The following is a 57671-nucleotide window of genomic DNA, read 5'->3' as shown; positions in this document are numbered from 1 at the left end:
ATGATTTTAAGAGATTACATCTGTACTTTTTAAAAGAGTGTTATTTTTATAAAGTTATATAAAGTTTTCAAAGAACATTTATAAAGTTTATTATATTTACCATAGAACGCTACTCCTATGATGCCATTTCGCTTACGCGAGTGCCTCGACCTTTCGGATACGAGCGTAGACTATATCATTACCTTATTTAACTAAGAGCGAAAAGTGAAGAGTGAACAGTTATACTTTCAATTCTTAACTCTTACTTCTTACCTCTTACCTAATCGGTATCCTCCACTTCCACTACCAATAGCTTGTAGTGTACTTCCTTTACGGAATAGTCGTTGAACTTTACTCTATTCGAGTCTTAGCTGCTGATTATCCATTACTTTAGCACTTAGGATTTAACCATATGCCATCTTAACTATTTTTTCTACTTTCGCAACATTCACGTCTAGGCTTATTTCATCCTTACGTTGTAGTTAGTTAAGCTTTAGGAACTTCCAGCAGTTCAAAGGATTTTGGATGCATAATATGCATCGCTCCATACTCTTTACGAATATGGGAGGCTAAGTTATAAAAAACTTTTAAAGTTTTATAAACTTCATCAAGGTTTCTGTAACTGTTTAGTTACCTCCAAAGTCAACTACAAGAACTAATTCTTTTTCCATAATTACCTCCAAATTATTGATTAACGCTATAGTTTGGTGCTTCTTTAGTTATTGATATATCATGTGGATGACTTTCTCTAAGTCCTGCTGATGATTGTTCCACAAATCTAGATGTTTTATATAAATCTTCTAAAGTTTTGGCTCCTAAATACCCCATACCTGAACGTATTCCGCCAATTAACTGAAATATAGTATCAGAAACAGGTCCTTTATATGGTAATCTTCCTTCTACCCCTTCTGGAACTAGTTTTTTATTATCTTCCTGGAAATATCTATCCTTACTACCACAAGCCATAGCTGCTAATGAACCCATTCCTCTATATACTTTATAGCTTCTTCCCTGATATATTTCTGTTTCTCCTGGAGATTCTTCACAACCAGCAAACATAGAACCCATCATACAAACCTTGGCGCCAGCTGCTAAAGCCTTCACTATATCTCCCGAATATTTAAGTCCACCATCAGCTATAACAGGAACTCCATATTTATTAGCTTCTTCTACACAATCCATAATTGCAGTTAATTGAGGTACTCCTACTCCTGCTACAATTCTAGTAGTACAAATAGAACCTGGTCCTATACCTACCTTTATGCAATCAGCTCCTGCAAGTATTAAATCCCTAGTAGCTTCAGCTGTTGCAACATTTCCTGCAATAATTTGAAGATCAGGATATTTTTCTTTTATTGTTTTTACTCCATTTAATACTCCTTGGGAATGACCATGAGCTGTATCAATAGTTATTACATCTACATTAGCATCTACTAAAGCCTTTACCCTTTCTAACATATCTTTTGTTACGCCTACAGCCGCACCACATAAAAGTCTTCCTTTTTCGTCCTTAGCCCTATTAGGGAATTTTCTTACTTTTTCTATATCCTTTATAGTAATAAGTCCTCTTAGGTTATAATCTTTATCTACTAATGGAAGCTTTTCAATCTTATGCTTCATTAATATTTGTTTAGCTCCATCTATAGTAGTATTCTCCGGAGCAGTTATTAAATTTTCCTTTGTCATAACTTCTGAAATCTTTTTAGAATAATTTGTTTCAAATATTATATCTCTATTAGTTATTATGCCAACCAGTTTTCCATCAATGGTTATTGGGATTCCTGAAATTCTATATCTGCCCATTAGATCTAAAGCATCCTGTATAGTATTTTCTGGTGATAAAAAGAAAGGGTCTGTAATTACTCCATTTTCTTGCCTTTTTACTCTATCAACCTCAGCTGCCTGCTGTTCTATAGTCATATTTTTATGTATTATGCCAATGCCGCCTTCTCTTGCTATAGCAATAGCCATTTTTGATTCAGTAACAGTATCCATACCTGCACTCATTAAAGGTATACTTAATTTTATCTTTTTAGTTAAATTTGTAGCCAAAATAGCATCTTTAGGTAGTATTTCAGATTTATTAGGGATAAGTAAAACGTCATCAAAGGTATAGCCCTTTTTTAATATAATTGCCATTGTATACACTCCTTTATTATAATTTACACTGCATTTATATTTACCTATACACAAAAAAACATGCTGATTTTTCTTATAACCATAAGTGAAATTAGCATGCCCATACGACAAACCTAAATCACTCATAGTCGGGAATTTACGGATCCCGGTAGATACTCCCTGCCATATTCAGGGGATATATGAGTAGAATATGCACTTTAAAACAACTTGTTTACATTATTCTATTTGTAATTTTGAAATTTGTCAATTATTATTTATAATTTTTTAACTTTTTATATCAAATTTAAATACCATAATAATAATTTATCTCCAAATGCTAAGGCAAATAAAGTTCCCAATGCTATGAATGGTCCAAAGGGTATGTAATCCTTTCTGGTTTTCTTTTTACCCCAAATAAGCACTAAAGAAATTAAAGCTCCTATTATAAATGATGCTATAAGCATAACAATGGAAAGTTTTAATCCAAGAAATAAACCAGATATAAAGCATATCTCTACATCGCCCCATCCCATGCCTCCAGTTAACAATATTATTAATGCTATAATTCCAGCAGGGATTATAGCACCAGAAATATAATACATATACTCCTTTAAAATGTAATTTTCTAAAACTCCTTGAGCAATTAAAAATATCAATCCAAAAACAATACCTGTTAATGTAGTACTAAGATATATATTCATCGTTTCCATATCGATAAGACTAATAACAATTAGCAAAGAAAATAATGTTGCATATTTTAAATAGTCTAATGAAATGCCATATTTAATTGCAAGTAATAGGAATACTACTCCTGTAAAAAACTCAATTAATACATACTTAATAGATATTTTTTCTTTACAATATCTGCATCTTCCCTTTAAAAATATATAACTTATTATGGGGATTAAATCTATCCATTTTAATCTGTTGTTACACTTTGGGCAATGAGAAGGAGGGTATACTATGCTCTCACCTTTAGGTATTCTATATATACATACATTTAAAAAGCTGCCTATTATGCTTCCTATAATAAAAGAAAAAATATAATAAATTAATAAATAATCCATCATATTATCTACTCCTTTTTTACTTTCAAACATGTCTGCTATGGAATAAAATACATATCACCTTAACATTCTACAAATGAATAGTATCCATTTCCACCTTGGCTTTTAGCTTTATACATTGCCCTATCTGCTTGTAGTACTAGTTCATCCATATCATTACTATCATTAGATAATATGCTAATACCAATACTTAATGATATTTTTATTTCATCACTACCACATAATAAAACTTTATTACTATTTGTAATCCTTGAGGCTACAATTTCACAATCATGATAATTTTTTACAAATGGTAATAATATTAAAAATTCATCTCCACCAAATCTAGCAACTATATCACCTTTTCTAGTAGATTTTTTTAATATTTTAGCTACATGAACAAGAACGTCATCGCCTTTTATATGTCCATATGTATCATTTATACATTTAAATTTATCAACATCTATAAACATTAGTCCTAAAAGACTACCGCTTCTTTTAGAATTTATACAAAATTTATCCGCAATTTTATAGAATAAAACTCTATTTGCTACACCTGTTAGCCCATCATAGTAAGCTAATTTATTAATAGTTCTTTCTTTTTCCTTTAATTCTTTATTTAAAATATATAATTCATTAACATATTTTTTTAACTGATCAATACGCAAGAATAGATTTGTCACATCTATAAATTCCATAAGTACAAATTTTAAATTATCTTTCTCTATTCTACTTACCTTTAAATTCAAATTTTTATTATTATTTAGTAAATCTTTATGCATAGCTGCTGAAAAAAACATCTTTCTTCCATCATTTAATGCGCAATTTATTGTCTCTTTAAAATAACCTTTATTTAAACCTGGAATAACCTCATATATACAACTATTTATCGCTTGTTTCCCATTAATATGAGTCAAACATTCCATATGACTATTCCAAAGTAAAATTTCCGAATCTTCATCTAATATTACTATTCCTTCATCTATGTTATCCAATATACTATATAAAATTCTATTCACAGAAGTCATCTTCTATCATTCCTGCTTTGTTTAATAATCCACTTAATGAATTTAAAGTGAGATTAATTATTATAGCTCCCTCTATTTCCGAATCATCTATTTTAAAGGTTATATATAGCATTATAATATAAGCGTACTCTTCGCTTTTTATGTTTTTTTCAAAATCTATTTTGTTGAACATTTTTACTTCTGGTAAAGTATAACTTAATTTTATTTTTAGGTAATTTCCTATTTCTCCAATAATTGAGTTTAATATTATATTCCCAATTTCCTTTATAATATCGAAATCTATATCCGTAAAGTTCATGTCACATAATTGATTCTCATCATTTTCATTTAAACATAGGTTTATAAATGTTCTCATTTTATCGGCTGGGAATATTAAACTTGCCTTTCCTTTCATTTCATCTTCAAAGGCTATGGAGGATACCATTATGGTTCCTTGCACCACTGATGAAAGATAACTATCTAAAGCCATTGTTTTTTCATTTAAATCCAAAATTTTTAAGTTTGGTACATTTAATAATATTTTTCTATTAATTATTTCGGATAGCATACTTGCTGATTTACCTACACTTATGTTAAATAATTCTTTTAATATATCTTCTCTTTCTATTCTATCCTTCATCTTTATCATTCCTTATCATTTCACATATGTATTTTGCTTTCTCTTCAGTAATAGGCTTATTTATAAATGCCATTACACCATATGAATTTACTTCTTCCTTTATACTCTTTTGAACATCCGCAGAAACCACAATTAATTTTGCATTAGGATCATATTCATTTATTAGTTTTATTAATTGTTCACCATTTAACTTTGGCATCAATAAATCTACAAATGTATAATCAGGTTTAATTTCTTTGTATTTTTCTAATCCTTCTTCTCCATCCTTTGCAAAATAGGTGTTTACATCATCTAGGTTTTTTGCAATTAAATTTCCTAGTATCCTTTGAGAAAAAGTGGAATCATCGATAATTAAAATATCCATTTTAACACATGCCTCCTACACTCAATATGGATTAATTTATTCCTATAAAATTAAAGCCCTATATTCATAAAAACTATGAATATAGGGTAGGTTGCATCACTAACTCCGTACATATAAGATGCCCAGGTTAAATATGTACTTCACAGTTCCCCATATACTTTTAAATTATTCAAATTTACAATAGTTAAATATTATCATTTTATAAAAATTGTTTCAATAGTTATTTATCCTAATTTTTATGTTTATCATAATATTTTTTCCATAATCATTCTTTATCTTTAATTTAGTAGACAATTTAGATATTATATTATATATTAAAAATATTATCACAAGGAGGAATATTTTATGATAACCTTTGAAAGAAAATACAATAGAATGTTTTTAAGAGATGTGCGAGATACCATTGAAACCTATAAAATGATAAAATCAGAAGATAGAGTTGCAGTAGGCTTATCCGGTGGAAAGGATAGTGTATTTTTATTATTCGTATTAAAATTAATTCAATTAACAGCTATAAAAGACTTTACTATAACAGGGATTACTATAGATATGGATTTAGGTATGGATTTTTCCCCTTTAAAAAACTTCTGTGATGAAAATGAAATACCATTAATAATAGAAAAAACCAACATAGCCCATGTGGTATTTAACGAAAGAAAGGAAAAAAATCCTTGCTCACTATGCTCAAAATTAAGAAAGGGTGCTTTAATAAGGGTAGCTAAGGCTAATGATCTTAATAAATTGGCCTTAGGCCATAATAGTGATGATGTAATAGAAACCTTATTTATGAATGTTTTAAAAGTAGGAAAACTAGGTACCTTTCATCCTAATATTTACTATAGGGATAAGGATATAAATATTATAAGACCTTTAGTTAAGATAAGAGAGGATTTCATCCAAAAATTTGTACAAGATAATAATTTTCCAATAATTAAAAATCTATGTCCTGAGGATAAGAAAACCACAAGAGAAGAAATGAAAAATTTACTTATCAAATTAGAAAAATTATATCCAGATGCTCAAAAAAAGATATTAACATCATTAACAAATGTAGATTTAAAAAATATGTGGTAAAAATATTATATTTTTTTACCAACTCCAGAAACAAAAAAGGCTGTATTTTAAGAGATTGTTCATATTCCATAACAGCCTTAACCCATTAATGGAAAGCTTTTATAATTACTTGATGCTTTAATCCAAAATCTTTCCTTTTATTATTAACCTATGAGTAGGGTTATCTACCATAGGATGACATGTTACCAGCGTTATTCCCTTTATATTTTTATTATTATTTAATACCCATGTTTCTTCTGGTTTAACAAACAGTTTTTCTACTACAGTATATTTATATATCTTTTCCCCTTTATCCACCTCTATTATATCTCCAATTTCAACTTCCTCAAGCCTATTGAAGTTTCTTCCATAAGTACGGCTTCTATGCCCTGCTATAGCATAATTCCCAAACTCTCCAGCATTTCCTGTATGTTCTATGCTTGCAACAGATATTTTAAGGTTTTCTTCTATAGCTCCACTCAATATTGGCAGATTCAAATTAATTTTTTCGATTTTCAGCATACCCTTTATATTTTTTTTCGTGTACCCTTCTGTTAGCTTTTTTTCATTTTTCCTATTCTTCTCTTCCTCATCTCCAGAGTCCTTATCACTCTCCAAACTACCTGGTAAAATGCTGCCAACTCCATTGTCCATAATTTCTTCACTACTCCCCAAGCTTTGCTGCCACTCCTTTACAATTTTTTTCTGTTGATAATTATTATAAACTTCTGACACTTTAGGGTATACCAGTAAAACTAACCCTATAATTATAGTTAAGGTTGAAATAACTCTTCTTTTCACTTTATCTTTCCTGCCCTTATTCCATTATTAAACATTATAATCCAGTTGGAAAAGGCAGAGACTTCCTCTGCCTTTAATCAATTATGATATGCCTTTTCTTCTTTTCCTTAAGCCTACACCTAAGGCTACCAATACCAATCCCGCCAAATATAAACCTGCATTACTGCTTTCACCTGTCTTTGGCAATTTTCCTGAACCATCCTTAGGATACACATTCTCATTTCCAGAAGGAGTTTTTGTACCTGGATTCTTTGTTTTTCCTCCATCTTTACCCTGATTATTAGGTTTTTCTGGAATAGTTATGTCTGTTGACTCATCCTCTTCATTCAAAACTTTTAGCTCAATATTAGGCTTATCCTTGTTTATAGTTACCTTTATTTCCTTTGAATCAAGTTTGTATTCTACAGGTGCCTTTATCTCCACTACCTTATATTCCCCAAATGGCAGATTATCTATCTTTGCTAAACCATCAAGACCTGTAGTTAATTTTGCTGCCACTTCTCCTTTTGAGTTCTTAACTTCAAATACTGCTCCGGATAATAATTTTGTTTCGTCTTTGCTATCTGATTTTTTAATGCTTATTGAACCATATTCTTTAACTGGCTCTATTGGTTCTAATGAACCTAACTTATAATTCTTCACAACTATCTCTTTCGCCTGTTCAGAATCTATAACTACTTCTATATTCTTATCCTCATCAAGTATTTGATATCCCGATAATGGTCCTATTTCTTTTATGGTATATTTACCAAATTTCAATCTGGGAACATCTAAAATACCATTCCCATCTGTTCTTGCTTTTCCCACCAGCTTTCCACTGGAATCATACAGACTAAATTCTACTCCTTTTAACTTGGTTTTTAGGTTATCACCATCAACCTTCATTATTCTCAGGCTGCCTAGCTTACCACTTCCTGTTCCTGAACCATCTGTGATTCTCACAACTATTTCTTTTTCAAAAGGTGTATTCTTTGTGGTTATACCATCACCTTCGAAATATGCTTTATTAGACAGCTTGGAATAGTCTACATCTGTTGTAATTTTTGTTCGGTATGAAATTTTATACATTGTATTGATTTTTTCTAAAAACTCAAGTTTAAAAGTCTGAGTGCCTGTTGCTAAATCCATAGGACTAACTGTTATTTTAAAATTCTTATAAGGTGCATTATCTGATGCCCTATTCACAATAAAGCTATCTTCTATAACTTCATGACCAGCACTTAGAGTATCCACCAAAATGGCGTTTTCAACTTCTGACAAGCTCTTATTTACAGTAATCAGCCAACTAATTTCCTTTCCATGCTGGCTACCACTTTTTTCAATAAAATTTTCTGAATCCGAATAGCTAACCTTTGCCTTATAATCAATGTCCCCAACAGTTGCTGTATTCACATATTCATGTTGGGACATACCTACAAGTTTAGTTTTAAATACAACCCTATATGGACTATGAACTGGCCCATTAATTATAATCTTAAGAACCCTATCAGAAGCCCCTTCTACACTATATTTACCTCTATCAACCAAGCTTCCAAGCTTCATGTTTCCATTTGCTTCAACTGTATAGTCATAGATAGCTATTGAATCCTTATCCAGTATTTGATTACCTTCTATGTTGTCCTCTACTATAATCTTATCCATACTCTTAGATAGATAGTTTAAGTTAATATTCCAAGTAATCTCTTTTTTGTCTCTATCCAATGTACCTGATTTACTTCCATTGCTACTTGAAATACTTGTTATAGTTTGCGTTGCATTCTTGTCAATGGGCTCTTTTATATTATCCCAGGTAAATCCTGCGCTATTGCTGTATGTTGCTTGACTATGAGCCTTTGATACCTGCCAAGGATCAAATTTGGTTTTATAGGTGATTGTATAAATTGAATCCTTAACATCATCTAAAAAGCTTATCTTAAATCCTTTAGTCCAATCTCCATCCACATTAGCCTGGAATTTATAATCAACATCCTTGATTAATGCAGCATTACCATTTTTAACTACAAAAGTATCTGGCAGCATAGTAAGCCCACCTCTTGGGAATGTATCCTCTATAACAAGACCTTTGATTGGTTCCCTCTTAGGATCTACTGTTATCTTCCAGCCCATGGTCTTTTCAGCATAATCTATACTGCCATCTGCTGACTTATTGAAACTATTTGTTATTTCTGCATCTACTGATACATTTCCTGTACCTATGCCATCTATAACTCCTTGATTTATGAACCCTTTTCCCCCATTTTTATCATTATCTGTAATATCAGTACGATAAACTATTCTATAGGCACTATTTATAGTCCCTAATCCTACTGAAAATTTATTAGAATCATTTTGATCGGGAGTTACTGTGTATTTACTACTTTCCACTTCACCGTTTGGAATAGCATCTCCGTTATCATTAAAATTCAATTTATACACCTTAATTGAATCTTTCACTAAGCTCAATCCAGGTCCAATGGTGTCTTCAACTATAGCATTATTTATTTCTTCCTCAGCTGTGTTTACATCAATTGTCCATGTAATGTATTTTTCATTATAATCTATTACAGGAACTCCACTTTTCTTTATTTTGCTTCCTCTTTTTATATCAACTGCAGCAGAAGTTTCAGTTCCTAAGAAATTTGCCTTATTTGTAAATTTGGTCTTAGTCATATTCGTGATTTCAGTATCATATTCTATTTGATATGCATCACTTATATTTCCCAATTTAACTTGAAAACTTAAAGGTTTGTCATTAGAATCATATTCTACCGTATAATCTGAAGCATTAACAGGACTTTTCTCAATTACATTTCCATTGTCATCCAAGGTTAATTTGTATACCTTTATTGAGCTTTTGTCCAGACTCAATCCTGCTTCTATACTATCCTTTACTATTGCTCCCTTAACATCAGATAAGGATTTGTTTATATCTATAGTCCATGTGATTTTTTTTCCGTTAAAGGATTTATCAACTGTTCCTTTTTTCTCTATTGTCTTACCTTTGGTTACGGTTACTTTAGCTTCCGATTCTCCTCCTTGAAACTTGGCTTTGTTATCAAATATAGTTTTAGTGTTATCAGCAATATCAGTATTATACACTATCCTATAGGCATTATTGATATTACCCAATTCCACTTTAAATCCGTCCGAAACCACATTCACCTTATATGCATCTTTGGAAACTGTTTCCCCTTCAGCGGCATTTCCATCCAGATCTACATTTAATTTGTGAACTTGTACTGAATCTTTATCAAGATGCAATCCCTCTCCTAAAATATCTTCTACCACTGCATTATCCAATTTATTTAAGGATTTGTTTACATCTATAGTCCATGCGATTTTGTCCCCATTGACTTTCTTATTTGCCATACCACTCTTTGCTACAGAACCCGATACATTATTAGGTTTAAACCTTATTACTAGTTCCTTTTCATAGCCTTCATAAATAGGGAAAACTATTTTTACCGGATTCTCACCTTTAATGACTTGTTTATTGAATTCACTGTTGAATTGTACTGTTCCTGATACTTCAGAATGATTTTCAGCATATTCATTATATACTAGCCTCAACTTACCACCTAGGCTCAAATAGAACCTGCCTACTGACTGCCCATCTTCTAAAATAAGATCTCCTTCAACATAATTGAATATACTGAATGCTTTTGGAACCTGGACTTCAGTATAATCTCCTGCCTTAACCCCCTGGCTGTCTTCAATTTCCCAAGTGTAAAACAGTGATACTTTTGAACCTTGTTCTATTGGATATTCAGTATTTTCATCAATTATATTTCCCGATGAATCCTTTACAACCACAGACTTAATAGTATCAATCATTTTATTTTCTGCACCATCTGTACCAAAGGCCTGTACCGGTAGTGATGGCTGAGATAACAGAGTTAAAATTATCATAAAAATTATACTAAGCTTACCTTTTTTGCCTTTTCTACTGAACATTTTTAATCCACCCCCCTTTCATTATTCAATTATATTGGTATCTATTCTTTATCTTTATTCCTTCCTGCTTACACTTATAACCTTCTTTGCTATATTCTGAATTAAATATAAAAAAAACGGCTTCATTTTTGTAAACGAAACCGTTATAATTCCTGTTATTGTTTTATCAGTATTTGTCAATAAATTAACAGCCTTATCTATTTGTGCAAAAAATGTATGAAGAAAAGGGAACAAAATTACTGTTCCCTTTTCTTCATATTTTTCTTTCCACTCACTAAAAAGTGGTTTGCACTTTTTTAGTACATTCCTTCTGCTCCCATTCCTGGTGCTCCTCCTGGTGCTGGAGTACTATTCTTTTCTGGAATATCAGCAACAGCAGCTTCTGTTGTTAAGAATGTTGCGGAAACAGATGCAGCGTTCTGTAATGCTGATCTTGTAACCTTAGTTGGATCAACTATACCAACTTTAATCATGTTTACATAACAATCATGTAGTGCATCATATCCAATACCTGGTTCACCGTTTCTAACTTTTTCAATTACAATGGAACCTTCTGCTCCTGCATTGTAAGCTATCTGTCTTACTGGTTCTTCAAGAGCTTTTCTTATTATATCTATACCAAGTTTGATGTCAGCTACATCTGAAGTTAACTTTTCGATTTCTGGAATTATCATAGTATAAGCTGTTCCACCACCTGGAACTATACCTTCTTCAACAGCTGCTTTTGTAGCTGCTAAAGCATCTTCTATTCTTAACTTTCTTTCCTTTAATTCAGTTTCAGTAGCAGCTCCAACTTTAACTACAGCTACTCCACCTGCAATTTTTGCAAGTCTTTCTTGTAATTTTTCTCTATCAAAATCAGAAGTAGTTTCTGCTATCTGAGCTTTTATCTGATTTACTCTATCCTGGATTTCTTTTTTGGATCCTCTGCCATTAACTATAGTAGTATTTTCCTTTGTAATCTTTACTGATTCTGCTGTTCCAAGCATATTTAATGTAACATCTTTTAAATCTCTTCCTAATTCTTCTGATATAACTACTCCACCTGTAAGAATTGCTATATCTTGAAGCATTTCTTTTCTTCTATCACCAAATCCTGGGGCTTTAACTGCTACACAATTAAATGTTCCTCTTAATTTGTTAACAACTAGTGTAGCTAATGCTTCTCCTTCTACGTCGTCAGCTATTATTAATAGTTTTCTACCCTGCTGAACAATTTTCTCAAGTAATGGTAATAAGTCTTGTATGTTTGATATTTTTTTATCAGTAATTAATATATATGGGTCATCCAATGCAGCTTCCATCTTTTCTGAATCAGTAACCATGTATGCGCTTAAATATCCTCTATCAAACTGCATACCCTCAACAACATCTAATTCTGTTCCCATACTTTTTGATTCTTCTACAGTGATAACGCCCTCATTACCTACCTTTTCCATAGCATCAGATATAAGCTTACCTATTTCTTCATCAGCAGCTGAAATAGCAGCAACCCTTGCTATATCTTCTTTACCTTCAACGGGTTTTGATATTTTTTTAATTTCTTCTACTGCTTTATCTACAGCCATCTTTATTCCACGTCTAACCAACATTGGATTTGCTCCAGCTGTAACATTCTTTAGTCCCTCTCTCATTATAGCCTGAGCTAACAATGTAGCTGTAGTTGTTCCATCTCCTGCTACATCATTAGTCTTTGTAGCAACTTCCTTTACAAGCTGAGCGCCCATATTTTCATATGAATCCTCTAATTCTATTTCTTTTGCTATAGTAACACCATCATTAGTAATTAGTGGTGCACCAAATTTTTTATCTAAAACAACATTTCTTCCCTTTGGTCCAAGTGTAACTTTAACTGTGTTAGCAAGTTTATCAACACCCTTTTGCATAGATCTTCTTGCATCTTCACCAAATAATAAGCTCTTAGCCATTTAAATTACCTCCTCTATATATGTTCATGTTAAATTTAATGTTTTAAAAACTAAATTATTCTAATACAGCTAATATATCTTCTTGTTTTAGTATTGTATAATCAATACCATCAAGTTTAACTTCATTACCTGCATATTTTGAGAATAACACCCTGTCTCCTTCTTTTACTTCCATCTTAATCTCAGCTGTACCTGGTCCTACTGCTACTACCTTAGCTTCCTGTGGTTTTTCCTTTGCTGCTCCTGGAAGAACTATTCCGCTTTTTGTAGTTTCCTCAACTTCAATTCTTTTAATGACAATCCTGTCTCCAAGTGGTCTAACTTTCATTTAAACCCCTCCTTAATGTATTTTAAAATATATTTTATATTATATAGTAATTTTGTTGTTAGCACTCATTGACCATGAGTGCTGATACAATTATAATAAATAATAGTATGTATAATATCAACCTTAAAAGAATGGATTATTTACTACTTTATAGCCATTACATTCATTTATATCCACTTAACTAATTAAATTATTATATTGCTACACTTTTCTTTATTTTACTTTATAGCATAATAAAACAAATATTTATATTTACAAAAAAAAATAAACCGCTATAATTTAACTATATAATACTTGCCATAAAACATATATTAATATTCCCAAGGAGTATATATATTATGAATAAGTTAAAATTATTATCAAAGACTTTATTAGTAGTTAATTTTACACTTTTTTTTATAATACTTTCAGTTAAATTAACAGTGAATAATAAACAGCTGTACTATTTTGATATAAACTATTTAAACATACCTAATGAATCTGGATTTAATGTCACTGACATTAAGGCAAATTATAACTATCTAATAAACTTTATAACTTCTAGACAAAATATTGAATTTAATATGCCTACTTTGCCATCATCTTCAGAAGGTAAGATTCATTTTTATGAAGTAAAAAACATATTTATAAAAATGGATTATTTATTTTACATAAGCATTTTTATATCCTCAATAGGAGTTTATTATTCCCTAAAATTCAAAGATTTTTCTCTTTTTAAATATTTAAGTGGATTGCTATTATTTATGCCTATACTGCTTTTAACGTTTTTTTCTATAAACTTTAACACTACGTTTACCATATTTCATAGACTATTTTTTAGAAATGATTATTGGATTTTTGATATTGATAAGGATCCTGTTATTAGAATGTTACCTCAGTATTTTTTTCTACACTGTGCTATGTCAATTACTATATTTATGATATTTTTTAGCTTAGTATCTATTGTTATATATAAAAATGGCTCTGAATTTTAAATTAGCTCCCCCTATATTTAACTGTCATTTCCTTTTCCTAATAAATTTCTTATAATTTTTTCTCCCTTTAATACTCCAATTACAAACAATATTGTCATAACTACAGCAATAGTAATTAATACTGATACATCTCCTGAAGTAATCTTAGCTCCAAAATAAGCCGATATAAATATACATGGTACTCTTCCTGCTGTTGAATAAATTACAAAATTTTTAAATTTAATATCTGATATGCCACATATATATGCCAAAGCATCTTTAGGTATACCTGGTATTAAATATAAAAGAAACACCACATAATTTATGCTTCCAAACCTTAAAATCTTGTTAAAAAACTTAAGTTGTTTTTGGGATATAACTTTTCTAACAAAGGGTTTTCCATATAGACTTGATATAAGATATACTATTATTCCTCCCAAAGTTATTCCAATTAATGATATTATACTACCATAAATAGTTCCAAATATATACCCTCCAGCCACTTGTATTATTTCTCCTGGTATAAAAAATACTATAACTTGTATTATTTGTAATACAAGAAAAGCAAAAACGCTATATTTACCATAAGCCATTATAGCACTTTTTATTTTATTAGGATCTCTAAGTATAGAAAAATATTTAAGAAAATATTCGTATCCAATATAAATAAATACTAAAGAAAAAATAGCTAAAATTATATATCCTTTATATTTTGACAAATAATTATTTAGTTTTCCAAAAAAGTACTTAGACTTATGCCATAATCTTCTTATCATATCTTCTCCCTTAACACTGTTAATATACAGTTAGTATTTGCGTTTAGCTTTTTTAAATACCATACTAAAAATTACATTATTATATTATATATTGCATTTTATACTGGATAAAGTCAATAATAAAACACAACTTATGGGCTTTGTTAATGAAAATTTAAAAATAATGGGAACTTTTTTTATATGTTAAAAAAATAGCAAAAGCCTTGCATTTTGCAAGGCTTTGTTATAATCTTTATTGTTAATTTCCCAAACATATATTATCTTTCCAGATTTAATCCATCATATTTCTTTAAATTTTCATTGTCTACTACATCTTTTTTGGTAGATTCTTTGCTAAATCTTAATAGCTGTGATCTTGATTTCATAATAGGCACCATAGCAGCTGGTCCCCCTATACATCCTCCTTCACACATCATGCCCTCTATAAAGTTTCCTGAAAGTCTTCCTACCTTAGCCATTATCATTGTTCTCTTTATTTCAGCTGATCCACTTGCTCTAACTGGTTTAAATTCTATTTCTGTATCCTTGCTCTTCATATAATTTTGAATGGCAGCTATAACTCCACCGCCTTGAGCAAAACCTCTTCCAAATATTGAAGCATCGTCTGTTGCTATTGCTTCACACTCTTCAGCATCTATACCAAAGGCCCCCATAAGAGCAGTAATCTCTTCAAAAGTCATAACATAATCTACTGCATCCTTTATACTATCCCTTTTGATTTCATTTTTCTTTGCAGTACATGGGCCTACAAATACCACCACTGAATCTTTGTCCATACTCTTAACCATTCTACCTGCTGCAATCATTGGTGATACCGTACCTGAAACCCTTTCAATCTGATCAGGAAATTTCTTTTCTATATAATTCAAAAATCCTGAACAGCAGGAGTTTGTCATGTATTTATCTCCCTTTTCCATTCTTTCTATAAATTCATTTCCTTCATGAACTGCTACAGCATCAGCTCCACAAGCAGCTTCAATCATATCCTTAAATCCCATTTTCTTAAATGCCGCTTTTACTTGTCCTACAGTTACATTAGATCCAAACTGACCTGTTATAGATGGTGCTACCACTGCATATACATTTTTCTTATCCTTTAAAGCACGGATTACATCAACTATAAAACTTTTATCGGATATTGCTCCAAAAGGGCAAGCACCCATACAAGCTCCACAGTTCACACATTCTTCTTTATTTATTCTAGCTTTGCTATCCTTAGGATTCATTTCCAAAGCACCAGTTGGGCATACCCTTTTGCAAGGTCTCATAACCTCTGCTACAGCATTATAAGGACATACTTCTTTACATAATCCACATTCCTTACAGGTTTCATGGTTTATATATGCTCTGCCTGCTGCTCTTGTTATGGCTCCTGCTGGACATACCTCCATACATTTATGCTGTATACATCCTCTACAAGCTTCCGTAACCACAAATCTGTTTATTGGGCACTTATCACAAGCTGCATCAATTACATAAATAATTTGATCATCATCTTCAACATTTACAAATTCATCAGCCACTTGACCATTCGGTAAGCAACCCATTGCAAGCTTGGATCTTTCATATACTATAGCCCTTTCCTTATAAACACAGCATCTATATTCTGCCTTATCGCCTTTAATTATTTCAAAAGGAATCTTATCTAATTCCTCTTTATTAAGTCTATTTTCTAATGCCATTTTAGCTACTTCTTTTAGCACAAGATACTTTAATTTTTTTAATTGAGTTTCAAATGTTATCATTATTTAAATTCCTCCTAATTTTCTAAAAAGTAATTCAATTTTGAAATACATTACTTTTTATATTAGTACAGTTTGCTAACCTCGTTAAATTCTTAACATATACTATTATAACAGAAACTCAAAAAAAATTAATACATATTTTTAATCTTTTTTTAGATAAATTTATACATTTATCTACATTATATAAATATAGCTTCAATTTTCACTCCCTTAATACAAATCTTTATATTATAATATGATTTTCTCTTGCATAATAAAATAAATATTGCTGGGCAAAACCCGATAACTCTCCAAATTTATTTCTTGCAAAATCTCTTATCTTTTTTAATGATACATCAGGTGCTAAATAAAAATGCTGCATAGCCCTTTTTACCCAAACATCCACCGGAAAAGCTGAATATTTTCCCATAGAAAATAACATAATGCAATCTGCTACCTTAGGTCCTATGCCCATAAAACCTTGAAGAGCATTATGACATATATCATCTTGTTGATCTTTAATCCAGTTTATATCAAATAATTTATTATATTCATTAGAATCAGGATTTATGTTATTATGTATTTTCTCCACAGTATCCTTTATATATTTAGCTCTAAATCCAGTACTGCATGCCTCTAATTCCTCTTGTGTTGCCTTATTAAGCCTTTCTATTGTTGGGAAGCTATAATAGGTATTACCTTTATATAATATTGGTTCTCCCCATTTTTTGCTTATATTTTCTATAGCTCTTTTTATCATAGGTATTCTATTATTAGCTGATATTATAAAAGATACTATTAACTCAAAAGGTTCCTGTTGTAACAGTCTAATACCATATCCAAAATCTACGGATTTTTTTAATAATTCATCCCTACTTAGTATACTTTTAATTTCTGAATAATCCCTATATAAATGAAAATAATTTACCCATATTTGGCTAAATTCTTTTTCATCAGTATTATATATTATTACATCATTATCTCTTTTTTCTACCTCTATAACCTTTCCAAAGGCCACTCCAATATAATTACCATTTTCTTGCTCATTCCATCTAAAGCACTGACCACATTCAAATATATGAGCCAATTCAAAGTTTTTTACATTTTTTATTTTTACTGATTTAACTCCATTCTGTATTGATTCTTCAACATAATCAAAATCCATTTAGTAACACCCCTTTTCAAAAATGTGAAACATTTTTTAAGAGCACAGATAACAGAGTACAGAGTACAGATATTGAGGCTTTTCTGACCTTAACACTACAGAAAAGCTTTAATTTAAAAATTTTTCATAATGTAAATGGAGAAAAATTCCCCTTATCTGTACTCTTTGCTCTGTACTCTAAAAAAGTTGCTTAGCAATCTTTTTTTATTATTTCTTTTTTTTCATTAATAATTCATCTATAGCCTTAGCAGCCTTTTTACCAGCTTCCATAGCAAGAATAACTGTAGCCGCTCCTGTTACCGCATCTCCACCGGCAAATACACCTTCTCTAGAAGTTATTCCAGTTTCCTCATCAGCACAAATGCATCCCCATTTATTTGCCTCTAATCCTTTAGTTGTTGAAGCTATAAGAGGGTTTGGAGAAGTGCCTAAAGACATTATAACTGTATCTACTTCCATTATAAATTCTGAATCCTTTATTTCAATAGGTCTTCTTCTTCCTGATGCATCTGGTTCCCCTAATTCCATTCTTATACATTTCATAGCTTTTACCCAGCCTTTTTCATCAGCTAATATCTCTACTGGGTTTGTAAGAAGATCAAAGATTATTCCCTCTTCTTTGGCATGGTGAATTTCTTCTTTTCTTGCTGGAAGCTCCTCTTCAGATCTTCTATACACTATATGAACTTCTGCTCCTAGTCTTCTTGCAGTTCTAGCAGCATCCATAGCAACATTTCCTCCGCCAACAACAGCTACTTTCATTCCTACTTTTATTGGCGTATCATAATCTTTTCTAAAGGCTTTCATTAAATTGTTCCTAGTTAAAAATTCATTAGCTGAAAATACCCCATTATAGTTTTCACCTGGTATGCCCATAAATTTAGGGAGTCCTGCTCCTGAACCAATGAATATTGCACTAAATCCTTCTTCCTCCATTAGTTCATCTATGGTTACAGTTTTACCTATAATTACATCTGTCTCGATTTTTACTCCTAATTTTTTTACATTTTCTATTTCATGTTTAACTACTGTGTCCTTTGGTAATCTAAATTCAGGTATTCCATAAACCAAAACTCCGCCTGGCTCATGAAGAGCTTCAAATATAGTAACATCATAACCTATTTTAGCTAAATCTCCAGCACAAGTAAGTCCAGCTGGTCCACCGCCTATTACAGCAATCTTCTTATTTTTCTTTTCACACTTTATTGATAAATCTATATTATTTTCCCTTGACCAATCTCCAATAAATCTTTCAAGTTTTCCAATAGATACTGGCTCTCCCTTAATACCTAATATACATTTTCCTTCACATTGAGTTTCCTGAGGACATACCCTACCACATATGGCTGGAAGGGAGCTTGCCTCATTTATTATTTCCGCCGCTTTTTTAAAATTTCTCTCTTTTATACATTGAATAAATTTTGGAATACTTATAGATACAGGGCAATCAGATACACAAAGGGGATTTTTGCAATTTAGGCATCTTGAAGCTTCATTAACTGCCTCTTCTTCCGAATATCCTAAAGATACTTCATTAAAGTTTTTTATTCTTTCATGTGCATCTTGTTCCTTAACAGGTGTCTTTTTTAATCTATCCATTACTTTTCACCTCCAAGTCCTACATGGCATATATGACCTTCTTCTCTTTCTTGCTGTTCTAGAAATTGTTTCCCTTCTTCTGTTTTATACATTGTCTGTCTTCTCATAGCTTCTTCAAAATCTACTAAATGTCCATCAAATTCAGGCCCATCTACACATGTAAATTTAGTATGGCCTCCTACAGTTACTCTGCAAGCTCCACACATACCAGTACCATCTACCATTAGAGTATTTAAACTAACTACTGTTTTTATACCATATTCTTTTGTAAGCTTTGCTACGAATTTCATCATAATCATAGGTCCTATAGCCACTACTACATCATATTTTTTATTTTCATTTTCTATTAAATTCTTTAATACTTCTGTTACTAATCCTTTATTTCCATAAGAACCATCATCAGTGGTAATGTATAAATTTCCAGCTTCTTTTCTCATCTCTTCTTCTAGAATTAAAAATTCCTTTGATTTACTTCCAACTATTACATCTGCTTTTATACCCAATGAATTAAGCCATTTTACTTGAGGGTATACTGGTGCTGTACCTACCCCTCCTGCTACGAAAACAATACTTTTTTTCTTTAATTCTTCTATGTTTTCATGTATAAATTCTGAAGGCTGTCCTAATGGTCCTACAAAATCCTGAAAGTAATCTTCTGCTTCCAATTTGGACATCTTCATAGTGGAACTGCCTACTACCTGAAATACTATAGTTATAGTTCCTTTTTCTCTATTATAATCGCAAATTGTAAGAGGTATTCTTTCACTCTTTTCATCAGCTCTTACTATAATAAATTGTCCTGGTTGTGCTGACTTAGCTATTCTTGGAGCTTCCACATCCATTAAATAAATATTCGGAGCTAATATTTTTTTTTCTACAATTTTATACATTTCTTTTCCTCCGTATCTTCAAAGAAATATTTCTTCTTATATATAATATTTATTATATATAAACTGTATATGAATTATCAACCTTATTATAATATTAAATATTAAAAAATAATCTGAAACCTGCAGAAAACTCCCTTGATAAAAAATTAAGAGAGTTTTTTGTAAATTAAATATTTAATTTTAAAAATCTACCTAAGGGAACATATATAATCATTATTAATTTTTTCACAATTAATTTTTGTTACTTCTTTAACTTCGTCTAAATCCAATCATAATTTAAAATTATTTTCTACATAAGCCATGAAAATTCACCACCTATAATACAACAGATACATGAAAAAAGTCATTGGGAAACCCCAATGACTTTTTAAAACTATTTTGCGTAGTTGTGGAATCCTTTTCCGGACTTTCTTCCTAACCAACCAGCTCTAACATATTTTCTTAATAATGGATGAGCCCTGTATTTTGAGTCTCCAGTTTCATTATATAATACATCCATGATTGCAAGACATACGTCTAATCCTATAAGATCTCCTAAAGCTAAAGGTCCCATTGGATGATTAGCACCAAGCATCATAGCCTTGTCAATATCATCAGCTGAAGCTATACCTTCTGCATAAATACCAACTGCTTCATTGATCATTGGTATTAATATTCTGTTTACAACGAATCCTGGAGCTTCTGCAACTTCTACTGGATCCTTTCCAATTGCTATTGATGTTTCTTTAACAGCATCAAAAGTTTCCTGTGAAGTATTCGCTCCTTTGATTATTTCAACAAGCTTCATAACTGGAGCTGGATTGAAGAAATGCATTCCTATAACTTTATCTGGTCTCTTTGTGGAAGCAGCTATTTCAGTTATTGAAAGTGATGAAGTATTTGAAGCTAATATAGTTTCTGGCTTACAGATTCTATCTAATTCTGAAAATATCTCCTTCTTAATATCCATTCTTTCAACAGCAGCTTCAACTACTAAATCGCAATCAGCAGCCATGTTTATATCTACTGTTCCTGTTAATCTTGAAAGAATATTGTCCATATCTTCCTGAGTCTTTTTGCCCTTAGTAACTAATTTTGATAAACTTTTGTTGATTCCATTTAGTCCTCTTTCAACAAATTCATCTTTAATATCTCTTAAAACAACTTCATATCCTTTTGCAGCAAAAGCCTGAGCTATTCCTGCTCCCATTGTTCCTGCACCAAGTACACATACCTTTTTCATTTTATGTAACCCTCCTATAATAACTTTTTACATTAATATAATGTACATAAATTATATTAAAATATACATGTTCGTATCTTAAAAGATGCAAACATGTATTTTAAATCTTAATTATTCTGCCTGAGCAACTTTTATTTGGGCTATTAATTCAGGAATTATTTTTTTGAAATCTCCTACTATTCCAAGGTCAGCAATCTGCATAATTGGAGCACTTTCATCCTTGTTTATAGCTATTATAAAGTCGGAATCCTGCATCCCAGCTAAATGCTGAATAGCTCCTGATATACCAACAGCTATATAGATTTTAGGTCTAACAGTTTTTCCTGTCTGTCCTACCTGATAAGCTTTATCTAACCAACCACTATCTATAGCAGCTCTTGAACCAGCTATGCTTCCTCCCATTAAATCTGCTAACTCTTTTAACATTCCGAAGTTTTCTTTATCTCCTAGTCCTCTGCCGCCGGATACTAACACTTCTGCTTCTCCGATATCTGCTATGTTCTTAGCAATTTTTGCAACATCCTCTACCTTAGTTCTTATGTCTGAAGCTTCTACTTTAGCAGCTATCTTTTCTACTTTGCCTTTTCTTGAAGTATCTTTAGCTAATTTTTCAAAAACTCCTGGTCTTACTGTAGACATCTGTGGTCTATGTTCTGTACACATAATTGTAGCCATTAAGTTTCCACCAAATGCTGGTCTTGTCATTAAAAGATGGTTAGTTCCTTCTTCTGTGTCGAGTGCTGTACAGTCTGCTGTAAGCCCTGTGCCTAATCTTGCTGATACTCTTGGTCCCAAATCTCTTCCAATGAAGCTAGCACCAACAAGAATTATTTCAGGTTTTCTTTCCTTTGCCAAATCGCAAATAACCTTTGTATATGCATCAGTTGTATAATGCTTTAATAATGGATTATGAGCATATAATACTCTATCAGCACCATAAGCAACTAATTCATTTGCAATTTCATCTATATTATCTCCAAGTAGTATAGCTGTTAACTCTACTCCTATTTTATCTGCTATTTCTCTACCTTTTCCTAAAAGTTCCAAAGCAACTTTTTGTAAATGTCCGTCTCTCTGTTCAGCAAATACCCATACACCTTTGTAATCTGCTATATTCATTCCAAATCCCTCCTATATTAGATATAGTGTTTTTCCTTTAATTTTGAAACTGCATACGCTGCTTCTTCTTTTGCAGGTTGATTAATTATTTCTCCCTTGCCCTTAGCTTCTTTAGTAACTGACTTCTTAACTTTTGTTGGTGATCCAGCAAGTCCAAGAAGGGATTTATCTACTCCTAAAAAATCTGCATTCCAAACTTTTACTTCTTTATCAAATGCTCCAAAGATATACCCTACATTCATATATCTTGGCTCATTTAATTCTTTTATAGCTGTTAAAAGAACTGGCATTTGAACTTTGATATTTTCATATCCATCTTCCCATGCTCTCTTAGCTACTAATTCTTTTCCACATACTTTAACTTCTTCAACGTAAGTTACCTGTGGAATATTTAAGTGTTCAGCTATTTCTGGTCCAACCTGAGCTGTATCTCCATCAATAGCCTGTCTTCCAGCAAATACGATATCGTAATCTAATTTTTCAATTGCTGCGGCTAATGCTCTTGATGTAGCTAATGTATCAGCTCCAGCAAATGCTCTGTCTGATATTAATATAGCTTCATCTGCTCCCATAGCTAAAGATTCTCTTAAAGCAACTTCAGCCTGTGGAGGTCCCATGCTTATGACAGTAACCTTTGCACCATTTTCATCTTTTAATCTCAATGCTTCTTCTAATGCATTTTTATCATCTGGGTTTATTATAGATGGAACACCTTCTCTAATAAGAGTTCCTGTAACTGGATCTATTTTAACTTCGTTAGTATCTGGAACTTGTTTTAAACAAACAACTATATTCATTTACGCGAACCCTCCTTATTATTTAAATATGTTTCCTGAAATAACCATCTGCTGAACCTGTGAGGTTCCTTCATATATTTCAGTAATCTTAGCGTCTCTCATCATTCTTTCTACTGGATAATCCTTAGTATATCCATATCCACCGAATAACTGTACAGCTTTTGTTGTTACATCCATAGCAACATTTGCTGCATGTAATTTTGCCCTAGCTGCATCTACAGTATATGGCATCTTATTCTGTTTCTTCCAAGCAGCTTTATAAACTAAAAGTCTTGCTGTTTCAATAGATACTTCCATATCGGCCATCATCCAAGCTAATCCCTGGAATTTGTGAAGCTTTCTTCCAAATTGTTTTCTTTCTTTCATATAGTTTTTAGCTTCATCAAAAGCACCTTCAGCTATTCCTAAAGCCTGAGCTGCTATACCAATTCTTCCTCCATCAAGAGTCTTCATTGCTATACCGAAACCCTTTCCTTCTTTTCCAATTAAGTTTTCCTTTGGAACTTTAACATCTTCAAATATAAGCTCTGTTGTTGATGATGCTCTAATTCCTAATTTATCTTCAACTTTACCAATGGAGAATCCTGGCATTCCTTTTTCAAGTATGAATCCAGATATTCCTTTAACACCTTTGCTTCTATCAGTCATAGCGAATACTACGAAAGTATCTGCTACTCCACCATTAGTGATAAATATTTTTGAACCATTTAATAGATAGTAATCTCCCATATCTACAGCTAGACTTTGCTGTCCTGCAGCATCTGTACCAGCATTTGGCTCAGTTAATCCAAATGCGCCTAATTTTTCACCTTTTGCAAGTGGAATTAAATACTTTTGTTTCTGTTCTTCTGTTCCGTGTTCATATATTAATGAAGCACATAATGAAGTGTGTGCTGAAAGAATAACACCTGTTGTTCCACAAACTTTTGATAATTCTTCAACTGCTAGTATGTATGACAACACATCTCCGCCAGCTCCACCATACTCTTTTGGAAATGGTATTCCCATCATTCCAAGCTTAGCCATCTTTTGAACATTTTCCATAGGGAATTCTTCAGTTTTATCAATCTCTGCTGCTATTGGTTTAACTTCATTTTCAGCAAATTCTCTAACCATTTGTTTTACAAATTCTTGTTCTCTAGTTAATGCAAAATTCATTTACTCTTACCTCCTATCTATTTTTAAAGCATTTATCTCTTTTTTCAACAAATGCTGTCATACCTTCTTTTTGATCTTCAGTAGCAAAGCATTCACCAAATGCTTCTGATTCATATGCTATAGCTGTATCTATATCACACTGCATTCCTTTGTTTATAGCTGATTTACAAAGCTTTACAGCGATTGGTGCATTATTAGCTATTTTCTTAGCCATTTCTTTAGCTTCATCCATTAATTTTTCTGGTTCTACAACTTTATTTACAAGTCCTATTCTTAAAGCTTCGTCGGCATTAATCATTTCCGCAGTATAAATTAACTGTTTAGCCATTCCCATTCCAACAAGTCTTGAAAGTCTTTGAGTCCCTCCAAAACCTGGGGTAATTCCTAAACCAGATTCTGGCTGTCCAAACTTAGCCTTCTTTGATGCTATTCTTATGTCACAAGCCATAGAAATTTCACATCCACCACCTAATGCAAATCCATTAACAGCTGCGATAACTGGTTTCTCTAAAGTTTCCAACTTTCTGAATACTTTATTTCCAAGAATGCCAAATTTTCTTCCCTGGACTGCATTTAAATCTTTCATTTCAGTTATATCTGCCCCAGCAACAAAAGCTTTTCCTGCTCCAGTAAGTATAACTGCTAGAATTTCATCGTCATTTGCTAATGTGTCAACTACTATATCTAATTCTTTTAAAGTTTCTGAATTTAAAGCATTTAAAGCATTAGGTCTGTTAATAGTTACGATGGCAATATTGCCATTCTTTTCAAGGATAACGTTTTTAAATTCCATAATAACATGTTCCTCCCTAATAATATTTTATAGCATTTTGTTAATATTATAACAAAGCGCAATAAAAAATAAAATACTCCTGCCAACATTTTTATTATATACTCTAACGATTTAATTTTCAACAACAAACTTTGTATACTTTTATAATTTTTAATTTATTTCATCATTAAAATAAACTTTATTGTAAAATACACTCTTGGATAAAAATATAACTTTAAGGATAAATAAATAATTAACCTTAAAGTCATATGATCTTATATTGCAAGTTTCTTCGAATTAGCTTTGATGCATTAAATAACTTAATGTGAGTAAGCTATCACTTAAATGAACATCTTCTGTAAATACACCTTCTGGTACACTTAAATCTACAGGCGCAAAATTCCATATACTTTTTACCTTATTTTTAGTTAGAATATTGCATACATCTTGGGCACTTCTGCTAGGTACACATATTACTCCTATATCTATACTATTGTCTTTTAAGAAATTTTCTAGGGTATCTATATCTTCTATTTCAATATCTCTTATTTTTATTCCTACAAGCTTAGGATTTATATCAAATATAGCCTTAAGTTTAAATCCAAGTTTTTCAAAATTTGAATAATTAGCTACAGCTTGACCTATATTACCTGCACCTACAATTACAATACTATATTCCCTGGTAAGCCCTAAAATATTGCTTATCTGTTCATGTAATTCTTTTACATTATACCCATAGCCTTGTTGTCCAAAATCTCCAAAACAATTAAAATCTTGTCTTATTTGAGAAGCTGTAAAGCCTATTTTTTTGCTTAATTCTTTAGATGAAATTCTATCTACATCATTTTTTAAAAGTTCTTCTAAATATCTATGGTATTTTGGCAATCTTTTTATAACTGCCATTGAAATATTCTTATTCTTGTCCATCACTACACCTCTTATGCTAATTTTAATATTAATATAACATCAATTTTATATTTTATCATATTATTACTTTTCATACCACTGAATACATGATAATAATTTATAATGTAAAATAATTTATTATTATACATATTGTTATTATATAGCAAATTAAAACTTTTACTACAAAATTATAACTTTCCATAGTAAAATAGTAAGAGTAAAGAGGTGAATTCTTAATATGACAATTTTAAGTTGTAAAAATTTAAATAAAAACTATGGAATAAATGTGATTTTAGAAAATATAACCTTTAGTATAAATGAAGGGGATAAAGTAGGACTAATCGGTCCAAATGGTGCAGGTAAATCTACATTGTTTAAAATATTAACAAATCAATTAGATTATGATAGCGGTGAATTATTTATAGATAAAAATAAAAAACTAGGCTATCTTTCACAGCATTTATCACTGGATTCTAATAATACTATTTATGAAGAAATGCTTTCTGTATTTAATGAGATTATAGATTTGGAAAACAAAATTGTAGATTTGGAAATGAAATTGAATGAACCTTATGATGCTTCTAAAGCTGATTATCACGATAAAATAATTAAAGACTATACCTTATATACGGAATTATATAATAACAGAGGTGGATATACCTATAAAGGTGAGATAAGTAAAGTATTGAAAGGCTTAGGTTTTACAGAGGGTGACTACAATAAATCAATAAATATATTAAGCGGCGGTCAAAAAACCAGAGTGGCCCTTTGCAAACTTTTACTTAATAATCCAGATATTTTACTTTTAGATGAGCCTACTAACCATCTTGACCTAGAAGCTATTGAATGGTTGGAAGAATACCTAAAGGGTTATAAAGGTACCATAGTCATAATATCTCATGACAGATACTTCCTTGATGCTATAACAAATAAAACCATGGAATTACTAAACTCTCATATATCTTTTTATGACGGAAATTACACAAAGTTTATTGAATTTAAAAAGAAAGACTATGAGAATAAATTAAAAGCCTATAATTTACAACAAGAGGAGTTAAAAAGGCAAGAAGAAATAATAGAAAGATACAGATCTTTTAACAGAGAAAAAAGTATAAAAGCTGCAGAAAGCAGACAAAAGACTCTAGATAAAATTGAAAGACTACAATCCCCTGATAAAGATCCTAATGGAGCAAAAATAAAATTTAAAACATCAATTACTAGCGGTAATGATGTGCTTCATATTGAAAATTTAAGTAAAAGCTTTGAAGATAAACATCTCTTTAGCAATATTAGTTTTGATATAAAAAGAGGAGAAAAAGTAGCTTTAATTGGCGAAAACGGTCGAGGCAAAACAACTTTATTTAAGATCATTATGGATAAAATAGAATCGGATGGTGGAATAAAAGTTCTAGGTAAAAATGTATTTATTGGATATTATGATCAGGAACAGTCAGATTTGAATGGTGATAAAACTATAATAGATGAAGTTTGGGATGACTTTCCTAATATGACTACTACAGAAATCAGGACTTCATTGGCGGCATTTTTATTCAAAGGAGATGATGTTTTTAAGCCTATCTGCAAATTGAGCGGTGGGGAAAAATGTAGAATTAATCTTCTTAAACTTATGCTATCCGAATCGAATTTATTGCTGCTAGATGAACCTACTAATCATCTAGATATAATGTCTCGTGAAGCCTTGGAAGATGCTATTTTAGAGTACGATGGTACAGTTTTAGTTATATCCCATGATAGATATTTCTTAAATAAGGTAATAGATAAAATATATGAGTTAAAAGAGGATGAAGCAAAGGAATATCTAGGGAACTACAGTTATTATATTGAAAAAAAGAAAAATCCTCATAGATTTATTCATGAGGAAGAACAAGAAGGAAAAACTAAAACTCAAATTCACCAGGAAAAAAAGAAAAAAAGAGAGGCTGAAAAGCTGGAAAAAGAAAAAAAATTAAAAATTAAATCTATAGAAGATGAAATAGCTGATAAGGAAAGTTACCTAGTGGAATTGCAAAAAAAATTATGTCTTGAGGAAATATATTCTGACCCACAAAAAAGTGAAGAAGTAAATAAAGAAATTTTAAATGTAGAAAAAGAGTTAGAGGAACTTTATACTCAATGGGAAGGCCTACTATAAACAATAAATAAAAAAAGTGAAGAGTACATGTAAAAAATTCGCACCCTTCACTTTTATCTCAAAAATAGCTTACGAGAACGTAGATAATTTGTATTTACACAAATCTATCTACGTTCCCTAGCTTACAGCTATTTTCCAGACATTTTTATTGTTTTTTCTGTACATTTTCTCATAGCTTGAATTACTGCACCTCTAAAATTACTCATCTCTAAGGAGTATACAGCTTCAATTGTAGTTCCTCCTGGAGAACATACCTTATCCTTTAACGCACCTGGATGTTCCCCTGTTTCTAAAACCATCTTAGCTGCTCCTAAAACTGACTGGGCCGCCATTTTATATGCCTTATCTCTTGGCATACCGTCTAATACAGCACCATCTGCTAAAGCTTCTATAAACATATAAACATAAGCTGGTGATGATCCACTTACTGCAGGCACTACATCCATAAGCTTTTCACTGATTATCTCCACTTTACCAAAGCTTTCAAAAATACTTACTACCTCTTCAATTTCTTCTTTGCTAACTATATTATTGTAGCATAAAGCTGCCATTCCTTCTCCAACTAGAGCAGGAGTATTTGGCATTGTTCTTATGACTTTTATATCTCTATTAAAAGCTTTTTCTATGTAATTTATAGTTATACCTGCACCAATAGTAACAATAACCACATCATCTTTTACACAATCCTTAATTTCTCCTATAACCTGATCATGTACATTAGGTTTTATAGCTAATATAATAATATCAGAATTTGCAGCTATTTCTTTATTATCCTTTGTAACTTTTACATTTAATTTATCTTTAATGTAGTTTAATTTTTTCTCATCTGTATCACTTACTAAAACTTTTTCACCTGGTAATATATTAGAAGCTACTATACCGCCTATTATGGCTTGGGCCATATTTCCACACCCAATAACACCTATATTTTTTTTCATCTGTATCCCTCCAACAATAAAACAGAATTTTGTTTAAATTAATTTGTTACTTTATTATATCACTATTTTTATGGCATAAATAATAAAGAATAAATATTGAGGATTTTTTGTAATGCCAATGAAAAAAAATCAACCTTATCTATTCTTTATTATTTAATATTTACTATTTAATTACCTTCGTTATATTAAACATATTATCTAATACCTGCCAATTCTGCGGGAAAGGTTGTGCTAATACCCAATAGCTCACTCCTCTTAAATTATACTCACTGGCTAATTTATATTTGGCCTCTACACTTCTAGCATCCTCAAACCATACTATATGTTGTCTTCCCTTTTCATCTACATAACTATAATAAGGAGATTGAGCTTTTACATCATATTTTATAATTGCACCATATCTACCAGCTCTATGAATAGCCTCTTGATTTCCAATACTTTCAGCAAATGCTCCTCCTGGCATGTATGGCAGAGTCCAATCATAACCATATAGCGGCACCCCCATCATGATTTTCTTAGGAGGTATAACTGATACTGCATAATTAATTACATTCCTAACTTCATTTAGTGGTGCTACCGCCATAGGAGGACCACCAGACCAGCCCCATTCATAGGTCATAATTATAACAAAATCTACTATTTCTCCATGAGCCTTATAATCATGTGCTCCATGCCAAGATCCAGTAGTAACATCATAAGTCTTTGGTGCTAAAGCAGTTACCACAATATAATTTGGATGTAATGCATCTACTAATTTTCTTAAAAAGTTATTATATTTTTCTCTATTTTCTGGTGAAATTCTTTCAAAATCTACCACCACTCCATAATATCCCTTACTCTTTATGAGGTTTAATATATTACTTATTAAGGTGCTTTGAAGCTGATCATTGTTCAAAATATTATCAATTAGCTGAGTATCAAAGTTATCTCCTGATATATTAGTGACAGACATAAGTGCAGCAACCTTATTATCCCTTGCCACCTGTAATATGGTGTCATCATTTAAAGATGTCAGCCCTCCATCAGCAGTTACATGATGGCTAAAAGGTGTAACATAGGTTAAGTACTCTATAGCTTCGCCTAAAACCCTCTTTTCTTTTTCTAGTGTAGAAGGTTGAATAAATGCATTCACTTCGAGATACCCATAATTTTTTGACTTTTCAGGAATTCTTATTACTAGTCCCGGATAAATTATATATGGGCTTTGAATATCATTCAATGTTGCAATGCTCTCTGGCGAAACCCCAAACTTTCTTGAAATAGACCAAATAGTATCTCCTACCTGTACTCTATAAGCCCTTTCTCTTGATGGAATAACAAGAGTTTGACCTATAACTAATTCAGGGGAACTCCCAAGTTTATTAGCATCAATAATACTTTCCGGAGTAACCCCAAAGTTTCTAGCAATTGACCACACAGAATCTCCTGGTCTAACCACATAAATACTCAATAAATTTACCTTCTTTTAAATATTACCATAATTATTATATGCATATATTTTATTTTGGTTCTTAAAATTAAAAAATTTATTCTTTTTAATACCAACTTTTCTACAGGTTAGAATTGCTGTACAAGTGACATGCTACCTTATGATTATTTTCTAAATTTATTATTTTGGGTTCTTTTACCTTGCATATTTCCATACATTTATTGCATCTAGTATGAAATCTACAGCCTTCAGGTGGATTTATTGGATTAGGTACATCTCCGCTTAATATAATCCTTTCTTTTTTCTTTTTAGGATCAGGTACAGGTATAGCAGACAGCAGAGCCTGTGTATAGGGATGCTTTGGTGAACTATATAAGCTTTTATCATCTGCAATTTCTACCAATTTACCTAAATACATAACCCCAACTCTGTTACTAATATGCTTTACTACATTTAATCCATGGGCAATAAACAAATAAGTCAAATCAAATTCATTTTGCAAATCATGAAGCAAGTTTAAAACCTGTGCCTGTATAGAAACATCTAATGCAGATACTGGTTCATCACATACTATAAGTTTTGGATTAACAGAAATAGCTCTAGCTATTCCCACTCTTTGTCTTTGTCCACCACTGAATTCATGTGGATATCTATCCTTATGGTAGCTTGCAAGTCCTACGTAATTTAATAGTCTTAGAACTCTCTTTTCTAATTCTTCGCCTTTAGCTATTTTATTTACAAGCATAGGTTCTCCAATTATTTCTCCTATTGTCATTCTAGGATTCAATGAAGCATAGGGGTCTTGAAATATTATCTGTATATTTTTGCTTAATTCCTTTCTGCTTCTTTTTTTTAATTCTCTTATGTCTGTACCATCAAACAGTACCTTACCCTCTGTTGGTTCCAACAAATCCACCAGCATTCTTCCCGTAGTAGATTTTCCGCATCCTGATTCACCAACTAACCCTAATGTTTCCCCTTTATATATATCAAAACTAATGTCATCTACTGCTTTTACATAGCTTTTGGTTTTACCGAAAATACCTGATTGTATAGGAAAATATTTTTTTAAATTTCTGACTTCCATTAAAGCTTCCATATTACATTACCCCCCTATTCTTATTAGCATATAGAAAACATCTAACACTTCTTCCATCTTTTCCGAATATAGGCGGCTCATCATTAATACACATCTGATTACATTTACTGCATCTTGTACTAAATGCACATCCCTTTGGCATTTCTAGTGGATTTGGGACCATACCAGGTATCATAAATAATTTTTCACACTCATCTTCAATTTTGGGTATTGATTTTAGTAGTCCTTCAGTATAAGGATGTAGAGGTTTCTCAAATATTTCTTCCACTGTTCCGCTTTCAACTATTTTCCCACAATACATTACTGCTACTCTATCAGCTACTTCAGCTACAACCCCTAAATCATGAGTTATAAGTAAAATTGCTGTGCCTAATTTTTCTTTAAGTTTTAACATTAAATCTAATATTTGAGCTTGAATAGTTACATCTAATGCCGTTGTAGGCTCATCAGCAATAAGCAATTCAGGATTACAAATCAATGCCATTGCAATCATTGCACGCTGCCTCATACCCCCGCTCATTTGGTGTGGATAGTCCTTTATTCTTTCTTCAGGAGATGGTATACCTACTAGCTCTAACATCTCTACAGCCTTTTTTTCTGCCTCTTTTTTGGATACATTCTCATGTCTTATAATAACCTCTGTAATCTGCTTTCCAATGGTAAATACAGGGTTTAGTGATGTCATTGGCTCTTGAAATATCATAGAAATTTCATTTCCTCTAATATTTTGCATTTCTTTTTTATTCTTTTTTAGAAGATTTTCACCCTTAAATATAATTTCTCCATTTACAACTTCCCTATCTTTACTTTCTATAAGTCCCATAATAGATAGGGATGTAACACTTTTACCACTTCCTGACTCACCAACAATTGCTAATACCTCGCCTTTGTCTATATTAAAATTAACTCCATTAACTGCATTTATTATGCCTTCCTCTGTTTTAAATTGAGTTTTCAAATTTTTAACTTCAAGCAGCATATAATTTCACCCCTACTTTCTAAGTTTAGGATCTAAAGCATCCCTAAGACCATCTCCAAATAAATTAAAGGCCAAAACAGTAATTGTAATGGCTATGCCTGGAAATAAAACTATATGAGGAGCATTATAAAAATACCCTCTTCCCGCTCCAAGCATACTTCCCCATTCAGCCAACGGCGGCTGAACTCCTAATCCTAAAAAACCAAGAGATGAGGTTTCAAGAATAGCAGTTGATATACCTAAAGTAGCACGTACTATTATAGGCGACATTACATTAGGCAATATATGCTTAAATATTATAGTACTATCTTTATTTCCTATAACTCTAGCCGCCTGAACATATTCATTTTCCTTAACAGTTAATATACAACCCCTTACTATTCGGGCATATTCCGGTATAGTTACAATGCTTATAGCAATAACAGCCTTATCTATTCCTCTACCTAAAACACTCATAAAAGCTATTGCTAAAAGAAGTGATGGAAATGCTAAAATTATGTCCATTATTCTCATTAAAAGCATATCAATTTTTCCACCATAATATCCAGCAATAGACCCTATAACTGTCCCTATACTTAAAGCAACAGCTACAGACGTAACACCAACCCTCAAAGATATCTTAGTTCCATCGATAATTCTGCTTAAAATATCTCTCCCCTGTTCATCTGTTCCAAATATATGAGCAGCCGATGGTGCCTGCAAACTCTGAGATAATTCTCCTACATAAGGGTCATATGGCATGAAAAATTTTCCGAATAAAGCTACAATTATTAGCAGGAAAATAATTATTAATCCTATTAAAGCAGCTTTATTTTTAATTAACATATTTAATACATTTTTAAAAAGTTTATATCTTGTTTTCTTTTCATTAACATTAGTATTTAATTCTATATCAGCATACATATATATACCTCCCTTTTCCCTTCTAGGAGTATTTTATTCTTGGATCTAAATACGCATATAATAAATCTACAACTAAATTTACCAATACAAAAACCGTAGCAAATATCATAACAGCTCCTTGCACCACTGGATAATCTGATTTTAAAATGGCATCTATTGTATAGCTTCCTACCCCAGGCCATGAAAATACAGTTTCAGTAAGCACCGCTCCTCCTAATAATGAACCTAGCTGAAGTCCTATAACTGTAGTAATTGGTATTAAAGCATTTCTTAAAGCATGCTTTAATATAACTGTTTTTTCAAATAATCCTTTTGCTCTTGCAGTTCTAATATAATCTTGTTGTATAATTTCTAGCATAGTAGATCTAGTCATTCGAGCTATAATTGCTGTAGAATATGATGCTAATGCGATGGATGGTAATATTAAATGTTTTAAGCTATCCTTAAAAGCCGCCATATTCCCCGAAACCAGGCTATCTATCAAATAAAGTCCTGTAATATGAATAGGTTCCATACCTATAGTTATTCTTCCTGATACGGGAAGCAAATGAAGTTTAACAGAAAACAAAACTATAAGCATAAGTCCAAGCCAAAATATAGGCATTGAAACACCAATTAGTGAAACAAACATGCTTATATAATCAACTATAGAATTTTGCTTTACTGCCGAAAGTATGCCCATTAGTATTCCAAAAATTGAAGCAATAATTATAGCTACCAGCGCTAATTCAATAGTAGCCGGGAATCTGGATAATATTTCATTTGTTACAGAAGTTTTTGTTATTAGAGAGTTTCCAAAATTTCCATGGAGAACACCTTTCATAAACATAAAATATTGTACATATAAAGGTTTATTTAACCCTAATTCTTCCCTTAGCTTTTCTACCTGCTCTGCTGTAGCATGCTGCCCCAATATAATACTAGCAGGATCCGTAGTAAAAACATGCATTACTAAAAACACCAACACAGATACTCCAATTATAACTGGTACTAATAATGCTAATCTCTTCAATATATATTTCAGCATAGCCTTACCCCCTCAATTTATTATTATGTATGAATAGAAACCCCGTTATAAAACGGGGCCTTTCTTAATAACTATTATTCTTTATCTACATCCTTTAGGAATGCAACTCCAGTTGGATGAATCTTAAAGTTCTTTACCTTTGGTGAGTAAGCTGCCATATCCTTTGCATAGGAAATAGTAAGCCATGGAGCATCCTTATCTACTATATCCTGGATCTGTTTATAGATATTATTTCGCTCTTCTCCATTTGGAGTTTTTCTGCCTTTGGCTAATAATTCATCAACTTTAGGATTACTATATTTTGCAGAATTTAAAGTAGATTTAATTTCCTTTGAGTCAAATAATGATAAGAAATTGTCCGCATCTCCATTATCTCCAGTCCAACCATAGAATAATATGTCTCCTTCTCCTTGAGCAATTTTCTCTTTATACTCTTTCCAAGGATATACATCAATTGTTGCCTTTATCCCTACCTTAGATAGGTAATTTTGTATAGACTCAGCCAATTTTTGCCCATTTACAGGATTATATGGTCTTGGATTTGAATATGCAATCATTTTTATTTGTAGATTTTCCTTTCCAGCTTCCTTTAGCAGCTGCTTAGCCTTTTCTGGATTGTATTCATAAGATTTTATTTTATCATTGAAACCAGGTATGAAGGATGGCAGTGCAGTATAGGCCACATCTGCAAATCCCTGATATAAATATTTAACAAGTTCTTCTCTATTTATGGCATAACATATTGCTTGTCTTAATTTAGCATCATTAAATGGAGCTCTTGAACAATTAAATGCCATATAATTTATATTCATACCTTTTTCATTAAATATATTCATTTTACTATCTTTAATTTTTTGAACATCATTAGGATCAACCCCATCCATAATATCTATAGAACCTGTCATAAGCTCACTGGCACGAACGGAATTTTCCTTTGTAATTTTAAATATTACCTTATCAACTTTCGCCTTATCTCCCCAATAGTCATTATTCTTTTCAAGAGTTATAGCTTCTCCTTTTTTCCATGATACAAACTTGAATGGGCCTGTACCTACAGGAGCTTCATTTATATTGCCATTATTTTTCTTTATTGCTTCTGGGCTTGCCATAGGAGCTGCGAGACACATAGCTAAATTGGCCAAAAACGGAGTATATGGTTGTTTTAATATAATCTTGACTGTATAGTCATCTATTTTTTCAACTTTTTGAACTTCTCCAAAAGTAAATGATGCATAAGGCATATCTTCTTTTACATTTGGAGGCAATTGTCTCTCAATATTATACTTTACAGCATCCGCGTTAAAAGGAGTTCCATCATGAAACTTTACCCCTTCTCTTAGTTTAAAAGTATATTCTTTTCCGTCCTTACTGATGTCCCAACTTTTAGCAAGGCATGGCTCCAGTTCAGTAGACCCATCTTTATATTTAAGTAGTCCTTCATACACGTTGACAATTACTTTGGCAGATTCTCCATCATCAACATAAGCCGGATCTAGGCCTCTAGGATCGGATCCTTGTGCATATATAAGAGTTTTAGCGGCATTTTGAGATGTGCTGTTAGCAGGCTTATTTGCTCCACCTCCACAGCCTGTGAGAAATAATGTAGATGTAACTATCGTAGACATAATCAGTGCAAGAACTTTCTTTTTCATTTTATAGCCCCCTTCAATTTTTTAAATTTTGCAATACACAATGAAAATCTGCAATTTCAAAATCCCCATTTTTGAAATTTCTTGATTTTAAAGTTAATAATCATTTCCATAGCAATTATGCTGCTATGTTAAGCATTTACAGTGGATTATTTAATTTTTAAATAATATATTTCAGTGAATAAGCTCCACTTTTTACTACTTTCTATCCATTATAAGGTAAAAAAATGAACCTTGCAATTTTCTATTTTGCAAAATTCATTTTTGAGAGACCATGTAATCAATTTCATCTATTCCTTTTTAATCCATAGTACTTATTCCTTAATATTACTATGCACTTCATAAAGCTACACTTGTATCTCCTTGAAAGATTACTTATTAAAATTAAAAGTCCAAGCCCCTAAAAGCTTGAACTTTTTTTAAAGTAATATAAGGGATAATATAAATACAGTTATCATTGCTACAACACCCTCAACTAAAGTAGCAAGGGTTTGCGTTTTATACGCAGTTTTTATATCCATTCCTCCAAATTGTGCTACTACCCAGAAGAAACTATCATTTGCATGAGATACAGTCATAGCTCCCGCTCCTATAGCTGCTACAACTAAAGCCTTAGCAATCTCACTTGTAAAACCTAATGAAGGTAATAATGGAAACACAAGGGCAGAGGTTGTAACCAGTGCAACTGTAGATGATCCTTGAGCTGTCTTTAAAGCAGCTGATATTATAAATGGCAGAAATATACCTATATTCAAGCTCTTTAATGACATACCAATGTATTCCCCAACTTTAATTTCTTTAATTACATTTCCAAGTGCACCACCAGCTGCTGTTACTACTAATATTACAGCCGCATCTTTAAGTGATTCTCCTATCCAGCCTGATAAAGTTTCCTCATCAAATTTAGGTAATAATTTAAATGCAAATATTACACCTATAAGCAGTGCATTCATTGGAACGCCTAAAAATACGCATATATTTTTAACTAAACCTGTACCAAGAGGATTGCCAGGGAAACTAGCAATAGAACCAACTGCCATGAAAATAATAGGAAGAACAATAGGTGCAAAAGAATCCCATGTACTTGGCAATTTACCATGTTTTTTAATCTCATCTTCATATGTTTCATTATCATCTTTATAATTTACTGCTTCATATTTAGAAGCTACTTTGTTTGCAAATATATTTCCTGCTATAGCTGCAGGTATAGCAGCTAACATTCCTACTCCTATTACTAACAACAGATTGTCCAACTTTAAATTAGCTGCTGCTGCTATTGGTCCAGGAGTTGGTGGTACTAATGTATGAGTAGCATATAATCCCGTAGATAATGCCACCGACATAGCCACATAAGAAGTTTTTGTTTTCTTTGCCAAAGTTTTATTTAGTGAAGATAAAATTACAAATCCAGAATCACAGAAAACTGGTATTGATACAATATAACCTATTATACTCATTGCTACAGTAGGTCTTTTTTCCCCTACTACTTTTATTACAGTATCAGCCATTTTTAAGGCTGCCCCTGATTTTTCTAATATAGTTCCTATTATACATCCTGCTATTATTACTATACCTATACTTGTTAATGTTCCCCCAAAACCCTTTGATATCATATCAGCTATTTTATTAGATGGAACACCTGCTGCAAAAGCTAAACCATATGCAGCTATTATCAAAGATAAAAATGGATGTAATTTAAATTTAGAAGTAGCAAGTACAATAAATATAATGGCTAAAAATAATGATAATACTAATAAAGGTCCTTCCATTTTTGATAATACCCTCCTTAAAATATATTTTTAGAAATATTAATAAGCCTAATAATTCTCTCTACTGTGTTCTCTACAAGTTCTGCACCATTCCTTATTGCTTCTTCAAGGGATAAAGGTCTGTCTACTATAGAAAATATACTATCAATGCCTTTATTATATAATTCCTCTGCACCATCACCTATACCCCCAGCAATAGCAATTACCGGCTTATTATATTTTTTCGATATTTTAGCTACACCATATGGTGTTTTCCCAAAGGAAGTTTGAAAATCTATATTGCCTTCTCCTGTTATAACTAAATCAGCCTGACTTACCTTTTTCTCTAATTCAGTCACTTCTATAACTATATCAATTCCTCTCTTTAGCTGGGCATCTAAAAACACTAATAATCCTGCTCCTAATCCACCTGCTGCACCAGCTCCAGGATAATCAATTATACCTTTATTAAACTTCTTTTCTAACAATTTTCCATAATGTAATAAATTTTTATCTAGTATTTCTACCATGTCTTTTGTAGCACCCTTTTGGGGTCCATAAACATAGGAAGCTCCTTTTTCCCCACACAAAGGATTATCTACATCACAAGCTGCTATTATTGTTACATTTTTTAATAACGAGTTAAATGAAGTCAAATCTATTTTATCTATATTAGCTAATTCTCCTCCACCAAATCCTATGCTTTCTCCATTTTTATTCAAAAACTTAGCCCCTAATGCCATGGCCATTCCTGTACCGCCATCATTGGTTGCACTGCCACCTATGCCAATAATAATTTTACTACATCCTTTATCAACAGCATCTTTGATAAGTTCTCCAGTACCATATGTTGTTGTCTTTAAAGGATTTCTTTCGTTCTCTTCTATTAGGGTTAATCCTGATGCCGCTGCCATTTCAATCACAGCAGTTTTCCCATCACCTAAAATACCATAAAAAGCTTCTACTTCTTCTAGTAAAGGTCCTTTAACCCTTTTCTTTACTATTCTTCCTAATGTAGCATCTACTAAGGATTGTACAGTTCCTTCACCACCATCTGCCATAGGAACCTTTACAATGTTCGCGTCACTAATAACCTTTTTTATTCCCTTTTCTACACAATTACATACTTCACTTGCTGTTAAACTCCCTTTAAAAGAATCTGGAGCTATTACAATGTTCATATCTATATCACCTACTACGATTTTCTTAATTTAATTATATTACCTATTAAATATATATAAAATATATAATTTAGATAATATTTACATACTAAAGCCATTGCTTTTTTGTACTAAATGCATAAATCTTATAATAATAGATTTATGGATAGATATATTATCATACATTCATAAGGTTTACTTATATCCATATTAAAAATCTCCTTAGCTTTATTCATTCTATATATAACAGTGTTTCTATGAACATATAATTTTTCTGCAGCCCTATTGATATTCATTCCATTTTCAAAATATATTTTAATGGTATTTATTATTTCAGCATTTTTTTTATTCAATATGATCTTGTCCAATCCATTTAAAAATTCTTTTTTATCTTCTTCTCTAATGCTTTCCAAAAGCAATTGTAATTTATAATCCTTTATAAAATATATATTTTTAGTTTTATTTACTCTTTTACCAATATCTATAACTCTGCATGCTTGCAAATATGATTGAGCATAATCTTCAACAGCTTTACACTCTCCTCCTATTCCTATACACATACTTATTCCAAACTCGTCTAATAAAATTTTATATATGTCCTCACAATAACTATAGATGTTTTCTTCCTTGCCTTTTATTAATACAAATATTTGTTCTTTAAAATTAAATGCAATATCATCACTACATATAATGCCTGAAATTACACTGGTAATGTTTTCTTTTAGCTCCTGTACCATAACTTCATCAAGTTTATTATCTATAATATATTGAGAGAAATCATTTATACTCATTACTATTACATTTCTTTCCTTATGTAAATTAAAATCTACAAGTTTAGCTCTATGCTCTAATAGATTTAAATCTATATTATCATGCTTCTTTATTAATTCTTTAGCAAAACTTCTTTTTGCCCTTGATTGAAACAATTCCATCTTTTGTCTTTCATTTTCTTGTATCATGAGCTCTACTAATTCTTTGACTATTAACCCATACCCTTTAACTTCTTTAGGATCTCCAGTTATTCCTACAACCCCAATAACCTCACCATTGTAATACAAGGGTAAATTAACACCTATTTTACACCCTTTATATTTTTTCACATCTTTCTTAGTTACTATAACTTCTGTCATATCAACAGCCGCTATTCTAGCCACCTCATGGATTGTATTTATTCTATCACTATCTCCAGATGCTATTATTAATCCATCCTTATTCATCATATTTATATTCTTACCTAATATTTTTATAAGTCTATCGACTATTTTTTGAGAATCCCTATTAGAAATTATCATATTACCCATAAATCCTCCTTATATAGCTAAGGAGAATGTCTTTTAATTAAGACATTCTCCTATTATTATCTATCTTTCTCCAAGTTTCAAATTAGGTATAGCATTTAAATCCAAGCTGGCCGTTCTTCCTTTTAACAATTCAAAATAAGCTGCACTCCCAATCATAGCTGCATTATCAGTGCATAATATGGGTTCAGGAAAAAGTACCTTTACACCTACCTTTTCCCCTTCTTTTATAAGTGTATTTCTAAGACATGAGTTTGAAGCAACTCCACCTGCTACTGCAATTTTATCTACTCTTTTTATTTTGCATGCCTTTATTGCATTATCTACCAAAAAATCCACTACTGCTTTCTGGAAGGATGCAGCTACATCTGCCTTATTTATTTTCTCATCTTTCATTTTCATATTATTTAAATAATTTAATACCGCTGATTTAACTCCACTGAAGGAAAAATCTAAAGAACTATCATCATGAAAATTCGCTCTAGGAAATTTTATAGCTTCATCATTTCCTTCTTTAGCTAACTTATCTATTTTAGGTCCTCCTGGGTATCCAAGACCTATAGCCCTAGCAACTTTATCATAAGCTTCTCCTGCAGCATCATCCCTTGTTTCCCCCATAACTTCGAAATCACCATAGTCCTTCATATATACTATAAAAGTATGACCACCGGATACCACTAAGCAAACAAAAGGAGGCTCTAATTCCTTATACTGAATAAAATTAGCACTTATATGCCCCTCTATATGATTTACACCTATTAAAGGTTTATCTATAGCGTAAGCAAGCCCTTTGGCATATTGAAGTCCAACTAATAATGCCCCTACAAGTCCTGGTCCATAAGTAACTCCCACAGCATCTATATCCTGCAAAGATAATTTTGCACTGTCCAAAGCTTCTTGAACTACAGCACTAATTGCTTCTATATGTTTTCTTGAGGCCACCTCAGGCACTACTCCACCAAACTTTTTATGTATATCTATTTGAGATGCAATTATATTCGATAAAACCTGTCTTCCATTTACTACTACTGCCGCAGCTGTTTCATCGCAGCTGCTTTCTATAGCTAGTATTTTTATATCCTTTTCCATAATCTTTACCTCTCTTACTTATCCACATTATTATTTTATATTATAAACAATATTAACATTTTTTTATTATTTCCATATATATTTGACAAAACAATTATACTTTATTAATCTTTTATTAGCAATGTTACTTTATTAAGTTAAAAGTAAAAAGTGAATAATAATGCTATAATAAATTGATAACATAAAAATGCAGGGCAATTTTAAAATTGACAGTTGACAATTGTCCTCTGTCAACTGTCAACTAAAAAATTACTTTGTAATTTTTTAAAGGGTGGTTTATATGAAAAATTATGCAAAGGTTATAGTAAAAGGTTCTCCTATATCAAAATCCAATTTTAAATTATTCAATTCAAATGGTAGAGCTATTTTGCCCTATAATTCCGGGAAGTATCATGATAGGTATGCTATTTATGAGGAAGAGATAGCCTATGAAGCTAGATCTCAAAATCCAAATATAGTTTTATCCCAAGCATTAATAGCTATTTTAAAAGTATATTATAAAAGTGAAAAGAGGCATCCAGATACTAGTAATATTACAAAAAGCATATTTGATGGCATAGAGAAAAGTGGATTAATAGTCAATGATGCTCAAATTAGAAAAATTATAATAGAGGAATTTTATGATAAAGAGAATCCTAGATTTGAATTAGAACTCTTCGGCGAAAGTTCTTACGAAATTAACTATTGTGTTAACCAAAAGGAAAAAGAAGATATAGCTATAGAGTATGATGCTCCGGCAAATAGAAAAAATAACCTTTTAAAAAAAGAAAAAAAACTTAAGGAAGACTCAACAAAAACTTGCTGTAATATATGTGGTAAAGTCATTAAAGATAAAGAATCCATTTCTGCAAACAATGGCACTATAAAAATATGCAGGGAGTGTTTAAAAAAACTTTTTTAGCACTCCCTAAAATTTAGTTAATTACACTTTTTTCTTATATTTCTAACTTCCATAATATTTAATCCCCCTCTACTTTAAAAGTAATTTTCTTGCATTGAGGATACTTTTCTAACATTGCCTTGGTAACCCTAACCTCTTCCATCTCTCCTGGAGTAAGAATTCCCTTCTTTATGTGAAATTCCCTGTTATCATCAAAATACACAGAAACATAATTGCCCTTATATACATTTCCAACTCTAAATCTTACTTGTATGAAACCTTCCACATTATCAGGATTTATATATTTGGGAACTGTATATCTTACCCCATCTTCAGCTACTATTTCTATAGCAGTTTCCTTATTATTAAAATTCATTCCCTTTATATATCTAGCTGCATTTTTCCCTGCCATATGACTCTCTAAACTCACATTATCTACAAGGTCATGAACATGAAGCACATTACCACAAGCAAATATTCCTTCCACATCTGTCTCTAAGCTCTCATTTACTATAGGTCCATTAGTAACTTTAGAAAGCTTTATATTTGCTTTTCTAGACAGCTCATTTTCTGGTATAAGTCCTACAGATAAGAGTAATGTATCACAGGTAACATATTCTTCTGTTCCCTTTATAGGCTTTCTATTTTCATCAACCTCTGCTATAGTAACTCCCTCTAATCTATCTTTACCCTTTATATCTATAACAGTATGACTTAACCTTAATGGAATATTAAAATCGTCTAAACACTGCACAATGTTTCTCTTAAGGCCACTAGAATAAGGCATTAATTCCACTACTGCTTTTACTTTTGCCCCCTCAAGTGTCATTCTTCTAGCCATAATAAGCCCTATATCACCAGACCCCAAAACTACTACCTCTTTACCTGGCATATAGCCTTCTATATTTATAAATTTTTGAGCAGTACCTGCTGTAAAAATACCTGCACATCTACTTCCTGGAATATTTAATGCTCCCCTAGGTCTTTCTCTGCATCCCATAGCTAGAATTACGGACTTTGCCTTTATTTCTATTATTCCATCCTTTTCACTTACTGCGGTTATAACCTTATCTGCATTTAAATCAATTACCATAGTATTAAGTTTATATGGTATTTTCATTTCTAAAGCTTTCTTTATATATCTTTCAGCGTACTCTGGACCTGTTAACTCTTCTTTAAAAATATGCAATCCAAAGCCATTATGAATACATTGATTTAGTATTCCGCCCAATACACTTTCTCTTTCCAAAATCAATATATTATCTATACCTCCTTTCTTTGCGGAAATAGCTGCTGCAAGACCTGCAGGCCCTCCACCGATAATAACTATATCATATTCTTGCATTTAAACCCCTCCATAACTTAAATATTTTCTTTATTTTTTCCCCAATCAATAAATTAGACTCTCTTCCAAACTTAGTTATTTCATTAGGCATTTTTCAGTTTCGCATCTACGTATAATTCTACCATAGGAAGGATTCTCTTTTATAAGTTTCTTTCTTTCATGGTTACTTAAATTAGCGAATTTTTTATTTCCTTTCTTACAGCAAGGTATATAAACCTTAAAATAACATTTAGCTAAAATTATTTTCATGCAATAGCACTATATTGGAATAATATTCATATAGTAATATAGCCACAAAAATTTCGTATACATACCAGGGAAGGGGGACTAATAATGTTTAAAAAATTTTTCTTATATTTAACCTCTATATCACTAGCTTTACTATTATGTTTTTATGGAGCCTTTAAAGTAAGTTACAAGAGCCTTTCTAAAAGCCATGATAATACAACTAGTAACAATGAAGAAATCCTTTTAGTAAGTCCTACTCCAGATAAAAATAATAAATTTGACAGCACTAAAAAAGAAAATATAAATAATGAAGAAAAGAAAGAAGCAGAAATCTCTAAAGATAAAAAAGAAGCTCCTATCTCAGAAAAACCTGACTACAAATATGAGGACTTTTTTAAAAAATTAAAAGAACTTGGATTTTATAAAGTAGAATTTAAAGATGAAAATATTAACTTTAGAAATGCTGTATTAAGGTTTCAAAGTTCTCAAAATATCATAGTTGATGGAATTATTGGTCCTGAAACCACAAATCTTCTTATGAAGGAAAAGAAAAAAGCTATAGATGTATTGCCTAAAAATTTTGCCAATGGGTATTGCATTATTATAAATAAAGATACTAGAATTCTTACTGTATATTATGATAAAAATATCTATAAAAAATATCCTATAGCCGCAGGTAGTAACCCTTCCTTCACTCCTGAAGGAAAATTCTCTATAGCTACAAAAATAGTTAACCCAGCTTGGTACAATTCCAAGGCAGGTAAAACTGTTCCCGGAGGAATTGCTGAGAATCCTTTAGGTAAGAGATGGCTTGGTCTTTCTATAAAAGGAGGCTCTATATATGGTATACACGGTAACAACAATCCCTGGTCTATAGGTACTAACGCCTCTTTAGGATGTATACGTATGATAAATACCGATGTAGAGGAATTATATGATTATATACCTATAAATTCTCCGGTGTGGATTGGCACCACAAAGGACTTAAATTCTTGGGGAGTAACTCAAAAATAAATATAAAAAAAGCCAGTAACCTTTATAGTTACTGGCTCTCCCTATGGCAGGGGTACAGTGACTCGAACACTGAACCAACGGTTTTGGAGACCGCTACTCTACCAATTGAGCTATACCCCTTCATTACTTTTCTAATTATACCACAGGGTATTATAATGGTCAACTATTTTTTAAAATAGCTTCTAAGTTATTAATATTATATTTTAATATATTTATATAATCCATATTTTCTTGATATACTATCAATTTTACTGTTTTAACATTATATTTTTTTAATAACTCCTCATTCTTCTTTAATTCTTCATCATTACTGTATAGGAAAACTATATTCTTAGTATCCTTTATTTTCTCTTCTAAATATTCATCACTTTCACCGCCTGTTAATTTAGTAACTTTCATATTAGAATATCTTATAAGATACTCTAGATCATCTTCACTATAAAGCATAGTATAATTCTTAAACTTATTTCCTATCTCTTTGAACCTCTTTTCATAACCTTCCAGTTCCTTCAATTTATTAGAAAAATTCTTTTCATAATAATCTCTATTTCTTGGGTCTTTATCCTGTATAGAATTTTTTATATTTAATAAAGCTATTTTGTAATTATCTATATTAAGCCAATAATATGGATTATTTTTCAAAACTAAATTCTTATATTTTACTTGTTTATTATAGGATAATAAATTTATCCCTCTAGAAATGTTTATGACTCCAACTTTACTTTTATTTAATTTATCCAAAAATTCATTAATCCATGGCTCCAATCCCGCTCCATTATATATAAATAAATCCTGTTTACTAATATTATTCAAACTATCTTCAGAGTAAATATAGTTAAATTCTTCTTCTTTATTTTTAAACATATATTGAACAAAGTGTTTATCATTTACAATATTTTTAGTCATAAAATATAGAAATTTATCTGTTACCATAATGTTCAAATTTACTTCATTATTCTTTTTAATGTCCATATTTACTTTTTCCATGGTTTCATTATTATCTTTATTGGCACAAGCAGAAAATAGCATAGTAAAACATGATAGAACAAGACATAGCACTAATATATATAAACTTTTTTTCAAGTATTTCACCTCTTACAAATACACACATTTATATATATTTTACATAATTGAATTATGTAATGCAAACTATTATTTATTAATACTATAAATTATGGTAAGATATATTTAACATTTTACATAAGCGAGGTATAAATATGGAAATTAATCTTGACAAAGTAATACGCTCTATATCCATAGCTTTAGATTTATCTGAAATGAGTTCACTTAATGAATCAAATAACATTATAGAAGACGTTACAAATATAAATTATTCCGAACACAAATTTATTCATCATGCTCAAAGAACAGCATATATATCTGTTGAGATAGCTTCTAAACTTAATTTACCTGAAGATAAACAGAAATTAGTTTATATTGCTTCTTTACTGCACGATATAGGTGCTGCCAATTTTCTAAGTATAAGCCATTCATCTAATACATTTATACATGAACACTGTGTAATAGGGGCTAATACCACTAAGAATTTTCCCTTTTTTGGTGGTCTCTCTGATGTAATTCTTTACCATCATGAAAATATTGATGGTACTGGTGCTATGAAAATATCAGGTGATAATATACCTATAGAAAGTCAAATAATTAGACTTGCTGATTTGGTAGAACTGCTTTACTCAGAAAAGCTTCCCTCATTTAAACAAAAAGATAAAATAATTAGCTGGGTAAAAGGCCATTGTGGGAAAATTTTTTCTCCTCAATTAGTTGAAGCTTTTTTAGATTGCTGCCAAAGGGACAACTTTTGGTTTAATCTAGACAATACACTTTCCATGGACTTTATATTAGATAGTATATGTCCTAATTTAAACACATATTTAGATATTGAAGACTTTGAGAAGATAGCTTATATGTTTTCAGAAATAATAGATAATAAAAGTAAATTTACTGCAAAACACTCTCGTAATATATCAAATTTGGCTTACGAGGTATCTAAATATTTAAATTATCCAGAAGAAAAGTGTGTAAAAATGAGAATTGCAGGATTATTGCATGACATTGGTAAATTGGCCATTCCTTCTAGAATATTAGATAAAAATTCTTCCTTATCCGCAGATGAATTTTCAATTATTAAATCTCATGTATATTATACGAAAATAATACTAGATAGAATAGAAGATATACCAGATATAAGTGAATGGGCTTCTAATCATCATGAAAAATTAAATGGTAAAGGATATCCTCGAGCTTTATCTAGTAAGGATCTTTCTGAAGAATCAAGAATTATGGCTATATGTGATATATATCAGGCTTTAACAGAAGATAGACCTTATAGAAAAGGATTGAGTAATGAAAAAACTTTTTCTATCATGTATGAAATGGTAAATGATAATTTTATATGCGGGAAAACTGTGGGTTACTTAAAAGGGGCCATAGGTTATGTAGATAAAAATGAATTGTAAAGTTAAGGTAATTTAAAGTTACCTTTTCTTTTTTAGCTTTTTTGGATAAAATATGTGTATAATATTAAATTAGAAGGTAGGTCATTAAATGGAATTCTTTGTAGAAGATATAGAACAAACTATAAATATTGGGCGACAAATAGGCAAATTAACTAATCCTGGTGATATAATTTGTCTTATAGGAGATCTAGGAACAGGTAAAACTCATCTTACAAAGGGTATAGCTGAGGGCCTTGGCATAAAAGAACATATAACAAGCCCCACTTTTAATATTGTTAACGAATATGAAGGTAGATTAAAGTTTTATCATTTTGATGTATATAGGGTTAATGATCCCGATGAAATAGCAGCAATAGGTTTTGATGAATATATATTTAACAATGGAGTAAGTGTAATAGAATGGGCTAACTATATAGAGGAACTTATTCCAGATGAACATTTAACTATAACCTTAGAAAAAATAAACAGTGAAAATGAAAATTTAAGAAAAATAACATTAACAAAGTTTGGAGAAAGATATAACTACATAAAGGAGATTAAACTATGAAGATATTAAGTTTGGACTCAGCTACAGAGTCAGCCACTTGTGCCATTATTGAAGATGAACGATTATTAGGAGAAATAACCTTTAACTATAAAAAGCAGCACTCCATTATTCTTATGAATATGATTGATTATCTTTTAAAAAATTTAAATTTAAAAATCTGTGATATTGATGGCTTTGTTGTATCTAAAGGTCCCGGCTCTTTTACCGGACTTAGAATTGGTGCTGCAACAATAAAAGGATTAAGCCAGGGAACCGGAAAACCTTTTATATCTGTTTCTTCCTTAGATGCTCTTGCTTATAACTTGGCATATACTGATGGAATTATTTGCCCTATATTGGATGCTCTAAGGAATAACGTTTATGCAGCTGTATATAGATTTAATAATTGTTCTTTAGAAAAATTAATGGATTATTCTCTAATCTCCATTGATGAATTAACAGATATATTAATTAAATATAATGAAAAGGTTACTTTCATAGGTGATGGTGTTTTAAAGTTTCATAAATTGATAAAGGAGAAGTTACATAATTCATATTTTGCTCCATTAAGTTTAAATCTTGTTAAGGCTTCCTCCTTGGGCGAAATTGGACTAAATCTGCTTGAAAATGGATTAAAAGAAGATATATATGGATTTGCTCCAATGTACCTTAGAAAGTCCCAAGCAGAAAGAGAATATGAAGCTAAGAGAGGTCATGATATAAATGATTAATGATGAAATACAAACATGTAAAGCCAGTTTATATCATATTGATGAAATGTTTATAATAAGCACCTTAAGCTTTCCAATATCCTGGAGCAAAGAGTCCATAAAAAAGGAGATTATGGAAAATGATCAAGCTATTTATTTAGTAGCTATAAAAGACAATACAGTAATAGGTTATGGAGGGGTATGGGTTATACTTGATGAGGGTCATATTACAAATATAGCAGTTCATCCGGAATTTAGAAACACAGGAGTAGCAACACTTATTTTGGATGATCTTATAGAAGCATGTAAAGCTAACTCTGTACAACATATGACCTTAGAAGTGAGGACATCAAATATAGTAGCTATAAGTCTATACAAAAGCTTTAACTTTATAGAAGAAGGCATAAGAAAAAGGTATTATGCAGATAATGGCGAAGATGCTTTAATTATGTGGAAACACTATATATAAAAAGTGCGAGGCACTTTTTATAGTTGACAGAGGACAAAAGATTAAATTATAAATGCTAAAGAATAAATAATAAATATGGATAACTTTTCTCCATTAACATTATGAAAAGTTTTAAATTGGAATTCCAAAATAAAACTTCACCATTACCTTTAGGCAAGGTTTCCTTATCTATTCTTTATTATTTATTCTTTATTATTTAAAAAATGTTCTCATTAACTGTCCACTGTCAATTGTCAATTGTCAATTAAAAAAATTACCCAGGTAATTTTTTTATTCTAATACTATTCTATTATAATTTTTCTTTCCTCTTTTCACCATCATGCTGCCATCTATGAAATTTTCTCCAGTTATGATCATACTTGCATCTGTAACTTTTTCATCATTTACACTTAAACCACCCTGTTGTACTAATCTTCTGCCTTCTCCTTTAGATGACAATATTTTTGTTTCTACAAGTACATCTAATATAGATGCATTTAATTTGTCTTTTGTAATAGAAGCCGTAGGAACATTGCTCATATCTGCTCCACTGCCAAATAAAGCTTCTGATGCTTCTTTTGCCCTGGTAGCTTCTTCTTCGCCATGAATTAATTTTGTAACTTCATATGCGAGTACTTTTTTTGCTTCATTAATTTCTGAGCCTTGAAGGGATCCTAATCTTCTTACTTCTTCCATAGGCAAGAAAGTTAAAAGTGCTAAACATTTTTCTACATCTGCATCATCTACATTTCTCCAGTACTGATAGAACTCATAAGGAGTAGTCTTTTTTTTGTCTAGCCATAATGCACCTTTTTCAGTTTTGCCCATCTTCTTGCCTTCACTGTTAGTAAGTAAATTACATGTCATGGCAAAGGCAGGTTTTCCTTCTTTTCTTCTTATTAAATCTGCTCCTGCTAACATATTAGACCATTGATCATCTCCACCTAATTCCATAATGCACCCATATCTTCTGTTTAACTCCAAAAAGTCATATCCCTGCATCAGCATATAGTTAAATTCTAAAAATGATAATCCCTTTTCTAATCTTTGTTTAAAACATTCAGCTGTAAGCATTTTATTTACTGAAAAATGTACGCCTATATCCCTTATAAATTCAATATAGTTAAGTTTTGAAAGCCAATCTGAATTATTTGCAAGTATAGCTTTACCATCATCAAAATCTATAAATCTTGAAAGTTGATTTTTTATACATGCAACATTTTTTTCTATGGTTTCTTTATCCAACATTTTTCTCATATCTGTTTTGCCGCTAGGGTCGCCTATCATAACAGTTCCCCCTCCAACCAATGCTATTGGTCTATGACCTGCCCTCTGCATGTGTGCCATCATCATAAGCGGTAAGAAATGCCCAATATGCAAACTATCTGCTGTTGGATCAAACCCTATATAAAATGTAATCTTTTCATTATTCAATAATTCTTTTATTTCTTCTTGGTGAGTCAACTGTTTTATGTATCCACGCTCCACTAATATGTCATATACATTACCCATTTTTATTACCTCCAAATAAATAAAATTCTATAAATATGTAAATTAATAATAATATAATTATAGTATATTAATAAACTATTTTTTTATCAACCTTTTATACATTTATATTTATAAGTGTGATAAAATTACATATGTCTATGTATTTAGAAAGGAGGCATCTTTATGCAGAGCTGGAGTTTTAGGTCTTTGGTTTTAGCAAATGAAATAATTTTAAATAATATAGCTGCTCATTTTGGTATTACGACTAAATTTAAGTGGGAAGATCCCTTAGTACTTACAGACAATAAATTAAACGGAATAATAAAAGAGACAGATAATAAATTTGTTTATCTATATCATTTTGGTTCCATGGTATGTATCAATATGGAATATCATGAAATACAAGATATAATAAATTACATAAAGAATATTGATAATTCCCTTAAAAACAGTATTACTAGTGATTATGTAGATGAATATAAATTAGAAATAAGCTCTGATTATGACTACTCTCTTTACAATGATTTAATGACTGCAAACGAATTTAAGCCTTATTACCTCGATATAATATCCTTGGTTTTAGCAAAATCTACTTCTCTTAGAAAAATTGAAATAGATATAGATAAAGTTTTAGATAGTATTGAAAATATAATTAATTCCTTATATAGCGGTAAATTTAACATGTCTGATGAGCAATTAGCAAAAACTTCTGCTAATGTTTTAAGATTTAAATATAATACTCTATCCTATCTTATGTTATTAGATAAACCAAAGGCTGCTTGGGAAAATGAAGATATAGAGCAGTTCTTTATGGAACTTATTTCATTCTTTGAAATAAAGGAAAGGTATGAAAAAATAGTCCATAAAACAGAATTGTTAAGAGATATTACTGATGTATTTGCTTCTTTAAGTCATGAAAGAAGAGGAACCAAACTAGAGGTAATGGTAATAATTCTCATATTGTTTGAGCTTGTAATATCGTTAATAGAATTTTTCTATAAGCTTTTTTAAAAGCTGGGTAACCATACCCAGCTTTTATTGTTACATATTTGATCTATATAAATAAAACATTATTTTCCCCTTAATTGAACCTTTTCATCAAGCACATACTAAATTTATATATTTTTTCATACATTCAGGAATTTCTTCCTCTTCATTTGCACTTATATAAAAGTCTACATCATACTCCTCTTCTAATTTCTCTAACTTATAAAACAAATGTGCCGCATCCTCTACATCTAGGTTTACAATATTAAACAACCCATCAATAAAAATGGTATCAATATCATAATCTGCAGAAAGTATGCCGCACAAAAACCCATAAAAACCCTCATAGTTTTTTAAATTATAATCACAAGTAGTAATGAACCTAATATCTCTGTGTAACTCAAACAAAGCTCTTTTGTCATCATCAATAAAAATTACATGCCCCTTACTAGTGCCCACCTTGTTGTTTGCCATATCTATTAATGCCTTTGTCTTTCCTGCTCCTCTTTGGTCACAAAGTACTTGAATCATGTTACCACCCCTAACTTTATTTTTTAGGATACCTATTATATAAATTATATAATATTCTGAATTTTTTTTCAATATAACCTTTGGTTAAAACATAACCTAAATTCTATTATTTTAAAACAATAATCTACAATTATTTTAGTAGAATTAAAATAAACATTATAATCACTTGAATAAACTTATTCCTGGATAGATAATTTTAAAACTATTTTCTTTTATGGAATTTACAAAGGTTAATCTTCCCTTGCCCTTAAAATATCTCTTCATCCTAAAAAATCCCCTACCGGTATTTACAAACCTTTCCTCACTATCCATAGTTATTAGCTTTTCGTATATCCACATGTTTCTTTTAAGATATTGAGATGAGTTTAAATTCTTTCCATTCATAAGTGCTCCTGGGCTGATAAGCATAATGCTGTTGTAATTTAATATTATTTCAATTTCTTTATAATATAAAGTATAATCTCTATATAGTACTGCATTTCTTAACCCCTCAAAAATCCCATTTACAGGATAGGTCTTAGGCAATATCTTTTTTAAAATATCCTCACAATTATCCAGCATTGAAAGTAAATTACCTTGAATTATTATATTTTCTTTAAAGTTTTTATTTATTTTATTAATAATCCTTATCATATTATGTGGTACATATAAACTATTTATATCTGAAAATACCAAAAGACCTCCTAAGGTTACCATGTACCTATTAGAATCCTTATCAAAAGTTATAATAGAGGCATTTTCTGCAAAACTTATTATATTGTTATCATCTACATCTATACCTTTTAAGTTAAAATATTTATGAACTAATTTCATATTTACGCAGCTCATATCACTTTTAACTATAGGGCATAATTCCAAATTTAAATTTAAATTTTCTTGCAGTGCAGAAATTATTTCTTCTTTCCTCATAGTATCTGTAGTTGAGCCTCTCCTTATATAGAAAGCACCATTTTCTCTTGATTGATACGGTTTTTGAGGTCCATCATATATATTGATCACAGCTAGTTCCTTATTGTCAAAATTAATGAATTCTAAAGATACAGGAATTGGAGGCTCACATCTTGAACTTACTATTTGTTGAAGTTGTTCTTCACTATACTTTTTTCCTTCTATGCCAACAATCTTCTTTGTTTTATCTTCTATTCCTATTATAAGATATCCTCTTCCCCCTTTAGAATTAGCTATAGCACATATATCTTTAGCTAATTCTTTTCTGCTGCTTTCCATTTCTAAATCTATCTTTTGTTTATAGTCAACTTTGGTTCCTTCACCTTTTTTTATTAAGTTAAAAAGCCTTTTTTTATCCATATGCTATACCCTCATCCCTAATTAGTTAGTTATATTATATGAAACATAATAGTAATATTATAACAAATACACAGTAATCAAATCCATCCCTGTTAACAAAGCCCCTTTGCTTTTATCTAAAGTTAAGTTTATTGGATGAACCCTCCAAATATACATGTGCCTCCACTTCTATTTCTGTGTCCTTAAATATATCTTTAGAATCTTTTTTGGGATATTTCTTATGGAAATCTTTTTGTACATCAAAGATATCAAGATCCCTATTTTTATATTTATTAAACACATCTTTACATGCCACTTCAATATTTTTTTCCGCCCTTTTAGTTATTTTATCTATTTCCTCATTAGTTAAGGAAACACTTTTTTGAGCTTCCCCAAGGGTTGTTCTTACTTTTATAATTTTTTTATATTTTAAAGTATTACCGTTATAATCCAACTTTGTCTTTGTTTTGCTAGAGCGTATTTCCAAGGCGACAAATTTATTATCTTCTTCAGGATTAGGTATTTCTAAAGTACCACTTTTCACTTTATTTATAATAAAATTGTATCCTTGGCTTTCATTTTGGGGTAGTCTGTCAACAAACTTATCATCTTTAATTATTGCACCCCCATCTATGCTAAGTATATCCTCAATCTGATCATCATTTATTTTCAGCACTGTCAGTACAGTAGCATAAGGTGGTTCAAGTCTTTTATTTAAATAATCATTTATACTTAGTTCTATAGATCTTGATGCAGTTCCTATATTGCTCATAAGATCCGTTAAGAATATTCCTACATACTCTTCAGATTTCATTTTAATTTTTGCTAACCTTTCCACATCTCCTTCAAATATTGCAATATATTGCCTTATAAGGAATTCCTGATCTCTATCAAAAAAATCTATAAAATTGTCTATGCCATAGGCTGCAGCTTTTTCTGTAAATATTATAGCTTTACATTGAGTACCATTAATCTTGTAACTTGAAGATAACCCCATATCCCTTAGAGCTTCAAAAACAGTCTTGCCCTTACCTTTGTAAACGATTCTCTCTCCCTTATCAGATCCACTGGTAGCACTTCTATAAGGCTTAAAAGTTTCCATATATAATATTGGATTACTTTGTTCATCTATATCTATTATTAAACTTGTTGCAAATATCACCTTATTGATATCCCTGTAATTATAACATCCATTAAACAGCAAACACATACTTAATATTAAACTAAACATTATTTTTTTCATTATTATGATCCTCACCAATATTTTTTGATATATTTCCAAGATCGCCCCTAATAAGAATATCCTTAAACTTAAAAATTTGCCATGTGCCTAAAGGATATAAATAAGGATATCCTACAGATTCTAAACTAGCTACATGTGCAATAAAAGTAATGGTTATTATATAAAACCCCGGCAATCCAAGTAATGAGGCAAATAAAATTATTAATGGACTCCATGCTATAATTACAGAATATAACTTAGGTACTAAAAAAGAAGAAATAGATGAAAGAGCAACTATTATTATTCCTACTTGTGAAGCTAATCCAGCTCCAACTGCTGAATCTCCTAATATTAAAGCCCCTACAATACTCATGGCCTGACCTACTGGTTGAGGTAATCTAATCCCTGCCTCTCTTAATATTCCAAAGAAAAACATCATTAAATATATTTCTACTATGGTAGGAAAAGGAACTCCTGCCCTTGATACTGCTAATCTAAATACAAAAACTGAGGGTATCAATGAAAAATGGTAAGTAGTAAAAGCTATGTATAACCCTGGCAAAAACAGCGCAATAAAAAAACATATTTCTCTCAAAACTCTAGTAGCATTTGAATAATATTTGTTTAAATAATAATCATCCGCCATTTGAAAATTTTCTATAAAAAAATGTGGCATAGTTATAACAAAAGCTGTGCCGTCTACTATTATGCCTACACGTCCCTCAAGTATTTTAGAAGCTACTATATCTGGTTTTTCACTATATCCCACTGTATCAAAAAATGTACGACTTTCCTTAAATTGTTCTTCTATATAGTTGCTATCTAACAAAAATTCTATGTCTATACTTTTCAGCTTATTCCTTATTCTATCTAATAGATCCTCTTGTGCAACATCTTTTATATAGGTCATAATTACCACTGTATTTGACTTTTTACCTAATGTGAAGTTTTCAAATTTTAAATTAGGGTTTTTTATTTTTCTCCTTATCAATGCTATATTGTCCACAAAGTTTTCAACAAATCCTTCCCTTGGTCCTTTTATTACATTCTCAGTAACTGGAACTTCTATAGATCTTTTGCTAAACCCCTTTGCCTCACAAAAAATTACTTTATTATAGTTTTCAAATACAATCAACGCATCTCCAGAAAGGAGATGTATTATACCATCATTAAAATCTTTTACCTCTCCTATAGAATTAGCTTCTAGTATCTCGGATTTTATATTATCTATATTGACAATAAAATTTCTATTTATAGTTATAGGAGAAACAATATACTCGCTTATGAACTTTGAGTCGCATAAAGCATCTACAAATATAACATGTACTATACCACTGGCAGTATTAATTTCCCTATACTTCACATCCATATTTTTATCTAGTTTCTCTTTTATAAATTTTATATATTCACTCATATTCCTCACCCATTATATTGTTTGTTCATGGGCGAATATTATTCATTATATGGTAAATAATTATAGTATAAATATTTGCCAACACACGAGGTATAAGAGAAAGGTGAGTTCATGAATAAAATAACTTCACAGCAATTTATTTTTATAATTATTGCTTTTACCGTAGTTTCCTTGAAAACCTACCCTACAATTTATATATACAATAGCGGCAGAGATTCTTGGATTGCTATGATTATATCTTCTGCCATAATATTAATTTATTTTATATTTGCTTTAAAGGTTTTCCAAAAAACTAATTGCTATAATCTTCATTATATGTATTGTAACGCATTAGGGAAAATCCTAGGGAACATATTATATACATTCTTTATATTATCTCTATTCTTAACACTAGTTGAATGTGCAGGGGTAGAATCAAGTGCAATGCATACTAATCTATTGTTAGAATCCCCTATATGGTACTTATTGATATTCTTAATTTTTCCTGCCATATATTGCGTAAAAAAGGGTACTAGGAGCATACTATCCCTTACTATAATAGGAATGATATTAATGACTTTAGCAGGAATTAATCTATTTATATTAACTAGCACTTATAAGCACTATGAAAATTTACTTCCTATATTTGAAAATGGTATCACAAGTGGTTTCTTAATTTCTATAATAAAAATTCTAGGACTATATGGCCATATAACTATATGCTTTTTATATATGGAACATATAGAAAAAAAGGATAAACTTCTTAAACATAGTTTAATAGGTTTTTTATTTGTTATACAAATGCAGATAATATCAGTAATAGGCATTCTTGCTACTTTCCAATTGGAAAGGGCAGTTAGATTTCCCTATCCTAAACTTCTGCAGACACAATTGGTTAGTTATTGGAGATTTATTGAAAGTGGTGAATTTTTTGTTATGCTGCAAACTGTAGGAGGATGGTATATTAAGTACATTCTCGTGCTTCATCTAGTCATTAAATGCCTTACAAATATAAATCTAAAGAACAAATATCTAATATATATAATAAGTGTATTAACTTTCTTAATAACCTATTGTGTTGCAGAAAATTTACTTGTATTCCTTAAATTTTTAAACATATATTCATACATTTCATTTGCAAACTTTCTCATAGTACCCTTTATGGTAATCACTATATTTTATTTTAAAAATAAAAATGCTGCAAAATCATGCCAAAGATCATAAAATTATTACAGATTATTCGTCCAATTTTTTGAAACCTTAGAGTATAATTTTAGTAGGCAAAAGTAGTAATAATTACTGCTTAAAAAATTAAAAGGAGATACAAAAAGTATCTCCCACATACATAAAAAATCCATTATAATGTAAGTTGATATTACTATACAA

At 30.9% G+C, this 57671-nt stretch carries 49 protein-coding genes, 1 tRNA gene and 2 riboswitches; of the genes, 11 read left to right on the top strand and 39 right to left on the bottom strand.

Annotation, left to right across the window (positions count from 1 at the left end):
* Positions 1–663: 663 nt before the first annotated feature.
* The 5 genes from guaB to CLLI_RS05515 all read right to left on the bottom strand — a co-directional run bounded on the left by guaB (position 664) and on the right by CLLI_RS05515 (position 5154).
* Positions 664–2118, bottom strand: coding sequence for an IMP dehydrogenase (guaB, locus tag CLLI_RS05535; protein ID WP_106063238.1), 1455 nt, complete (start codon positions 2116–2118; stop codon positions 664–666).
* Positions 2119–2223: 105 nt separating this feature from the next.
* A riboswitch (purine riboswitch) is annotated at positions 2224–2321 on the bottom strand.
* Between the two features lie 69 nt (positions 2322–2390).
* Complete coding sequence (locus CLLI_RS05530; protein WP_207655081.1) at positions 2391–3167, bottom strand: prepilin peptidase; 777 nt, start codon at positions 3165–3167, stop codon at positions 2391–2393.
* A gap of 59 nt (positions 3168–3226) precedes the next feature.
* On the bottom strand, positions 3227–4162 hold the full coding sequence (locus CLLI_RS05525; RefSeq protein ID WP_106063295.1) for a sensor domain-containing diguanylate cyclase: 936 nt from the start codon (positions 4160–4162) through the stop codon (positions 3227–3229).
* Positions 4155–4790: a chemotaxis protein CheC gene (locus tag CLLI_RS05520; RefSeq protein WP_106063237.1), complete on the bottom strand. Its 636-nt coding sequence runs from the start codon at positions 4788–4790 to the stop codon at positions 4155–4157. Before CLLI_RS05520 ends, CLLI_RS05525 begins: the two co-directional genes overlap by 8 nt.
* Complete coding sequence (locus CLLI_RS05515) at positions 4780–5154, bottom strand: response regulator (RefSeq protein ID WP_106063236.1); 375 nt, start codon at positions 5152–5154, stop codon at positions 4780–4782. Before CLLI_RS05515 ends, CLLI_RS05520 begins: the two co-directional genes overlap by 11 nt.
* Positions 5155–5230: 76 nt before the next feature.
* Positions 5231–5313: riboswitch (cyclic di-GMP riboswitch) on the bottom strand.
* 186 nt (positions 5314–5499) lie between these two features.
* Here CLLI_RS05515 and CLLI_RS05510 point away from each other — a divergent pair.
* A complete protein-coding gene (locus tag CLLI_RS05510) occupies positions 5500–6228 on the top strand; it encodes a tRNA lysidine(34) synthetase (RefSeq protein WP_106063235.1) in 729 nt (242 codons plus the stop codon).
* Positions 6229–6345: 117 nt separating this feature from the next.
* On the opposite strand, the gene CLLI_RS05505 is transcribed toward CLLI_RS05510, so the two are convergent.
* The 4 genes from CLLI_RS05505 to CLLI_RS05485 form a co-directional block, all read right to left on the bottom strand.
* A complete protein-coding gene (locus tag CLLI_RS05505) occupies positions 6346–7008 on the bottom strand; it encodes a class D sortase (protein WP_106063234.1) in 663 nt (220 codons plus the stop codon).
* 81 nt (positions 7009–7089) lie between these two features.
* On the bottom strand, positions 7090–10941 hold the full coding sequence (locus CLLI_RS05500; RefSeq protein WP_106063233.1) for an LPXTG cell wall anchor domain-containing protein: 3852 nt from the start codon (positions 10939–10941) through the stop codon (positions 7090–7092).
* A 296-nt stretch (positions 10942–11237) separates the two neighbouring features.
* On the bottom strand, positions 11238–12869 hold the full coding sequence (gene groL, locus CLLI_RS05490) for a chaperonin GroEL (protein ID WP_106063231.1): 1632 nt from the start codon (positions 12867–12869) through the stop codon (positions 11238–11240).
* A 55-nt stretch (positions 12870–12924) separates the two neighbouring features.
* Positions 12925–13197 carry a co-chaperone GroES gene (locus CLLI_RS05485; RefSeq protein WP_106063230.1) on the bottom strand — a complete coding sequence of 91 codons (273 nt, stop codon included), beginning with the start codon at positions 13195–13197 and terminating at the stop codon, positions 12925–12927.
* Between the two features lie 338 nt (positions 13198–13535).
* Here CLLI_RS05485 and CLLI_RS05480 point away from each other — a divergent pair, with 338 nt between their 5' ends.
* Entirely contained in the window at positions 13536–14171 is a 636-nt protein-coding gene (locus CLLI_RS05480) for a TIGR01906 family membrane protein (protein ID WP_106063229.1), read from the top strand.
* Between the two features lie 17 nt (positions 14172–14188).
* Here CLLI_RS05480 and CLLI_RS05475 read toward each other — a convergent pair whose 3' ends face one another.
* The 11 genes from CLLI_RS05475 to CLLI_RS05425 all read right to left on the bottom strand — a co-directional run bounded on the left by CLLI_RS05475 (position 14189) and on the right by CLLI_RS05425 (position 26299).
* Complete coding sequence (locus CLLI_RS05475; RefSeq protein WP_106063228.1) at positions 14189–14926, bottom strand: TVP38/TMEM64 family protein; 738 nt, start codon at positions 14924–14926, stop codon at positions 14189–14191.
* Between the two features lie 257 nt (positions 14927–15183).
* Positions 15184–16671 (bottom strand): 4Fe-4S dicluster domain-containing protein, encoded by a 1488-nt coding sequence (locus CLLI_RS05470; RefSeq protein WP_106063227.1) that lies wholly within the window; start codon positions 16669–16671, stop codon positions 15184–15186.
* A 223-nt stretch (positions 16672–16894) separates the two neighbouring features.
* Positions 16895–17815, bottom strand: a complete 921-nt coding sequence (locus CLLI_RS05465; protein ID WP_106063226.1) for a DNA-3-methyladenine glycosylase family protein — start codon at positions 17813–17815, stop codon at positions 16895–16897.
* Between the two features lie 207 nt (positions 17816–18022).
* Positions 18023–19414 carry an NADPH-dependent glutamate synthase gene (gltA, locus tag CLLI_RS05460; RefSeq protein ID WP_106063225.1) on the bottom strand — a complete coding sequence of 464 codons (1392 nt, stop codon included), beginning with the start codon at positions 19412–19414 and terminating at the stop codon, positions 18023–18025.
* Positions 19414–20304 carry a sulfide/dihydroorotate dehydrogenase-like FAD/NAD-binding protein gene (locus CLLI_RS05455; protein ID WP_106063224.1) on the bottom strand — a complete coding sequence of 297 codons (891 nt, stop codon included), beginning with the start codon at positions 20302–20304 and terminating at the stop codon, positions 19414–19416. The genes gltA and CLLI_RS05455 overlap by 1 nt, the downstream gene beginning before the upstream one ends.
* Before the next feature lie 373 nt (positions 20305–20677).
* A complete protein-coding gene (locus CLLI_RS05450) occupies positions 20678–21526 on the bottom strand; it encodes a 3-hydroxybutyryl-CoA dehydrogenase (protein WP_106063223.1) in 849 nt (282 codons plus the stop codon).
* A gap of 111 nt (positions 21527–21637) precedes the next feature.
* Positions 21638–22645, bottom strand: a complete 1008-nt coding sequence (locus tag CLLI_RS05445) for an electron transfer flavoprotein subunit alpha/FixB family protein (protein ID WP_106063222.1) — start codon at positions 22643–22645, stop codon at positions 21638–21640.
* 17 nt (positions 22646–22662) lie between these two features.
* Positions 22663–23442, bottom strand: coding sequence for an electron transfer flavoprotein subunit beta/FixA family protein (locus CLLI_RS05440; RefSeq protein ID WP_106063221.1), 780 nt, complete (start codon positions 23440–23442; stop codon positions 22663–22665).
* A gap of 18 nt (positions 23443–23460) precedes the next feature.
* Positions 23461–24600 (bottom strand): acyl-CoA dehydrogenase, encoded by a 1140-nt coding sequence (locus tag CLLI_RS05435; RefSeq protein ID WP_106063220.1) that lies wholly within the window; start codon positions 24598–24600, stop codon positions 23461–23463.
* A 13-nt stretch (positions 24601–24613) separates the two neighbouring features.
* On the bottom strand, positions 24614–25393 hold the full coding sequence (locus tag CLLI_RS05430; RefSeq protein WP_106063219.1) for a short-chain-enoyl-CoA hydratase: 780 nt from the start codon (positions 25391–25393) through the stop codon (positions 24614–24616).
* A gap of 276 nt (positions 25394–25669) precedes the next feature.
* Positions 25670–26299, bottom strand: a complete 630-nt coding sequence (locus CLLI_RS05425) for a redox-sensing transcriptional repressor Rex (RefSeq protein WP_106063218.1) — start codon at positions 26297–26299, stop codon at positions 25670–25672.
* A 217-nt stretch (positions 26300–26516) separates the two neighbouring features.
* Here CLLI_RS05425 and abc-f point away from each other — a divergent pair, with 217 nt between their 5' ends.
* Complete coding sequence (abc-f, locus tag CLLI_RS05420) at positions 26517–28430, top strand: ribosomal protection-like ABC-F family protein (RefSeq protein ID WP_106063217.1); 1914 nt, start codon at positions 26517–26519, stop codon at positions 28428–28430.
* A gap of 128 nt (positions 28431–28558) precedes the next feature.
* Here abc-f and proC read toward each other — a convergent pair whose 3' ends face one another.
* From proC to tsaD, 11 genes are all read right to left on the bottom strand, one after another.
* The gene (gene proC / locus CLLI_RS05415) at positions 28559–29368 is read right to left on the bottom strand and encodes a pyrroline-5-carboxylate reductase (RefSeq protein WP_106063216.1); all 810 of its coding nucleotides are present in this window, start codon (positions 29366–29368) and stop codon (positions 28559–28561) included.
* Between the two features lie 163 nt (positions 29369–29531).
* Positions 29532–30818, bottom strand: coding sequence for a glycoside hydrolase family 18 protein (locus tag CLLI_RS05410; RefSeq protein ID WP_106063215.1), 1287 nt, complete (start codon positions 30816–30818; stop codon positions 29532–29534).
* Positions 30819–30918: 100 nt separating this feature from the next.
* Positions 30919–31896 (bottom strand): ABC transporter ATP-binding protein, encoded by a 978-nt coding sequence (locus tag CLLI_RS05405; RefSeq protein WP_106063214.1) that lies wholly within the window; start codon positions 31894–31896, stop codon positions 30919–30921.
* A 1-nt stretch (position 31897) separates the two neighbouring features.
* Positions 31898–32875 carry an ABC transporter ATP-binding protein gene (locus CLLI_RS05400; RefSeq protein ID WP_106063213.1) on the bottom strand — a complete coding sequence of 326 codons (978 nt, stop codon included), beginning with the start codon at positions 32873–32875 and terminating at the stop codon, positions 31898–31900.
* A gap of 12 nt (positions 32876–32887) precedes the next feature.
* Positions 32888–33778, bottom strand: coding sequence for a nickel transporter permease (gene nikC, locus CLLI_RS05395; protein WP_106063212.1), 891 nt, complete (start codon positions 33776–33778; stop codon positions 32888–32890).
* A gap of 22 nt (positions 33779–33800) precedes the next feature.
* Positions 33801–34805, bottom strand: coding sequence for an ABC transporter permease (locus tag CLLI_RS05390; protein ID WP_106063211.1), 1005 nt, complete (start codon positions 34803–34805; stop codon positions 33801–33803).
* A 74-nt stretch (positions 34806–34879) separates the two neighbouring features.
* A complete protein-coding gene (locus CLLI_RS05385) occupies positions 34880–36457 on the bottom strand; it encodes an ABC transporter substrate-binding protein (protein ID WP_106063210.1) in 1578 nt (525 codons plus the stop codon).
* Positions 36458–36873: 416 nt separating this feature from the next.
* Positions 36874–38223 carry a GntP family permease gene (locus CLLI_RS05380; protein ID WP_106063209.1) on the bottom strand — a complete coding sequence of 450 codons (1350 nt, stop codon included), beginning with the start codon at positions 38221–38223 and terminating at the stop codon, positions 36874–36876.
* Between the two features lie 17 nt (positions 38224–38240).
* Positions 38241–39383: a glycerate kinase family protein gene (locus tag CLLI_RS05375; RefSeq protein ID WP_106063208.1), complete on the bottom strand. Its 1143-nt coding sequence runs from the start codon at positions 39381–39383 to the stop codon at positions 38241–38243.
* A gap of 125 nt (positions 39384–39508) precedes the next feature.
* A complete protein-coding gene (locus CLLI_RS05370) occupies positions 39509–40663 on the bottom strand; it encodes a CdaR family transcriptional regulator (RefSeq protein ID WP_207655080.1) in 1155 nt (384 codons plus the stop codon).
* A 60-nt stretch (positions 40664–40723) separates the two neighbouring features.
* Positions 40724–41749: a tRNA (adenosine(37)-N6)-threonylcarbamoyltransferase complex transferase subunit TsaD gene (gene tsaD / locus CLLI_RS05365; RefSeq protein ID WP_106063207.1), complete on the bottom strand. Its 1026-nt coding sequence runs from the start codon at positions 41747–41749 to the stop codon at positions 40724–40726.
* A gap of 280 nt (positions 41750–42029) precedes the next feature.
* Here tsaD and CLLI_RS05360 point away from each other — a divergent pair, with 280 nt between their 5' ends.
* Positions 42030–42650 (top strand): RusA family crossover junction endodeoxyribonuclease, encoded by a 621-nt coding sequence (locus CLLI_RS05360; protein ID WP_106063206.1) that lies wholly within the window; start codon positions 42030–42032, stop codon positions 42648–42650.
* A gap of 58 nt (positions 42651–42708) precedes the next feature.
* On the opposite strand, the gene CLLI_RS05355 is transcribed toward CLLI_RS05360, so the two are convergent.
* Positions 42709–43974, bottom strand: a complete 1266-nt coding sequence (locus CLLI_RS05355) for an NAD(P)/FAD-dependent oxidoreductase (RefSeq protein ID WP_106063205.1) — start codon at positions 43972–43974, stop codon at positions 42709–42711.
* 333 nt (positions 43975–44307) lie between these two features.
* Here CLLI_RS05355 and CLLI_RS14830 point away from each other — a divergent pair, with 333 nt between their 5' ends.
* A complete protein-coding gene (locus tag CLLI_RS14830) occupies positions 44308–45216 on the top strand; it encodes a L,D-transpeptidase family protein (protein ID WP_106063204.1) in 909 nt (302 codons plus the stop codon).
* Positions 45217–45260: 44 nt separating this feature from the next.
* On the opposite strand, the gene CLLI_RS05345 is transcribed toward CLLI_RS14830, so the two are convergent.
* Positions 45261–45336, bottom strand: a tRNA-Trp gene (locus CLLI_RS05345).
* A gap of 39 nt (positions 45337–45375) precedes the next feature.
* The gene (locus tag CLLI_RS05340) at positions 45376–46299 is read right to left on the bottom strand and encodes a metal ABC transporter substrate-binding protein (RefSeq protein ID WP_242975534.1); all 924 of its coding nucleotides are present in this window, start codon (positions 46297–46299) and stop codon (positions 45376–45378) included.
* 134 nt (positions 46300–46433) lie between these two features.
* Between CLLI_RS05340 and CLLI_RS05335 the strand changes: the two genes are divergently transcribed.
* From CLLI_RS05335 to rimI, 4 genes are all read left to right on the top strand, one after another.
* Positions 46434–47690: an HD-GYP domain-containing protein gene (locus CLLI_RS05335; protein ID WP_106063203.1), complete on the top strand. Its 1257-nt coding sequence runs from the start codon at positions 46434–46436 to the stop codon at positions 47688–47690.
* 88 nt (positions 47691–47778) lie between these two features.
* Positions 47779–48237 carry a tRNA (adenosine(37)-N6)-threonylcarbamoyltransferase complex ATPase subunit type 1 TsaE gene (tsaE, locus tag CLLI_RS05330; RefSeq protein ID WP_106063202.1) on the top strand — a complete coding sequence of 153 codons (459 nt, stop codon included), beginning with the start codon at positions 47779–47781 and terminating at the stop codon, positions 48235–48237.
* A complete protein-coding gene (gene tsaB, locus CLLI_RS05325; protein ID WP_106063201.1) occupies positions 48234–48947 on the top strand; it encodes a tRNA (adenosine(37)-N6)-threonylcarbamoyltransferase complex dimerization subunit type 1 TsaB in 714 nt (237 codons plus the stop codon). The genes tsaE and tsaB overlap by 4 nt, the downstream gene beginning before the upstream one ends.
* Entirely contained in the window at positions 48940–49395 is a 456-nt protein-coding gene (gene rimI / locus CLLI_RS05320) for a ribosomal protein S18-alanine N-acetyltransferase (RefSeq protein WP_106063200.1), read from the top strand. The genes tsaB and rimI overlap by 8 nt, the downstream gene beginning before the upstream one ends.
* Before the next feature lie 270 nt (positions 49396–49665).
* Here the strand turns inward: rimI and tyrS are convergent, their stop codons facing one another.
* The gene (gene tyrS, locus CLLI_RS05315; RefSeq protein WP_106063199.1) at positions 49666–50886 is read right to left on the bottom strand and encodes a tyrosine--tRNA ligase; all 1221 of its coding nucleotides are present in this window, start codon (positions 50884–50886) and stop codon (positions 49666–49668) included.
* Positions 50887–51048: 162 nt separating this feature from the next.
* Here tyrS and CLLI_RS05310 point away from each other — a divergent pair, with 162 nt between their 5' ends.
* A complete protein-coding gene (locus tag CLLI_RS05310; RefSeq protein WP_106063198.1) occupies positions 51049–51876 on the top strand; it encodes an RMD1 family protein in 828 nt (275 codons plus the stop codon).
* An 87-nt stretch (positions 51877–51963) separates the two neighbouring features.
* On the opposite strand, the gene CLLI_RS05305 is transcribed toward CLLI_RS05310, so the two are convergent.
* From CLLI_RS05305 to CLLI_RS05290, 4 genes are all read right to left on the bottom strand, one after another.
* The gene (locus CLLI_RS05305; RefSeq protein WP_106063197.1) at positions 51964–52383 is read right to left on the bottom strand and encodes a hypothetical protein; all 420 of its coding nucleotides are present in this window, start codon (positions 52381–52383) and stop codon (positions 51964–51966) included.
* 162 nt (positions 52384–52545) lie between these two features.
* A complete protein-coding gene (locus CLLI_RS05300) occupies positions 52546–53691 on the bottom strand; it encodes an AlbA family DNA-binding domain-containing protein (RefSeq protein WP_106063196.1) in 1146 nt (381 codons plus the stop codon).
* Positions 53692–53803: 112 nt separating this feature from the next.
* Positions 53804–54913: a Ger(x)C family spore germination protein gene (locus CLLI_RS05295; protein WP_106063195.1), complete on the bottom strand. Its 1110-nt coding sequence runs from the start codon at positions 54911–54913 to the stop codon at positions 53804–53806.
* Complete coding sequence (locus tag CLLI_RS05290; protein ID WP_106063194.1) at positions 54894–56306, bottom strand: spore germination protein; 1413 nt, start codon at positions 56304–56306, stop codon at positions 54894–54896. The genes CLLI_RS05295 and CLLI_RS05290 overlap by 20 nt, the downstream gene beginning before the upstream one ends.
* Before the next feature lie 111 nt (positions 56307–56417).
* Here CLLI_RS05290 and CLLI_RS05285 point away from each other — a divergent pair, with 111 nt between their 5' ends.
* A complete protein-coding gene (locus tag CLLI_RS05285) occupies positions 56418–57509 on the top strand; it encodes an endospore germination permease (protein WP_106063193.1) in 1092 nt (363 codons plus the stop codon).
* The last annotated feature ends 162 nt before the right edge of the window (positions 57510–57671 follow it).

It is taken from the genome of Clostridium liquoris, from assembly GCF_002995785.1.
Classification (GTDB): domain Bacteria; phylum Bacillota; class Clostridia; order Clostridiales; family Clostridiaceae; genus Clostridium_AO; species Clostridium_AO liquoris.
The sequence above is the reverse complement of the archived record's forward strand: the minus strand, read 5'-3'. Positions and strand labels throughout refer to the sequence as shown.

Coding starts and splice junctions, on each gene's coding strand:
- guaB (WP_106063238.1), bottom strand. CDS start 2,118: ATGGCAATTATATTAAAAAAGGGCTATACCTTTGATGACGTTTTACTT.
- CLLI_RS05530 (WP_207655081.1), bottom strand. CDS start 3,167: ATGATGGATTATTTATTAATTTATTATATTTTTTCTTTTATTATAGGA.
- CLLI_RS05520 (WP_106063237.1), bottom strand. CDS start 4,790: ATGAAGGATAGAATAGAAAGAGAAGATATATTAAAAGAATTATTTAAC.
- CLLI_RS05515 (WP_106063236.1), bottom strand. CDS start 5,154: ATGGATATTTTAATTATCGATGATTCCACTTTTTCTCAAAGGATACTA.
- CLLI_RS05510 (WP_106063235.1), top strand. CDS start 5,500: ATGATAACCTTTGAAAGAAAATACAATAGAATGTTTTTAAGAGATGTG.
- CLLI_RS05500 (WP_106063233.1), bottom strand. CDS start 10,941: ATGTTCAGTAGAAAAGGCAAAAAAGGTAAGCTTAGTATAATTTTTATG.
- groL (WP_106063231.1), bottom strand. CDS start 12,869: ATGGCTAAGAGCTTATTATTTGGTGAAGATGCAAGAAGATCTATGCAA.
- CLLI_RS05485 (WP_106063230.1), bottom strand. CDS start 13,197: ATGAAAGTTAGACCACTTGGAGACAGGATTGTCATTAAAAGAATTGAA.
- CLLI_RS05480 (WP_106063229.1), top strand. CDS start 13,536: ATGAATAAGTTAAAATTATTATCAAAGACTTTATTAGTAGTTAATTTT.
- CLLI_RS05475 (WP_106063228.1), bottom strand. CDS start 14,926: ATGATAAGAAGATTATGGCATAAGTCTAAGTACTTTTTTGGAAAACTA.
- CLLI_RS05470 (WP_106063227.1), bottom strand. CDS start 16,671: ATGATAACATTTGAAACTCAATTAAAAAAATTAAAGTATCTTGTGCTA.
- CLLI_RS05465 (WP_106063226.1), bottom strand. CDS start 17,815: ATGGATTTTGATTATGTTGAAGAATCAATACAGAATGGAGTTAAATCA.
- gltA (WP_106063225.1), bottom strand. CDS start 19,414: ATGGATAGATTAAAAAAGACACCTGTTAAGGAACAAGATGCACATGAA.
- CLLI_RS05455 (WP_106063224.1), bottom strand. CDS start 20,304: ATGTATAAAATTGTAGAAAAAAAAATATTAGCTCCGAATATTTATTTA.
- CLLI_RS05450 (WP_106063223.1), bottom strand. CDS start 21,526: ATGAAAAAGGTATGTGTACTTGGTGCAGGAACAATGGGAGCAGGAATA.
- CLLI_RS05445 (WP_106063222.1), bottom strand. CDS start 22,645: ATGAATATAGCAGATTACAAAGGTGTATGGGTATTTGCTGAACAGAGA.
- CLLI_RS05440 (WP_106063221.1), bottom strand. CDS start 23,442: ATGAATATAGTTGTTTGTTTAAAACAAGTTCCAGATACTAACGAAGTT.
- CLLI_RS05435 (WP_106063220.1), bottom strand. CDS start 24,600: ATGAATTTTGCATTAACTAGAGAACAAGAATTTGTAAAACAAATGGTT.
- CLLI_RS05430 (WP_106063219.1), bottom strand. CDS start 25,393: ATGGAATTTAAAAACGTTATCCTTGAAAAGAATGGCAATATTGCCATC.
- CLLI_RS05425 (WP_106063218.1), bottom strand. CDS start 26,299: ATGGACAAGAATAAGAATATTTCAATGGCAGTTATAAAAAGATTGCCA.
- abc-f (WP_106063217.1), top strand. CDS start 26,517: ATGACAATTTTAAGTTGTAAAAATTTAAATAAAAACTATGGAATAAAT.
- proC (WP_106063216.1), bottom strand. CDS start 29,368: ATGAAAAAAAATATAGGTGTTATTGGGTGTGGAAATATGGCCCAAGCC.
- CLLI_RS05405 (WP_106063214.1), bottom strand. CDS start 31,896: ATGGAAGCTTTAATGGAAGTCAGAAATTTAAAAAAATATTTTCCTATA.
- CLLI_RS05400 (WP_106063213.1), bottom strand. CDS start 32,875: ATGCTGCTTGAAGTTAAAAATTTGAAAACTCAATTTAAAACAGAGGAA.
- nikC (WP_106063212.1), bottom strand. CDS start 33,778: ATGTATGCTGATATAGAATTAAATACTAATGTTAATGAAAAGAAAACA.
- CLLI_RS05390 (WP_106063211.1), bottom strand. CDS start 34,805: ATGCTGAAATATATATTGAAGAGATTAGCATTATTAGTACCAGTTATA.
- CLLI_RS05385 (WP_106063210.1), bottom strand. CDS start 36,457: ATGAAAAAGAAAGTTCTTGCACTGATTATGTCTACGATAGTTACATCT.
- CLLI_RS05380 (WP_106063209.1), bottom strand. CDS start 38,223: ATGGAAGGACCTTTATTAGTATTATCATTATTTTTAGCCATTATATTT.
- CLLI_RS05375 (WP_106063208.1), bottom strand. CDS start 39,383: ATGAACATTGTAATAGCTCCAGATTCTTTTAAAGGGAGTTTAACAGCA.
- CLLI_RS05370 (WP_207655080.1), bottom strand. CDS start 40,663: ATGGGTAATATGATAATTTCTAATAGGGATTCTCAAAAAATAGTCGAT.
- tsaD (WP_106063207.1), bottom strand. CDS start 41,749: ATGGAAAAGGATATAAAAATACTAGCTATAGAAAGCAGCTGCGATGAA.
- CLLI_RS05360 (WP_106063206.1), top strand. CDS start 42,030: ATGAAAAATTATGCAAAGGTTATAGTAAAAGGTTCTCCTATATCAAAA.
- CLLI_RS05355 (WP_106063205.1), bottom strand. CDS start 43,974: ATGCAAGAATATGATATAGTTATTATCGGTGGAGGGCCTGCAGGTCTT.
- CLLI_RS14830 (WP_106063204.1), top strand. CDS start 44,308: ATGTTTAAAAAATTTTTCTTATATTTAACCTCTATATCACTAGCTTTA.
- CLLI_RS05335 (WP_106063203.1), top strand. CDS start 46,434: ATGGAAATTAATCTTGACAAAGTAATACGCTCTATATCCATAGCTTTA.
- tsaE (WP_106063202.1), top strand. CDS start 47,779: ATGGAATTCTTTGTAGAAGATATAGAACAAACTATAAATATTGGGCGA.
- tsaB (WP_106063201.1), top strand. CDS start 48,234: ATGAAGATATTAAGTTTGGACTCAGCTACAGAGTCAGCCACTTGTGCC.
- rimI (WP_106063200.1), top strand. CDS start 48,940: ATGATTAATGATGAAATACAAACATGTAAAGCCAGTTTATATCATATT.
- tyrS (WP_106063199.1), bottom strand. CDS start 50,886: ATGGGTAATGTATATGACATATTAGTGGAGCGTGGATACATAAAACAG.
- CLLI_RS05310 (WP_106063198.1), top strand. CDS start 51,049: ATGCAGAGCTGGAGTTTTAGGTCTTTGGTTTTAGCAAATGAAATAATT.
- CLLI_RS05305 (WP_106063197.1), bottom strand. CDS start 52,383: ATGATTCAAGTACTTTGTGACCAAAGAGGAGCAGGAAAGACAAAGGCA.
- CLLI_RS05300 (WP_106063196.1), bottom strand. CDS start 53,691: ATGGATAAAAAAAGGCTTTTTAACTTAATAAAAAAAGGTGAAGGAACC.
- CLLI_RS05295 (WP_106063195.1), bottom strand. CDS start 54,913: ATGAAAAAAATAATGTTTAGTTTAATATTAAGTATGTGTTTGCTGTTT.
- CLLI_RS05290 (WP_106063194.1), bottom strand. CDS start 56,306: ATGAGTGAATATATAAAATTTATAAAAGAGAAACTAGATAAAAATATG.
- CLLI_RS05285 (WP_106063193.1), top strand. CDS start 56,418: ATGAATAAAATAACTTCACAGCAATTTATTTTTATAATTATTGCTTTT.